Origin of the sequence: Phaeodactylibacter luteus (genome assembly GCF_007993045.1) — a bacterium.
GTDB lineage: Bacteria > Bacteroidota > Bacteroidia > Chitinophagales > Saprospiraceae > Phaeodactylibacter > Phaeodactylibacter luteus.
On the sequence record NZ_VOOR01000002.1, the window covers coordinates 57031 to 114263 of the forward strand.

Consider the following 57233-nt stretch of genomic DNA (forward strand, 5'->3'; position numbering starts at 1 on the left):
CGAGCTCAGGTTGATATGATTGCGCAGGGTAATCCTGTAAACGGTATCTACTCCCCTGCCGTAATCCTTTCCAGTTTCCTCCCGGACTGTATTCTTCCTTGCCTTGATTATTTCCTTGCGCTGTTCAGCCAAGTGCTTCTCTTTTCTTGCACCGTAAGCTTCCCGAGCCTCATCCGTCAAAAAAAAGGTATTGGCAAGCTGCTTGTGCAAGGTCTGCTCCCATTCCAGATCAGAGAAAGAGCGCCCAGCCAGGCGCTCTTCATCTAGCCGCCACAGCTCCCGGTAACGGCTGAGGCGCTTGCGCCCAAGGAATGCCCAGTGTGCATCGTGCAGATAACGGGCAAGCAGCGGGGCCCTGTCATTCTTTGAGTAAGGCCACCCTACTAGCAGGCTGCCTGCTGCGGCGAGCAAGCCTGCTTCTAGCCCGTTGCTGTCTTGTGCAAAAGCATTCAGGGCGGCTATTGAGGCTTGCTGTCCCTCTCGTGTGCTGACAACCAAGCCGGCATGCAGAAAGCAGGCTGCCAGAAGTGCGGCCTGCCGTTCTTCTTCCGGCAAAGCATCCGGCATCCATTTCTGGAGAAGGCTGGCCCGCTCTTGTATCCGGTATTTATTGTAAAATGCCCATTGCGAGTGCCCACTGTGCTGCGCAGCATACCTTGCAGCGTATCCGATAGCGTAGTCCAAGTCAAACATCTGGCCTAAGATACGGATTCGGCGACAGAACAGCTTCATCCGAAGGCCCTTCAGCTGATATGGTGAACTTGTTCGTTGTAGGCAGGCCGACGCCCCCTACCCTTCCGGAATGATTATTGCTCATCATTGTGTGATACAAGGTGAGCGCAACACCCAAAAATAGCTTTGGATAAAGGTTTAAAGCACTTAACTTGGGAAACTTAGTGCTAAAACCGTAAGCAAATGAAAAAGCTGAACCGAAAGACATTCTTCAAAGGGCTTGCCCTGGGCACCATTTCGCTCCCTTTTGCTATACGTGGGCTGGGCGGCTATGGCCGCGCGCAGGAAGCTGCGGCAGAGAGCGCCAACATCATAACCGCCAGAAAGTACCAATGGACAATGGTCACTACCTGGCCGCCTAAATTTCCTGTATTGGGCGAAGCCTGCGACTTGTTCGCCGCCCTCGCCCGGCAGCTGTCGGGAGGGCGAATGGAGATCCGCGTCTTTGGAGGCAATGAGCTGGTGCCGCCTTTGGAAGCTTTCGATACCGTGAGGCAGGGAGGGGCAGAGCTGGGCTGCGGAGCTGCTTACTATTGGGCAGGGAAATCAGAGGCTGCTCAGTTTTTCGCTTCCGTGCCCTTTGGGATGAACGCACAGCAGCTAAATGCCTGGCTTTCAGGTGGCGGGGGGCTTGAGCTTTGGGAAGCGCTTTACGCTGATTTTAACCTCGTCCCCTTCCCTGGAGGAAATACTGGCGTGCAAATGGGCGGTTGGTTCAATCGGGAAATCAGGGCAATGGAGGACCTGAAGGGGCTGAAAATGCGCATACCTGGCCTCGGGGGCAAAGTCTTGGAAAAAGCCGGAGGCGCTCCGGTACTGTTGGCCGGGGGCGAAATCTATACCGGGCTGGAGCGGTCGGTTATTGATGCCACAGAATGGCTCGGCCCCTACCATGATACACTGATGGGCTTCCATGAAATTGCAAAATATTACTACAGCCCAGGTTGGCACGAGCCCGGCACTATGCTTGAGTTTTTTGTCAACAAAGAACAATACGAACGGTTGCCCAATGACTTGCAGGGCATTATAAAAACCGTCAGCGGATATGTGGCAGGATGGGTGCACAGCCAGATGGAAGCAAGGAATGCGCAGGCATTGGGGCGCTTCCTCGAAATGGGCATCGACATCCGGCAATTCCCCACTGAAGTGCTCCGCAGCATGCGGGCTTATACCGCTGAAGTGCTCACTGAAATTACTGAGCGGGACCCTGTCAGCAAGAAAGTATATGACTCCTATCGCAGTTTCCAGAAACAAGCCGCAGATTATGCGAGCATCACCGAGCGGGTCTATTACAACAAAATCCAAGCTCAGTCGAACTTGAACCTAGGCTGAGGGGCCGCCTATCGCCATAGCCAATAAATGACTTCTGGGAAAAATATGACTACAGCTAGAAACAAGAGCTGGACACCGACAAATGGGGCAATGCCCCGGTACAAATGCTGAGTAGTCACCCCCGCAGGGGCTACCCCTTTCAAATAAAAGAGGGCAAACCCAAATGGGGGGGACAGGAAGGAAGTCTGCAGGTTGAGCCCAAGCAGTACGCCAATCCAAACCAAGTCAATGCCAAGGGAGGCAAATATTGGCGCAACAACGGGCACGATGATAAATACGATTTCGATGAAATCAATAAAAAAACCTGCAACGAACACGGCCAGCATGACAAGTGCCAAGAATGCCATTGGGCTCAGTTCTGCTTGTTCGATCAGGCCTACAAGGTAGGCGTCGCCCCCCAGCTCCCGGAACACGAAGGAAAAGACTGTAGCCCCCAGCAAAATGATAAAGACCATGCTGGTCAGGTGAGTGGTCTCTTGCATGACAGCCCTGAGGGTCTCTAGGCTCAGCCGCTTCTGCAGGGCAGTAAGCAGGGTTGCGCCCAATGCCCCAACTGCTGCAGCCTCTGTAGGAGAAGCGACCCCTGCAAATATGGACCCGAGCACTGCTACGATCAGCAGCATGGGCATCAAGAATGCCTGTATTATCTGACGGCCAAAGCCCTTGCTTCGAAAAGCCCGGAGCTCTTCTTCCGGCATTCCAGGGGCTACCTCGGGCTTTATCCGGGCCAATACGAGAATGTAGCCGATGTACACGAGCACGAGCAACAGCCCCGGCAGCAAAGCTGCTGCGAACAGGTCACCTACTGGCACGTTCAGTACACTGCCCAAGAGCACAAGCACGACCGAAGGCGGTATGATTTGCCCCAGGGTGCCAGATGCCGCTATGGTCCCGGTAGCCAGCTCAGGGCTGTACCCCCGCTTCAGCATGGTAGGCAGGCTGATGAGCCCCATAGTGATGACCGTGGCCCCTACAATCCCTGTGGAGGCTGCTAAAAGGGCACCTACAAGGACCACACTGATGGCTAGCCCCCCCTTGAGCCGCCCAAATAAAAGCGCCATCGTTTCCAAGAGCCTTTCTGCCAGCCCTGATTTCTCCAGCATAATGCCCATATAAATGAACAGTGGGACAGCCAACAGCACATAATTGCTCACTACGCCCATCACCCGAGGCGCGAGGGATATGTATGCCCCTGAATCGATAAAGCAGAATGCATACAGTATGGAGATGCCGCCGAGCGTAAAAGCGACCGGGTAGCCATATAAAATCAGTAGGAAAATACTGATGAACAGCAAGATTGCAAGGACCGCCATGCTCAATCTCTTTTAAGGGCTTCTTCAGGCTGAGCCCCAGGGTACCCCCTGAGCACCAGCCAGCTATCGATAATGCTCGCCAGCCCTTGCAAAAACAACAGGCACATGCCAGCCGCCATCGCAAACTTGATCAGATAGCGTGCGGGCAGCCCGCCTGGGTCTGGAGAGCCTTCCCCTGCCTTCAAAGACAGCACAGCAAACTCGTAGCAAGTATAGCCCATTACCGCAGCCCATGGCAACAGGAACAACAGCCCACCGGTGAAATTGACCCAAGCTTTATCTTTGGGGCTGAACTTTGCATAAAACAAATCTACTCTGACGTGCTTATCGTGCTTGAACGCATACCCGGCGCCGAATAGGAAGATCAGCCCGAACAGATGCCACTCAAGCTCCATGATCCAAGCTTGGGTTTCGCTGAAGAAATACCTCGCCACCACATCATAAACAACGAGCAGCATCAACGCTGTCGTCAGCCATGACACTGCCCTTCCTACCCTCTCGTTGAGGTAGTGTATGGCCTTGGATATCCTTGCGAGCGCCTCTTTCATGCCATATCGAGATTGGTTACTGCCTGCCATAAGTGCAACAGGGCGCATGAAAGATAGTGAAGCTGCGGCACTTCTCAATACCTTGTGAAAAGGATTATGCCCCGAGCTGATCGTAGACACTAAGGCCCAACGCCTCGATAATCCGGATCAGCTTGTCTGCATACGCAGGGTCTGTGGCATACCCTGCCGCTTTGATCCCTTCCGCCCAAGAACGGTAGTCGGTAATATTTAGGTTTTGGAGGTGCAGGTATCTTTCCCCTTGCAATAAAATAGAGTGTTCGCGGAACCCCTCTTCGGGCGACTCAAAGACCCTGAACATATCGTATTGGTCGTCGTCTGCATAATTCCTACAAGTACAGCCCAGGCATTTGGCCTTGCACTTGATGCCAAAATGGTTGTTGGACGCTAACGCGAGCTCGCTGCTGCCTGCATCAGATTCGAGGAGGGCCTGGGCGAGCGTAATGCTTGCAGGCACCCCATATTGTTCCATCTCAGCGATAGCAATGCCTTTATACGTTTGGATGTAGCGCTGGCAGATGCCCATTTTGGCCTCCGGTATTTCTGGCCGGATGCGGAGCTGCGCGGCATAGCCCGGCCGGAGCACAAAAGTCAGGTTGGGGAAATCATCAGCGCTGCGCTCGTCCCACCTTGGGGCAGGATTGGGCAGGATTGAAGCATGGTCTGTGCTTGTAGGGCCCCTTAGGGCAGCAGGTTTCGCATAACTGGCTGCCTCGTATACGGCAGGGGCCGTACTGCCTGATGATGCCCCGCTAAGGTTGAACGTTATGCTGATGTTCTTGAAAAAAACAATGTAAAGGGCGAGCCCCAAAAGGATGCCATTCAGCCAATTGCGGCGCAGGGAGTTGGCAAGGGCCTGCAGGGTGATTGCCGCATGCCCTTCTTTAGCGTTTGTGGTGTGATGCATGGCCTTCTGTTTTGCCTTTGGGCTTATAGCTCAAAGGGGTTGTTTCAATTGTTTTGTTTATTGCAAAAGTAAAACAATTAATTGGACAAAGCAACACCTTGAAACATTTTGCTTAAAACAAATACAGCCTGCTCCTTTTTGAAGCAGGCTGTACCCTGAAAAGCAAGTTCGGGCTAGCCGGAGGGCTGTTATAGGAATTTTGGGGAAACCCTAAGCTCTTTAGTGCCGTGGCTGTAGCTGTAAAAACCTTCCCCTGATTTCACCCCCTTCATGCCTGCAGTCACCATATTGACCAGCAGTGGGCAGGGCGCGTATTTGGGGTTGCCAAAGCCGTTGTGCAAGACCTCAAGGATGGAAAGGCAAACATCCAGCCCGATAAAGTCGGCCAATTGGAGGGGCCCCATCGGGTGTGCCATGCCCAGCTTCATGACAGTGTCAATTTCTTCTACCCCAGCTACCCCTTCATAAAGGCTATAAATCGCCTCGTTGATCATCGGCATCAGGATTCGGTTGGCCACAAAGCCCGGATAGTCGTTCACTTCCACCGGAGCTTTGCCCAGCTTTTTGGACAAGGCCATTACCGCTTCGGTTGTAGCATCGCTTGTAGCATAGCCACGGATGACTTCCACCAGCTTCATCACCGGCACAGGGTTCATGAAGTGCATGCCGATGACCTGCTCAGGGCGTTTGGTCGCTGCGGCAATCTTTGTGATAGAAATAGAAGAGGTGTTGGTAGCGAGCACGGCTTGAGCAGGGGCCATGGCATCCAGGTCGGCAAAAATCTTCAGCTTGAGGTCTGTCCGTTCTGTTGCAGCCTCTACGACAAGGTCGGCAGCTTCAACCCCTTTGCTCATATCGGTGATGAGCGAGAGGTTGCTCAATGTAGCTGCCTTGCCCTCTTCAGATATGCGCTCCTTTTTGACCATCCGGTCCAGGTTGCGTGTGATAGTGGACAGCGCGCGGTCGAGCGCTTCCTGTGAAATGTCGATCAGGTTGACAGCGTAGCCGTTCATGGCAAAAACGTGGGCAATGCCGTTGCCCATCGTGCCTGCGCCGATTACTGCGATATTTTTCATGAATCTGGTTTTATTTTCAGGCGGCAAAGATAAGAAAAAGCCCGCACGTAACCTGACGTGCGGGCGGGTTCTACAGCCGGGTGGCCGTTATAACGGGCGGGCGCAAACCCAAATGTCGCAGTCGTTTATGCTTTTGGGGCTCTAGCCTGGGATTGGCCTAGCGCTGCGAAGGGGCGGCAGGCCCGATAGGGCCGAGCGGATAGCGAGCCCCGTAGCATAGCGGCACCTGCCCGCTGGCAGGGGCAGGCCCCTATCCTTACGGAGGGGGCAAGCCCATCACGCGAAGCAAGCTGGGCAGGCCCAAAAACGGCAATCTGGCCTGCGCCTTAACGGACGGTGCGCCTACTGCTTGACAATACGCAGTGCTTGTGCACCATTTTTATTCTGCAGCTGCAGCAGGTAGAGGCCGGCAGGCCAGGGCTGCATATCTATGGCAAATGGCACATGCCCAGGCAACGCCTCTCCGGAGGCCAGTATGCGCCCTCTCATATCGGTGAGCTGATAGCTGAACGGGCCTGCGTCTGCCCTATCCCATACCACTTGTATTGCTGAACGGGTTGGGTTGGGGTACGCCCGGGCGTTGGCTCCGGCTGGCTCCGGGCCCGTTGTGGCTGTCGCAATCCGGTAACTGGGCTGCCCGGTAAAGCCGTTTCCGGTTGTGCTGAGCACCATAGTGAAAACAGAGGTGCAGCCGTCAGGGGTAGACAGCGTCAGTGTGGCTTCATAATTCCCTGGCGCAGCATAGGTGTGCAGAGGCAGGGGCTCTGTGCTGGTCTGGCCGTCGCCAAAATCCCATTCGAAGGTGGCAGCGAAATCACTGGATAGGTTCAGGAATGCATAAGTGAGGCTATCGATCTGAAGGGGGACGAAAAGCGCTTGGCATTCTGTATCGTACAAAATGCCTGCATCGGTCAGTATGAGCATGCTCAGGCTGCTGCTGCAATTGCCGTTGTTTACCGTAAGGGTGACCAGGTAAAGCCCGGGGCTGCTGTAGGTATGTACCGGGCTTGGCAAGGTGCTGCTGTTGCCGTCCCCAAAGCTCCAGAACCAGCTTTGGGCATCTCCCATTGACAGGTCTTCGAACACAAAAGACAGCGGGTTGTCCGCATTTTGGGAAAAGGTGAACATCGCCTGGCAATCTGGGGTATTGCCTGCGCCGCCGTTCCCAATGAACACCGTTTGTGCCTGGCTGCTTGTGCACCCATCTTCAGTGGTGATGGTAAGCACGACCTCAGCCATCCCTGTCCCTTCAAAGATAAAGACGGGGTTCTGTTCTACGCTGCTGCCCTGCCCTGCAAAATCCCACTCCCAAGAGACGATTGGGGAGGTAGAAAAAGAGTAATCCAAAAACTGCACGCTTCCCGGTGCATCTGCTGGAAAGGACTCAAACAAGGCTTCACAGAAAGGCTCCCCGCCATCGCAGGGCTCATACCAATCGGGGCCAAAGCCAGCGCACTCCGCATAGCAATCGTTCTGGAAGGTCAGGACGTCTCCTGTTGGGAGGGTAACACAAACTGGGGCATAAACCTGATAGCACTCACACCCTGCTGTCCCTCCACATTCATAATATACCGATTCGTCGTACCCTTCGCATGCTGCGAAGCAGGCATTCGGGAACTCAAGGATCTGGCCTGAAGGTGTGGCGACGCAGACGGGGTCGTACGTGAAATCGCAATCGCACGGAGGGGCGATGTCGCACTGAATGAACTGATCTGGCGTAAACCCTGTGCACAAAGCGAAGCAGCTGTTTTCAAAAGTAAGGGTATCCCCTTCCTGCACCACACATACGGGGGCAAAAACAGCTGGGCAGTCATCACAGCCAACCGCTTCGCATTCGACTATATCTTCCGGGCTGAAGCCTTCGCATACGGCCAAACAAGCATTCGGGAATTCAATCGTCTGGCCTGAAGGCGTGGCGATACATACAGGGTCGTACGTGAAATCGCAATCGCAAGGGTCCGTACAGTCAGGCAGAAAATCTGATGGAGAATAGCCCAGACAAACTGCAATGCAGGCATTGGGCAGGACTATGATCTGTCCAGCCTCATTGGCTACACAAACGGGGTCGAATGCGTCGTCGCAGGCACAGCCCGTAAAACCGCCTCCTACATGCACTACGGTTTCGTAGATGCTGCTGCAACCGCCTGCCGTGGTGATCTCAAGGATGACGACGTATTCCCCCTCAGCGGGGAAAGCATAAGTGGGCGATGGGCCTTCAAGCACTTCTCCTGTGGGCATAATCCAGTTGTAAATGGTAATGCTGTCAGCCAAAGACCAGGAGGCGTCCCAAAATTGAACCGAAAGGGAATCACTGCCCTGCTCGTAAAAGAAATAGGCTTCGCAAAAGTCAAAACCGAGTTCGCCACAATCGGCCAAGTCTGCTGCTGAAAAGCCAGCGCATTGCGCGTAGCAGAAGTTTTCGAACAGCTCTACCTGCCCGGGTACCACCTCAATGCAGACTGGCTCGTAAGGCAGGTTCCAGCAATCGCAGGCCGGTTGTTCGAATATTTCTACATGCATCAGAAAGGTGGAAGAGCAGGTGTCTGCTGAAATGGTTAGACTGACAGGGAATGCCCCCGGGCCAGGGAATTCGTGCAAGGGCTCCTGCTCGGTTGACGTTTGCCCATCGCCAAAATCCCATAGCCAGCTCTCGATGTCAGCGGAAGCGCTTGAGATGTCGTAGAACTGTACGAGATAGGGCGCGCTCTCCACCTGCTCATAAAAGAAAAAAGCTTCGCAGTGCTCGGGCGGCGGCGGCGGGTTCAAATCGCTGCACACCACCAGGTCGATGCCAGCCACAACCGGCAAGTCTTGCAGCAGGGCAATTTCTACTTCCACAATTTGGCCTGTACAGAAGTCCATAACGGACAGCTGCCCAATAAGTGCTGGCACTGCCGGGCTGAAGTCAAAGTCAAAAGCGAAGTGGAAGGCGCCTCCCTCATCGGTGATGGCGGGTAGGAAAAGGTTCTGCTCCAAGAATGCGAGCTCTACGGGGAAGCCGGGAACGGGCGTTTGCTCTTCTCCAAACAGGACACGGCCGCTCACCTCCATGTTTTCTGCTTGCGCAGGGTGTAGCAGCATCAGGAAGAGCCAGCTGAATAGGAATGTCATTTTTTTCATAAAGCCAGGTAATTTGTTGTAAATGATTAATATAGCGTGTATTGGTTAAAGTGCAGGATCAGTGGGGATCGGTTATGACCACAATTTTCCGGGTGGCAGAAAGGTTGCCAGCTGCCCGTGCGTGCAGGAAGTACACCCCAGCTGCGGGGGCGCCCTTGCCGATTGTGATCCTTGCCGTGCGTTTACCGTTTAACACAAAGTGCTCCACGGCTTCCCCATAAGCATTCGTGACCGTCACGGCCTCCAAAGGCTCAGGTGCTGAAAGGAAGACGGTGCCATCGCTGTTTGGGTTAGGGAAACAGCGCAGGCCCAATGAGCCTGGGGCTTCCTGCTGCCGGGTAATGAGGAAATTGGGGTTGTATACGGTAAGCACTACGCTGTCTGTGTTCACGGGCAGCAAGGATAGGCTGTCGTCTGCCAGCATCACTTCGGCAATCTCGATCAGCACCTCTGTGCTGTCGGCTTCCATAAAAGTGATGAGGTCATCTTCTATGATAATGGAAAGCTGCCCGACCCTCCCCTGCGCCGGGAAAGGGGCGTTGCCATATCGGGTCGTCGCAATGTCGAGCTCATCGGTCTGCTGCGGGTCTATAGCCTGGAAACGGAAGGATGACTGTGTGCCGCCCAGCCACTGCGGGCTAAACTGAAGCCCTATGCTTTGGATATAGTTTTTGTTGAAGCGGATGGTGTAGGCCAGCCCGTTCACTTCCTGAACGCCCCCTTCAGGATACTCAAGGTCCACATCAATACTGATAGCAGAGCCGGCGGTCAATGGCACAGGGATGGCATTTGGCGAAAGCCTGATCTGTGGGTCTGCTCCAGGGATGGGCTCCGGATAGTCCACTTCAAGGGGCGTAGCATGGCTACTGCCAAAATTGGCAATGACCGCAAAGAGGTCGGGCAGGCCGATCTGCCCATCCCCGTTTGCGTCTGCAAAGGCAAAGCCGGTGCCATCGGGGAATTCCTGAGCCCAAGGCAATGGGATTGGCATTTCCATAAAGGCTGTGCCGGTGACCAGCCGCGAAGGCCCAATACTGCCATAGGCATATCCGGTGTAGAGGATATCCCGCTGATCTACCCGCCCGCTGTTGTCCGTGTCGCCAGGATATACTTGGGCTTCAGCCGCCGTAAAGCAGCAACAGAGCCCTATCAAAATCCAAAGTAATCTTGCCATTTTCCTGGATGGTTTTAATTCACGTTACAAATGTAACCGCCATATTTAGGCCTGGCAACAACAATAATTTAAATAAATAGTAGCCTTTATTACTATTTTTACTAAAATAGACCTTGGTAGTCAGTGATTTACAAATTATTGGCTATAGATAAAATATTTAAAAGTCATTTTAGCCTATGGAAAAAAGCAAATTGGCGAAAAGCTTGTCCCGCCTCTCCCCCGCTCAGTGGGACAGCCTGATGCAGTATGCAGGCTCTACTGCCTCAGGGCTTCCGAAAGATGCTTTGCAGCTGTTGCAGTTGCTGCGCGAACGTGCAGGCACGGCCGGCGCGCTGAGCAAAGAGGAGGCTTTTCGCGCCGTATATCCAAGGGCCCCTTTCAACCTTCAGCAGATCAATCAGGCGATGAGCTTTGCCCTGAAGGCAGTGGAATCTTGGATGGCGTTGCAGTGGCAGGCTCAGCGCCCGGCCCTGCAGCACTGGCAGCGTGCGGAGGCGCTATTGGGGGCCGGGCTCCCCAAGCATTTCCGTCAGGCCCTCCGGCAAGGGGAACGGGCTAATGCGCGGCAAAAGGACGGAGCGTGGAAACGGCACCTGGATTTTTTGCTGGCCGACCTTAGGGAACGGGCATTTCAGCAGGAGAACACGAGACGGCCAGACCCCGCCCTGCAGCAGGCGTCTGATGCCCTCGATGAGCATTATGCGCTTCAAAAGCTGAAGTATGTCTGCGCTATGCTCAACCGGGAAAAGCTGATGCAAGAACAGTTCGAATACCACCTCCCCTCTTTTGTTTTGCATGGGGCTGGCTTTCATTCCCCGCTCATCGGATTGTACCGCAACCTTTACCACATCTTGAGCGGAGAGGAAGGCCATGAAGCAAGATTCAGGGAGTACCTACAGCTGTACAGAGCAGCGGAGAGCCAAATCGGCCGCTCAGAGAGCCGCGCCTTGCTGTATTATGCCATCAATTATTGCATAGGGCAGATCAGGGACGGGCAGCGGGCATGGGCTTTGCCCCTTTTTGAATTGTACGAGAACGGGCTGAAGCGCGGGCTTTTAGTCGAGGGCGGGCTGCTCTCGCCCTGGACTTACAAGAACATGGTCAAGATAGGGCTTAACCTGAAGCGTTTTGGCTGGGTAGAAAGCTTTGTGCGCGCCTATTCGAAAATGTTGCCAGAGGCGGAGAAGGAAGATGCGCTGCACTACAACCTCGCAGAGCTGTATTTTTTCCAGGCCCGCTACGATGAGGCCTTACAGCAGTTGCACCGGGTGGAGTTCACCGATATCCACTACAACTTGGGGAGCCGGGCTCTGCTGGCCAAAATCTACTACGAACAACAGCAGTCAGACCCGCTCGAAGCTGCTCTCCGGGCTTTCCTGGTCTTCTTGCGGCGGCAGTCTAAAATCCCTGTGGCAGTCCGTGAGCCTTACAAGAACTTTGCCCGCATATTGCTGCGCGCCCTAAAGAGCCTGCCAGAGCACCTTCCTCTTTTGGAGAAGGAAGTACAATCTCTGCCTTCCCTCAACAACCGGGATTGGATCCTTCAAAAGCTAAGGGGGAAGCAGGTTTAGCCACGGGCATTTTCCCGCCGCAGGCTCCGCTGCTGTTCAAAATCGTAAAGCGTAAGGCGCCGGAGGTCATAATATGCGAGCCAGAAATTGCGCAGGGCATTGGCGTATGCCACCCGTGCGCTGGCTTCCTGGCCGATCGAGATGTTCAGGTCTGCGATAGCGATTTTGCCTACCCGGTACCGCTGCCGGGTGATGTCGAGCTGTTTCTGGGCGACTTCGTACGCCCGGAGCGCTAGGCTCACTTGCTGCCGCTGCAGATCGAACTGTTGGACCTTCACGAGGATCTCCCTTTCGAAGGCAATACGGCTTTGCTGTACCTGAAGGGCAGTCAGCTCTTGGTTGGAGCGGGCGATCTCAATGCGGGAGCGGGCTTTGCCCCAGTCTGCAATAGGCACATTGAGGCTGATGTTCAGCCGCTCTTGGTCGAGCGGGTCTGAATACGCATTATTAAAGGCATTGGCAGTTTGGGAAAGGGCAAAGTAGCCCGATACATTGGCCGAAGGGCCCGTAGTCCCCTTAGCCCGTGCTACCTCTTGCTCGGCTTGCTTTATCCTTCGCTGGAAGGCTACCGTTTCGCTGCGGTTGGCTTGTGCGAGTTGCAGGGCCTGCTCTGCGTCAACCGTAAAGACGGGGATGTTTTCCGGGGTCTGAGGGATGAAATAGACCGCCTCTTCTATGCCGAGGAAGTTCCTCAAGGCTTCTGAGCTGGTCTGCAGGGAAAGCGCGTTATTGGCCAGGGAAGCATCCGCGTTCATGGCACTGAGCTCAATTTGCAGGAGCTCTGTCTCTGCGATACGCCCCACTTCAAAGCGCCCTCTTGAAATGGCGAGCAGGGTGTCGGCATCCCTCTTGTCCCGGCGGGCCGCTTCTAAGTTGAGCTGGGCGATCAGCACATCAAAAAAGAGGAGGGCGGCATCATAGGCTACATTTTCCATGTCCTCTGAATAAGCCCGCTGAGCTTCTTCGTAAAGCAGGGGCTGTACTTCCCGCTCCCACTTGAGCGCGTTGTATTGGAACAAGGGCTGTTGGAAGCCAATGGCTACAGGGGTACTGAGGTAAGAAATGGAACCATCATTGGAGGCCGTCCTGAAGATATCTATCCGCTCCAGCCCGGTCTGCGCAAAAATAGAGCCGCCGGTCAATGCCACATCTTGTTCTAAGCTGAGGTTGACGCTGTTGCTCATTAAAGCCCGGTTGATGAAAGCCTCCGAGCCATCGGGCAGGGTGATGGGCTGAATCGAGCGGTTGAGGTTGGGCAGTGTAGCGCCAAAGCTGATCTGAGGCTTGTAATCGGCCAGAAAGGACTGGTAGCGCCAGAAATTGTTCCTCACTGCTGTCTGTGCGATCTGCACGTCAGGGGCACCGCCGATGGCCATCTCCACAATCTCTGAAAGCCCCGCACGCAAGGTATCGGGCTGTGCAAAGGCTGGCTGGAATAAGAAGGTGCAAAACAGTAGGATAAAGCTCAGTTTTCGCATAATCAGGGTTTTGGGGCCTAGTCTGCCCGGAGTGCTTTAATGGGGTCTTGTTCTGCTGCTTTCCGCGCGGGGAAGATGCCGAATACCAGCCCGATGCTGGCGGCTACGCCGAAGGACAGGATGATGGACCAAGCAGACACAATAGTGGGGATTTCAGCGTAAGCGGCTATGGTCCTTGCGGAAAAAACGCCCAGGAAAACCCCTATAGCCCCGCCTATGAGAGAAATGAAGACCGCCTCGAACAGAAACTGCAGGACGATGTCATTCCGGGTGGCTCCCAGGGAACGGCGGACGCCAATCTCCTTGATCCGCTCCAGGACGGAAGCGAGCATGATGTTCATGATGCCAATACCGCCTACGAGGAGGGAAATCCCGGCAATGACCGCCAAGACCAGGTTGAAGGTGTCTTGGGTCTGCTGCTCCTGCTCCAAGAGCAGCTCTGGCACTTCTATCTCGATGTCCGCAACGCCAAGGTGCCTGCGGTTGAGCGCGCGGGCGATGACATCCGCGCTTGCGCGAAGGTTTTTGGATTCGTCTATGCGGATGACAAGGCGGTCTAGCTGATGGTAGTTGGAAGGGGCGTTGCCGTCCTCATTGTCTTCCCCTATATCGTCCCGTGTGATTTTGGAGCGGTTCTTAAAGCGGAGCAATGCGGTCGTCACAGGTACATAGACATCAGCGTTGTAGTCCCGTATGCCAAGCTGAGAAAGGCTTTCTTGGTCTGCGTTGCGCTTTTCCAGCACGCCTATGACTTCCAGCCAGGTTTTTCCGCATTTGATCTTCTTGCCGATGGGGTTCTCTTCGTTGAAGAACCGCTTCTGTATCTCTTTGCCAATGATGCAGACCGCTGCGCCCTGCTCGGCGTGCAAGGGCTGAAAGCCCATACCTTGGCCGACAGCAAGCCCGTTGAGCTCGAAGAAGGCATTGTCGATGCCCACACAGCGGCCGTTTTCCTGTCGCCCATCCCGGACAATGCTAACAGGCAAGACCACTTCCGGGCTCACCCGCTCAGCTGTTGGCAAGATCGCTTTAACGGCGGCGGCATCGGCAAGGGTCAGCCCAGGGGAATACGGCTTTTTGGGGCTCTCCCCCTCTTCTGAGGAGCCCTCTCTTTCCTCAGCAGCCTGCGGCACTACCGAGCGGATGACAATATTATTGGTGCCGATGAGCTTCATCTGGTCCAAGATAGACTGTTTGGCGCCTGTGCCGATCGCTAGCATGGCAATGACCGCGCCAACGCCGAAAATAATGCCGAGCGCGGTCAGGAAAGAGCGCAGCTTATTGGCATTGACCCCTTCCAATGCAAGGATGAAATTGAATATGGTACGCTGCATGGGTTGCCGGGTTTAGTCTATGATAATGAAGCCGCCACCGCCACCACCGTTGTTGCTGCTGGGCGGGGCAATGTTTTTGACTTCGGCTTTCCGCCGCATAGCCTCTTTTTCCCGCTCTGCTTTTTCCTTCTCCAGCTGTGCCCTGACCCGCTGCTTGACGGCTGCGGGCAAGGGCTCGAACGGCAGGTCTTCTGCGTTGGCAGGAGGGTTGAGTAGCACGACATCCCCGGCTGCGATGCCGTGAGCCACAACAATCTGATCTGCGTTGGCCAGCCCGGTGATGATCTCTTGGCGCACGACTCCCGCCCCTGTTGCTTTGTAAACAAAGGGGAGCGAATCAGACTGTAGGGCCTCAAGGGGCACCGACAGCAGCCCTTCGTAAACACCGGTGATGATCTCGTTGCTCGTCGTCATGGCAGGGCGCAAGATGGAGTCGGACTCGTTGACCTGCACGATAACTTCGAAGACCTTGGCATCGTACCCGCTGAGCTGCTCGCCGATATTGGCCACTTTGATGACCTTGCCAGTGTAAGACCGGTCAGGGAAAGCATCGACCTGCACTTTGACGTCCTGCCCTTCTTGTACCCTGCTGATGTCCACTTCGTTGACGTAAGTCTGTGATATCATATCGCTGAGGTCTGGCAGCTCCGCAACGATCGGGTCCCAGGCCGATATCCTGGCGCCGGGCTCTTTCTTGCCTCGCCAAGTGCGGGCATAGATGACCATGCCGGGCTCCGGTGCGTAGATGGTCATTTCATCAGACAAGTCAGCATAGACTTTGAGCTGCCGTTGCTGCTGCCGCAGCAAGGCATCGATTTCCTGGATCTTAGCGATGGCCTGCTGCTGCTTCAGCTCATATTTTTTGAGCACCTGCCCATAGTCGCGCTCCGTGCGCTCAAGGTCCAGCTCTGCCTGCTGTATGACAGACCGGGGCTCGTACTTGCTCTGTTCCACTGCGAGCAGTTTCCCCTGTTTGGCAAAGACCAAGTTCGCCAGCTCGTCCCGGATCCCCCTAAGCTCAATGGCGGTATCGATGCGGGCTTGTTCCAGTTGGGTTTGTATCTTTTCAATCTCGCTGCGGGCATCTGTCATTTTGCTGGCCAGCTCGGTCCGGTCGAGCGAGGCCACATAATCGCCAGCGCTGACTACGGTGCCCTCTGCCACCAAGTCGGAAAGGGTGGTTTCGTAAATCCCTGCAGGCCTCATGCCCGCTGGAGCCTGGATTTTGACAGACCGCTTGGCTGCCAGCTCGCCGGTCGCCGTTACTTTTATCACAAAAGGAGCGGGCTGCACTTCGTAGCGGATGGATTCTTGCTGGGGGGCAGCCTCGGGGCTGCTCAAGAAATACCAGGCAGCTATGGCTGCAAGGGCGAGCAGTATAACGGGGATTGTAGCTTTAGAGCGCAGCATGGGCATCGGTTAAATTGTGTATTGGGCAAAATAGGAAAAGATTGTCCTGCCGGGCAGGAGAAATACATTTCTTAACAATTAGATAACGAGTGGTTAAAGCATAAATAGCTGTAAAACAACCAATTGCTACATTACCAACATTTTAAGAGCACTTTTCCACAGTGAGTGTTGGTGAAAAAGCACTAGGGGCGGGTTTTTCCACAGCGGGCTGAATCCTTTAACAGTAGTGCCTGTACGAATATGCCCTAACTCGGTTATGTTTTTACGGGGGGAAACTTTTCAACACGAGTTTTATATCAGGATAATTTTTGCCAACTTTGTACTCCTCCTATAATTGAAGGGCACAGATAAAACACCGAAAAAATGCGACGACCGGACCGGCTAACCCCGGTTATCCAACCTGCATTTTTCAACAACTAACTTGCTGATACTCCAAACTTTGGGTGTATGCCTTTGCCAAACAGGGCGTGATTGCGCAACAGCCAGAGGCTAAACCTTATTTTTTAAGTTTTAAAACTGCAGAATGACTAAAGATCATGCAACAGTCTGGGGTAACTGTCTGCAGACCATTCGCAAGAATGTGAACCAGCAGAGTTTCAAGACTTGGTTTGAGCCCATCAAACCAGTGCGTCTTGATCAGAATGCACTGACGATACAGGTTCCGAATAAATTCTTCTACGAATGGCTTGAAGAGCACTATGTCAACCTCTTGAAGACTACGATACGCCGCGAGCTCGGCGACCGGGGCAGGCTGGAGTACCAGATCCTGATGAGCTCTGGCAGCAGTGCTGCTGGCACTGGGCCAAGCCCAAAAAATGGGGGGTTCCAAGTAAGCAACAGTGGTGGGAAAGCACCTGCGGCCAAAGGGGGGAGCGGCTATGCACCTGGCATGGTGGACACGCAGTCCATCCAAAACCCTTTCGTCATTCCTGGCATCCGGAAAGTAAAGGTCGAGTCCCAGCTCAACCCTAACTACCTTTTCGACAACTACATCGAAGGGGACTGCAACCGCTTGGCGCGTTCTGCTGGCTTGGCCATTGCCAAAAAACCGGGCACCACTTCTTTCAACCCTTTGGTCATCTTTGGGGATGTTGGGCTGGGCAAAACACACCTCGCCCATGCGATCGGCAACGATGTACTGACGCGCTTCCCTTCCAAGACCGTGCTCTACGTCTCAAGCGAAAAGTTCACCAACCAGATCATTCAGTCCATAAAGAATAATGCGGTCAACGATTTTGTCAACTTCTATCAGTTGATAGATGTGCTCATCGTCGATGACATTCAGTTCCTGGCCAACAAACAGAAAACCCAGGAGATCTTCTTCCATATCTTCAACCAGCTCCATCAGAACGGCAAACAGATCATCCTGACTTCAGACCGGCCGCCTAAAGACTTGGACGGTATGGAAGAACGCCTGATCTCCCGATTCAAATGGGGGCTCTCCGCTGACCTGCAAGCACCAGAGCTCGAGACGAGGATCGCCATCCTCGAATCTAAAATGAACCGGGAAGGGCTTGAGCTGCCTGCCGATGTGACAGAATTCATCTGCTACAACATACAGAACAACATCCGCGAGCTGGAAGGGGTCCTCGTCAGCCTTATGGCGCAGTCTTCCCTCAACCGCAGGGAAATCGATATGGACCTGACCAAGCAGGTGATCCGCAATTTTGTCAAACAGATCAATAAAGAGATCACCGTAGAATACATCCAAAAGCTGGTTGCGGAGCACTTCAGCCTCCCTGTAGATAAATTGCAGGGGAAAACCCGCAAACGGCAGGTCGTCATCGCACGGCAGCTTTCTATGTACCTGGCTAAAAACCTGACCGACAAGTCGTTGAAGGCTATTGGCGAAAATTTCGGTGGGCGCGATCATAGCACCGTGATCTACTCCTGCAAAACGGTATCAGACCTTATGGAGACCGATATGATCTTTAAGGATACAGTGGCTGAGCTCGAAAAGAAAATCAAACTGAGCTTGCACGATCAATAGCTGGATTTTTTTTAAAATCCTATGCATTGATTGTCAATTGACTAATGGGATCAGGCTACATCGGGCACTTTTTTTTAGCCCTTATAGTTTGGTTTTTTGATCAGGCCACTTATCTTTGCAATCGCTTACGAAAACAGCAACAAACGAGTTGTACAGTAAGCTGCCAATACAACTTGAAAGGGCAAAAGCAATTGCCCCCAATTTATCGGCATCATTGACATAAACAGGCTTCACCGCCTAACAGCATAGCAGCGGCAAACTACCGCTGTTTTATTTCAACTCTTTTACCATGGTGACGTGGGTGAGTGGCTGAAACCACCAGTTTGCTAAACTGGCATACTCTTAACGGGGTATCGGGGGTTCGAATCCCCCCGTCACCGCACCACAACAAGAAAAAAATTAATATTTTTCTTGTAAATCTCTGGAAAGCATTTATCTTTGCATCGCCTTGAAGGAAAGGCACAATTCCATGAGAATGTGGAAGAGTTTCGGGGCGTAGCGCAGTCCGGTTAGCGCACCTGCTTTGGGAGCAGGGGGCCGCAGGTTCGAATCCTGCCGCCCCGACATTTAAAGGTCACCTTATTATAAGGTGGCCTTTTTTTTTGCCCCTGCCCATCTTCCTTCCGCTCCCCACCCTACTGCTTTCCCCTTTATATCATCCGGCCTTTGCCACATTCTAAAGGTAGCGCTCGCAGTCCAATAGGCCACTATCCAATACGCTCCGAGCGGGCAGGCAGACAGGTATTGTTGGTGGGGCCTACCCCTGCCTCGCAGCAGGGGTCGCTATGCTACGGGGCTCGCTGTCCGCTCGGCCCTTCCGGGCTTCCACCCCTCCGCAGCGCTAGTCCGTTGCCACTATGGAGCTCAAGGCTACGCGCGTTTAAGCCCAGGCTTTTCCCAGCCGGCACCAACGAGAAAAGCCTTGGGAGAACCCCCAAGGCTTTTCATAATTGCGTGTATCATTTAGCGCCTAAAGGCGCTTATCTTAATACCTTCTGCTGAAACCGCCACGGCCACCGCCGCCGCCACCGCCACCGCGGTTTTCGCGTGGTTCCGCTTCTTTCACAACAATTGTACGGCCATCAAGCTCGACGTTGTCCAAGCCTTTGATAGCTGCACGGGCTTCATCATCGTTAGGCATTTCAACAAAGCCGAAACCTTTTGAGCGGCCTGTCATTTTGTCCATGATGATTTTTACAGAATCTACGGCTCCGAACTCCTCAAATGCGTATTGGAGATCATTTTCTTGGGTGTCGTAGTTCAGTCTTGCAACAAAAATATTCATAAGAAAGAATTTTGCCCTCCCCGTATTGCGGGCAGAGCGAGTAAAAAGTAAAACGAAAAAACTAAGGGAAAGGATAAGGAGAAAAACCGGATAGGAATCTGATTAGCCTTGGGCTTAATTTTATCTGGTGCAAGGTTACGGGAAAAAAACGGGACTTGCCATTTTTTTTTCAAAAAGTCGACAAAATCTTTGTTTTGGCATTAGCTTTAAATGCCTTCCCGGCAGTATTAGCTCCCCCGGCGCACGAGGGAGCAGGGCAAGGCTGTTTTTTGCAAGCTTGCACAAAGATGTAACTGTTTTTTTGGGTGTAGCCCAGCTGTTTCGGCAGCGGGCTACACTTTTTTTTAATCGCTCAGAACCTTTTGCCAACCCCAAGGCCGATAGAAAAGGTAGTATACGAATCCTCGCGGGTATCGTAAAAGAAAGTAGGGTACAGGTCCCAGTGGTGGCCTAGCTCTATTTCGTATTCTACCCCAAGCCTGAACAGCAAGAAGGTTTCATGTTTGTCGATCTCCACCCCTGGCCCTATTTGAAAAGCCAGGCCCTTCCAAGGTTTGAACAAGAGGTCGAGGGAAGAGACAAGGGGGAAATCGCGCTCTAGGAATTCTTCTTGTTCTCCTTCGATAATGAATGATTCCAGCTCGATGTCATTGTGAAGCCCCACCCCCCAAGTTTCATCGAACCAATACTCAATATCTAGCCCATAAGAAGGGATGGCAAAACGGCTGCCTTCAGCTACGCCCGGGATGAAAGTGTGGCTGATAAAAGCTGCAGCTCGCAGGTGCGGGAAAATGCTGTGCCGGTTGATGATCTTTTGGTTGTGGCCCTGCGCTTCGGCCTGGCCATCATCGTGCTGGGCAAAGCTGGGCAGGGCGAAAAGCAGCAACAGGGCTGCTATGCCCATTTGGGTGCAGTAGTGACGCATGGTGTGTAACTGTTTTTTGCAAAAATGCCTCAGGCTTGGCATTTTGTTGGTGAATCAGGTCACACTAGGCAATTTTACGCGCTGAGCCCCCAAAGGATTTTGATGCAAATGATAAAAGTGATCCCAATGACAAAGTAGCGGAAGGCGGTTTCTGGTATCAGGCGGACGAGGCGGATGCCCGTAAAGACTCCGAGCAAAATAGCAGGCAGGGCAATGAGGTCTGCCAGGAAGCTGTGCCAGTTGATGGTCTGCCAGACCCAGATGTGGAAAGGGATTTTAAAAAGGTTGATAAGCAGGAAGAACCAGGCCGCAGTACCTATGAAGGCATTTTTGGGGATGCGGGTAGACAGTAGGTAGACTGCCATGATAGGCCCCGCAGCATTGCCGATCATCGTGGCAAAGCCCCCCATAGCCCCAAAGACAGCCCCACCGAGCCAGTGCCCGGAAAGCATTTTGGAAAAGGAGGCATTTTCTTGCAGCAGCAGCAGGGCGAGGCTGCCAATGATAATGACCGCAATCAGCCCGGTGAAGGAACTGTCGGCCACGAGCTGCCCCACTACAATGGCTACGCCCACACCCAATACTGCGGCAGGGAGCAGCCGCTTGATGTATGCCCACTCTGCATGCCGGCTGTAATAGTTCACCGCGAACACATCTGCCATAGAGAGCATAGGCAAGACAAGCCCGACCGATGGCTTGCCGCCGAAGGTAGCAGCCATCAGGGGCACTACAAACATGCCCAAGCCTTTTATACCGGCTTTCCCCATCCCGATAAGGAATGCGCAAGCAAAAAGCACCGACCACTGTTGCCAGGAGTAGCTGTCGAGCAGGGAGGTCAAGAGGTCCACTTGTCAAGATTGGCCAGGGGGAGAAGCCTGTAGTGATGAAATACGAAAGCTGGCCCCACAACCGATTGGAGCCAGCTTCCTATTGTGCAAATGTGCCCAGACGGCTAAGCGTTGAGGTAGAGCGTCTCTTTAGCCGCCTCGACGATCTTTGCCGCATTGGGCAGGTAAGCCTCTACCAAGGTAGGCGCATAAGGCAGGGAGGTGTCCGCTGCATTTACCCGGGTCACAGGTGCATCGAGATAATCAAATGCGTATTTCTGGATTTCGTAAGCAATTTCAGCAGAAACGCCAGCAAAAGGCCAAGACTCATCAATGACTACCATTCGGTTGGTCTTTTTGACAGAATCGACCAGGGCCTTATGGTCTAGCGGGCGGATGGTCCGCAGGTCGATCACTTCAGCAGAAATGCCTTCCTTGGCCAACAGCTCGGCAGCTTCCAAAGTAGGGAAGATCATTTTATTGAAAGTCACCAGTGTGATATCGGTGCCTTCACGGCGTACTGCCGCTTTCCCGATCTCTACCAGGTACTCCCCTTCCGGCACTTCAGCCTCATAGCCGTACATCATTTCAGACTCCATCATGCAGACCGGGTCGTTGTCCCGGATTGCAGCTTTGAGAAGCCCCTTGGCATCCGCAGGGTCAACGCAGGAGATGACCTTGAGGCCAGGCACATTCGCCATCCAGCTTTCGAAAGTCTGAGAGTGCTGCTGTGCGAGCTGGCCCGCACTGCCTGAAGGGCCACGGAAAACGATGGGGCACTGAAACTCTCCAGCAGATTGTGAAAGCGTCTTGGCCGCGTTGTTCACGATTTGGTCAAAGGCGAGTACTGCGAAGTTCCAGGTCATGAACTCAACGATCGGGCGCAAGCCGTTCATTGCGGCCCCTACGCCTATACCGGCAAAACCAAGTTCTGCGATTGGGGTGTCGATCACGCGCTTCGGGCCAAACTCATCGAGCATGCCTTTACTGACTTTGTAAGCGCCGTTGTATTCTGCTACTTCCTCTCCCATGAGGAACACCGTTTCATCTCGGCGCATTTCCTCAGACATTGCCTCGTTCAGTGCATCGCGGAGTGCCAGTTTTCTTGCCATGTTTCTTTTTTGTTTTTAAACGCCTCTTTCCAGCTGTGCCGGTAGAGGCAAGGGTATGTTTTTGTTTCGAAAAGCGCAGGTTGTTCGCCGCTCGGCAGCTTCCAGTTCCTGTAGCGCTTTTCCTATCTGATTGGCTGGGGCCAACCCGAAGCCGCCCCATAGGGTTTGCAAAAATAACCAATATGACCGTAATAACAACCAGACCGTGGTCTAGTTTGTCAAGGGCGTAAACCAAAATGTCGCAGGCGTTTATGCTTTTGGGCTTTATAGCCTGACAACCCAGAATTTATGAATTCTGACTTGCTCTTTTTCCGTCTCTCTTCGCCAAAAAGCCTCGCCGACTTCATCGTGGAGCCCCTTATCCCCACGCTTCGTGTAGGCTATGCCTACGTTTTTTGTCTCGATAGCCGAAAAAATAGCAGCGTCATATTTTCAAAAATCCTAAGTTGTCAGATTATAGCCTGGCATTGGCCTAGCGCTGCGAAGGGGTGGCCGAAGGCCAGACCCGACGCCTGTAGGGCGAGGGGCCGAGCGGACAGCGAGCCCCGGAGCATAGCGGCACCTGCCCTCACGGCAGGTGCAGGCCCCATTCTTACGGCCTACAAGGCACAGCCCAATCTCCGCCCAACCTTGGCGTGCCCGCCGGGCATGAAATGTATTGGTGCTAAAGGAGCGGGCCACCGAAGATTTGGCAGGGCGCAGGGTTACTTATTTTTTGCTATTTTTGCGGCAGAACATAATACGGCTCGCCCGTGTTCCGTTTTCAGCCCGGACAAAACCAAAGAAGGCCCCTAAACTAAGAAACGTGATGAAAAAAATATCCCGCAACACCGCTACGGCTATCGCATTCCTTTCCGCTATCGCGCTGTCATCCTGCAACCGCGGTTATGGCTGCCCTTCCAACTTTTCTGCCGATGAAGCGTTGTCTTCAGTTGTTACAACTGTTGCACACGTCTTCAACCTGATTTTCTAAATGGCAAACATCAATTGGATACCGCTCGACAGCCGAGAGAAGCTGGCAGCGATCAAGCGACATTCAGAGGACACTCCATGTGTCATATTCAAGCACAGCACCCGCTGCAGCATCAGTGCATTGGCCAAGAACCGTTTGGACAAAGGCTGGAAGCTTCCGGAGAGCGATGTGCTGCCTTATTTCCTTGACCTTATTGCCTACCGTGACCTTTCCAATGCCATAGCCCTCGAGTACGGGGTGCGGCATGAGTCCCCACAAGTCCTGGTTATCCGGGAGGGCCGATGTGTGTACGAAGCATCCCATATGGGCATCAGCGCAGAGCAGATTGAGGAAGCCGTCAATGCCTGATGGCATAGCCTTGCGGTTGGCGGGCGCTGCGGCAGTTGGCTTTTCAGACCAAACTTTGGAATCAAAATGCAGGAAAGCGGAATCTTCGAGACAAGCGATGGGTCACACTCCATTTTTTCAACCCAATATGGTGTCAGCTATCATTCTAAGTATGGTGCGGTGCAGGAATCGAGGCACGTTTTCCTTGAGGCAGGCCTCTACCCGCTTTTCCTTTCCGGGGCAGAGGAAGTAGCTGTCCTGGAGACCGGGCTGGGCACCGGGCTGAATGCCCTGCTCACGGGTTTGGAAGCTGCCGCCCAAAAGCGCAAAGTATACTACCTTGGGCTCGAGGCTTACCCTATCGCCCCAGAGCAAGCCAAATCCTTGAATTATCCAGCCGTACTTGGCGAAAGCGCAGCTGAGCTGTTCGCCGCAATACACGAAATGCCTTGGGGCAAGCCTTCAGCGCTCAGCCATTATTTCACTTTCGAAAAGCAGCAGGCCCGCTTCGAAGCCTTTGCCTCCGCGCCGAAGTTCGATGTAATTTATTTTGATGCTTTTGCGCCCAATGCACAACCGGAGCTTTGGGGCGAAGAAGTACTGGGGCGTATGTACCAAGCTTTAAAGCCTGGCGGGCGCCTGGTCACCTATTGTGCGAAAGGTGCTGTGAAGCGCTGCCTGAAAGGGCTGGGCTTTACCATTGAAGCCCTTCCCGGGCCACCCGGCAAAAGGGAGATGACCCGGGCCGTCAAACCCAAACTGTGATGCGGCTTTCCGATGAGCTTTTTATGCGCCGCTGTTTTGAGCTGGCACGCTTGGGCGCCGGCTCCACAGCGCCCAACCCTATGGTAGGGGCCGTTATCTGCCATCAGGGGCGGATTTTGGGGGAGGGTTATCACCAAGCCTACGGGCAAGCCCACGCCGAAGTGAACGCAGTAAGGAGCGTCAGTCCTGCAGACCGCGCACTCCTGCCTGCATCTACCCTTTATGTATCTCTAGAGCCCTGCAATATCTATGGCAATACCCCTCCTTGTACCGACCTCGTCCTCAAGGAAGGGTTCAGCCGGGTAGTGGTCAGTAGTACCGACCTCACCCCCGGGGTACAAGGCTCTGGGCTGGAGCGGCTCCGGGCAGCCGGGGTAGAAGTCGTAACGGGTGTGCTGGCCCAGGAAGGGCAGCGGCTGAGCGCGGCCAGGAATACCTTCGTGGCCCTGCAGCGGCCTTATGTTTTGTTGAAATATGCCCAATCCGCAGATGGCTTTTTAGCGCCACTGCCCAAACGGCAACAATGGCTAAGCGGGCCGTTGGCCAAGCGCCTGGTGCACAAATGGCGGAGCGAGCACCCTGCGATCTGGGTAGGGGCCCAAACAGCGCGCACGGACAACCCGCGCCTTAACAACCGCTTCTACTATGGCCCCTCCCCTGTCCGCGTGGTGTACGACCGGGATTTGTCCCTGCCTCAAGAGCTGAACATTTTTGACGGGAGCAGCCGGACCCTCCTCTTTACCCATGCTGCTGAAAATATAGAATGGCGCGGGCGCTCAACAGGGGTTGAAGTCATCCGGTTGGAAGAAGGTGCAGGCTATGCCCCTCAGGTCTTGCGCCGGCTTGCTGAAGCCAAAATCTCTAGCGTTATGGTGGAGGGGGGCGCTGCTCTCTTGGCCGAGCTGCTGGGCCTTGGGCTTTGGGATGAAGCGCTGGCCCTCAGCAGCCAGGAAAACTACTTGGGGCAAGGGCTGAAAGCGCCCGAAATAGGCACAGCGCCCGCCTTCGAAGCCCAGTTGGGCCCTGACCATATTGCACAGTACTTCCGGCCATAGATGGCCCGGTGGGCCCTATTCGTTAAACTTAGTTTAAAACCCTCCACCGGCTCCACCTGAGCCTTCGTTATTTCGTTGGTTTGTTGTTACTTTAGTCACCGTAAAAACGACTTATGAAGAACTGGTTTCGTGCAATATCCACTGCTGCTGCGATTTTCTCCAGCCTGGCCTTCCTGCCTGGGCCGATTGCCGATTCCACCGTAGAGGACATCGAGTGGATGACCTGGGAGGAAGTCGCCGATCAAGTTGGGGACAGCCAAAAGAAGACCCTCTTTAATATTTACACGGATTGGTGCGGCTGGTGCAAACGCATGGATCAGCAGACCTTCAATGCACCGGGCATAGCTGAATACATCAACGCGAACTTCTACCCGGTCCGTTTCGATGCGGAGCGCAAAGCGCCCATTACTTATAAAGAAAAGACTTACGGATACGTCGCTTCTGGCAAGCGGGGGTACCATGAGTTTGCGGCAGAGCTGCTGCGCGGCCGGATGAGCTTCCCTTCCGTGGTTTTTATAGATGAGGAAGGCAACCTCCTCCAATCCATAGTTGGGTACAAGTCGCCAGAGGAGTTCGAGCGCATCCTTACTTATTTTGCAGAGGACCACTACAAAAATACACCGTGGTCCATTTATCAGAAACAGTTTGAGCCCCGCCTTATCCGTGACAAATAAGCTGCAGCTCTGGCCTCCCAATTGTGCTTCTGAACATAAAGGGGCAGGTGTCCGCACCTGCCCCTTTATCGTGAGCGCCCCCCTTAACGCCGGCGTTTGGTAATGCCCAGTACGCCAAGCAGCCCCCGGGTCAGCTCCCGGGCCACTGTCCGCCCGATTTGGCGGGTTGTTGGGCTGTTCAGGATTTGCTCAAAAGTGCTTGGCTCTGCCTGCTGCCTTCTGCGGGAGCTAACCTTCTCTGCTTTTTCCTGTTGAGCTTTCAGCTCTGCCTGCTGCTCCGCTTCCTGTGCCAGTGCAATCTTTTTGGCGAGCATCTCTTCGGCGCTCTCCCGGTTGACCTGTTCGTTGTAGCGGGCTGCGATGCGGGAACGGCCCACAAAACCGTTCAGCTCATCTGCCGTCAGCACATCCATCCTCGATTGGGGCGCCCGCAGCATGGTATGCACCAATGGAGTGGGAATGCCCTTCTCATTGAGGGCGGTGAACAGCGCTTCCCCTATCCCAAGCTCGGTCACAAGCGCGGCTACGTCATAAAAGGCGGAGTCCGGATAGTTTTGTGCCGCTAGCTTAATGGCTTTCCGGTCTTTGGCCGTAAAAGCGCGCAGGGCATGCTGCACCTTCATGCCCAATTGCCCGAGGACATCCTCCGGGATATCAGCAGGGTTTTGGGTCACAAAGAAAAGCCCCACACCTTTGGAGCGGATGAGCTTGACGATGACCTCTATCTGGTCTAGGAGGGCATCCGAAGCTTCTTCAAAAACCAGATGGGCTTCATCAATAAAAAGCACGAGCTTGGGCCGGTCCAAGTCGCCTTCCTCAGGGAAGTTGGCATAGATTTCGGCCAAGACCTGCAGCATGAAGGTAGAGAAAAGCTTGGGGCGGTCTTGTATATCAGTGAGGCGGAGGACAGAGACGATCCCCCTGCCCTCGGCATCAACCCGGCACAGATCATCTACATCAAAAGAGCGTTCGCCAAAGAAGCGTTCTGCACCCTGCTGTTCCAGCTCGATGATCCGGCGCATAATGGCGCCAACAGAAGCTGACGAGATGCGCCCGTACCGCCCTTCCATCTCTTCTTTGCCCTCATTGATGGCATATTGCAGCACCTTTTTCAGGTCCGCTAAGTCTAGCAAGGGCAGCTGCTCATCATCACAGTACTTGAACAAGACCGCGATGATGCCAGCCTGCGTATCGTTGAGGCCTAGCATTTTGGAAAAAAGGACAGGCCCGAATTCGTGCACAGTGGCCCTAAGCCTGAGGCCCGGCTCATCAGACAAAGTCAAGAACTCGACGGGGCTGCTGCCGGCTTCAAACGGGTAGCCGATTGCCTCGTGGCGCTCATCAATTTTGGGGTGGCCCTTGCTTGCTACCGCAATGCCGCTCAGGTCGCCTTTTACGTCCATCAATAAAGAAGGGACCCCTGCCTGAGAAAGCTGCTCAGCGATGATCTGTAGCGTTTTGGTTTTGCCAGACCCTGTAGCCCCGGCAATCAGGCCGTGGCGGTTTACCGTTTTTAGCGGTATGCGCACAAGGTGCCCAGTCTGGCATTCCTTGCCGAGCATGGCCCCGCCCAGTACAATGCTAGGGCCTTTAAAAGAGTACCCCTGGCTAATCGTCTCCAGGAAAGCGTTTTGGTCAGCCATTTTATATTGGTTTTTCAGAAATATTGGCCCTAAAGTAAGAAAAAAGGGGCTATCACTATGTTGCTAGGAGCTACCGGCAGGCTATTCCCGGAGGTTCCAGTCTTCGAGGCGTTTCTCGAACTTCTTTTTGCTGAACGGCCAAAGATCGACATCGGCATTGGCCTCGAGCTCCGCTTCGAGCTCAGGTGGCATAAACCCTTTGAAGAAGTCGAGCCCGGTCATTTCTTCTACTTCGTCAATAGAAGCTGCGTATTTGTATAAGGGGTCATAGCTAATGGAGTTGGGCAGTACGAAACCGATGCCCCTCAGCCCGGGCTCTTCAATGTCTAGCAAGACCTTAAAGAACCCGCCAGGTATGGTCACTTCGTTGCTGCCGAGCGCACCTTTGGGCGCCATCTTGAGCAGTGGCCCGGTCACCACATAGAGGGTGCCCGAGGCTTTAGCCCATTCTCTGGCCAGTTCCTCCAGCTCCCGCCATATCCCTCCATTAAACTGGCGGGCCTGAGGGGAAATATTGCTCATTAGGAAAGTCTCAGACATAGCAGCTTTGCTGTAGGCGCGGTCGGCTGCCGGAACGAGGTGCCCCCGGTCATAGCCTGTGCCCCGGTAGTCTTCGGGCAAGGCGGAGGAAGTCTGAATGGCCGGGTCGGCGCGGAAATCATCTGTGCGGTCTACCCAAGGCTGTGCGAGCTCTTCCCTTGTCAGTTTGTAAGCGGCCCACTCGGCCTGTTCATGGGCTTCACTGTAAGATAGGGAAAACCCTTTATGATGTACCACCTGGCCGCTCCCCCCAGCCGGCAGGTAATAGCGGTCTTCTGCTTCTGGGGGCACTGGTTCGAAAGCTCCTCCGGAAAAGAGGTTGAACAGAAAGAAAAGCCCTGCAATCAGTGCTCCGAATATGCCTACCCGGACCGCCGTGCCGCTGCTGCCCTTTCCATTGCGCTGATGGTTCATCCTTAGCTTCGCCATAGTTCGTTTTCGGCAAAGTTACAATTTTCGGCAGCGGGTTAAAGGTCTACGCTCCGGGTTAAGAAAGAAATGCCCTGCTGCCCAGAGGCGGAGATCATGACCGCTTCGACAAGGGGCGGGTGCGCATCCGGGGCCAGCCAGCTGAAGAGGAAATTGGCGCCGGTGCCCCCATCCCGGTCTGTGTCGTCAATGACAATCTCTACCGTTTCCAGGGGTGCGAGATAGATGGGGGTGTCGAAATAGGTCCGGATCAGCTCCCCATGAGTGTCATAGTAACGGGCATAGCCCAGGTAGATGCTGTCTGAAGGGTTGATGTTGCGCATGCTCACGGTGACGGTGAGGTCATAGGTCATCCTTTCGGTACGCACATAGATCTGTGAATAAACCGGCAGGTAGGCTTCTGCCCAGGACAGGCTGTCAGCGGCGGGGGGCTGAGCTTTGCGGCGGGACCAGTTGACCGGGTCAACGGAGCTGAGCTCCATCTCAGGTTGGCAGCCTCCTAAGATGAAAGGGGCGAGGGCAATTGAAGCCCAATAAAACAGCGTTTTCATAGGCGGCGGTTATTGCTGGGCAGAGATGAGTTTTTTCACAGCGGCGGCGGGCTGTATCAACCTTCCGGTCTCTTTGGTTTGCCGGGTCTCTTTGCCGGTGCTTTTGAGCAGTTCGTAGGCTTCCTCGTGGCCCAAGTCAGGCTCTAGGCTTTTTAAAAGCCCGAGCAGCCCGGCCACGTAAGGGGTAGCCATAGAGGTCCCGTTGTAGCTGGCATAATTGTTATTCGGCACCGTCGAGTAAATATCTACGCCGGGAGCGGCAATGCCCCGGGACAGCCCGCTAACCTCATTAGAGAAAACAGCCCGGTCAAGGTTTGGGCCTATCGCGCTGACAGTAATGACCCCTGGGAGGTTGGCAGGCACAAATTTGCGGGCATCCCGGTTGCTGTTGCCTGCTGCCACGACGATGATGGCCCCGCTTTCCAGTGCATAGTCTACTGCTTTGCGGTATGCCCGTTCTTTGGCTTGGCTGGAGGGCCCGCCAAGGGACATAGAGATGACGTCTGCGCCAGCATCCGCTGCTTTTATCATGCCAGCGATTATTGACCTTTGGGTGCCCATGCCGGCCGCGTTCAAGACTTTCACGCTGGTCACGGCCACATACTGGCCGCCCAGGCTGAAAGAAGCCACGCCCAGCCCGTTATCGGTCACTGCAGCTGCGATGCCTGCACAGTGGGTGCCGTGCCCACGGGGGTCGTTGTCATCGGCAGGGTCGAGTGAACGGTACTGCCCTTCCAGGTCTTCGTGCGCAGCGTCTACGCCAGTATCCAAAATGGCGATCAGTGCCGTCTGTTTGGCTTTTGGGGCATCCTTCCGCAACAGCTCGTAGAGCTCGTTGACAGCCATGGCATCAAAGCCCCACTGCTGCTCCAGGCCGGGGTCGTCCACTCCATAAACCTGGCGCGGGCTTTTGCGCTGCCCGCCGGGCAGCGGCGCGATCTGCACCACTTCATTGGGCTCCACCCAATCTACTTCGGGTATGCTCTGCAGCCCTTCAATGATGTCTTCGATTTTATGGAGCTGCCCCCTTGGGATATCCACTGCAAGGTAATCGTCCAGTTCGGTAACTGCTGCGTGCTGTGGGGCAAAAGCAGGCGAAAAAGAAAGCCCGTATTTGAAGGCGATTGCATCAAGGGCAGCGGCATCCGCCCCCTCCCCTAATTCGAGCAGGAGCTCTGCTTCTGCATCATAAGCCGGCATCTGCACTGTTGTGGAAAGGGATTGTGGCATTACCATGCCCGCATAGCCCAGCAGCCCAGCAGAAAGGGCGATCGAGCCGGCTATAAACCAAGAGCGCTTATGGGCGGAAGCCATAGCTGCAGCCCCTACAGCAGCGAGTACGGAGAAATCGCGGAAGAGCGCCCATAGCATTTGCCCGGCGCCGGCACCCGAAAGCAGTACCGTCAGAAGGTAGCTGCCCAAAGCGCTAAAAAACAGGTACTGCAGACGTTGCCCGGCAGGCTCCCGGTAGCGGTAAAGGAACCAGGAGACGAGTGCAGCTGCAGTAGCCAGAAAGGTGATCGGGTAGATCATGTCAGTATGGTTTGTTCCAAAAGAATTACCCCTCAAGGTAGGCAAAAGCTGACCTATAGACAAAACAATACGGCCAACGGGAAAGGTCGGCTGGCCAGCCAAAAGCCTGCTGCTTGCAAAGAATCCTTTAGCTATATTCCGAATAAGCCGAACGGAACCCTAACTTTGGCCCAATCAAAAAACAGACCCAATGGCAACCCATCAACGCTCACAAGACCTTGTACTGCTGCTGCTGCGCGTCACCTTTGGTGCAAGCATGATCATCGGGCATGGCTGGCCCAAGTTCTTAAGGCTGACCGGAGGAGAAGAGATCCGGTTTATGGATTTCATGGGCCTGGGGCCCGAAATATCCCTAGGGCTGGCTGTTTTCGCAGAGCTCATCTGTGCAGCCCTGCTCATCTTAGGCCTCTTCACCCGCTTGGCGGCCGCGCCTCTGGTTTTCACTATGCTGGTCGCCATATTCAAAGCACACTGGGGCGACCCTTTCTCCGACATCGAGGGCGCACTGCTCTACCTCGTCCCTTTCATTTGCTTGATGATCGCTGGGGGCGGGCAATATGCCTTAGACAGCCGCATGCAAAAACTGTTTTAGCAGGAATTTAAAAAATACAGCACCTATGTCAATGATACGTACGGGCGCAGCCCTCCTTTTGATGGCCCTGATGGCAGCTTGTGGCGGGCCGGCCCCTGTCCACGAGGGATACCCGGTGTTTCAGGGCGAGACGATGGGGACTTACTACCGAGTGACTGCCGGCCTAAAAGATACCCTTGGGGTACAGGCTAGCCTCGACTCCCTCCTCAGGGCGCTCAACCTGGAAGTCTCCACCTACATCCCCCAATCGACCATCTCCCGCTTCAATCAGGCAGACAGCCTATTGGAGCTATCTGTCGATCCCGTCACTGGGGCAGCGAAAAAGGGGGGCAATCCACATTTTTTGGCCAACTACAAAGCAGCGCTCAGCATCTACGAAAAGACAGCAGGCTACTTTGACCCTACGGTGATGCCGCTCGTCAATTACTGGGGGTTTGGGTATACCGAAAAACGTAAAGTCACTGAGGTGGACAGCTTCCTGGTAGATTCCCTTAAGGCACAAGTAGGCATGGAGAAATTGTCCCTCGAAGTATATGATGACGGGGCGGTCCTTCGCAAGTTGCAAAAGGGAATTCAGCTCGACTTTAGCGCTATAGCGAAAGGCTATGGCGTAGACCTCATTGGGCAGTTTTTGGAAGAAAAAGGCTGCTCCAATTACCTTGTCGACATTGGAGGAGAAGCCTTGGGCAAAGGGGAGCGCCCTGGCGGCGGCCCTTGGAAGCTCGGGATCAACACCCCGGAAGAGCAAGCCGGGCTGGATGATATACAAATTGCGGTGCCCCTAAGGGACCAAGCCCTGGCGACATCCGGCAACTACCGTAATTTTTATGAATCTAACGGCGTGAAGTATAGCCATACCATCAGCCCGAAGACGGGCTATCCGGAGCGGAATACCCTGCTGAGCGCCAGTGTTTTTGCGCCAAGCTGCACAGAAGCCGATGCCCTGGCAACTGCCTTTATGACGATGGGGGCAGACAAAGCCTTTGAACTGGCCAGCAGTATGCCCATGGTAGAAGCTTATTTTATCGTCAGCACCGAAGATGGCAGCATGGATGCCCGCTTTACGGCCGGCCTGGCTAGCATCATTCAACAATAGACCAAAATATTGACATGGACTTATCACTCGACAGAGACCTTATTTTCCTAGACCTTGAGGCCACCGGCCTCAGCGTTGTAAAAGACCGGATTGTGCAGATCGGCATGATCAAGTACCCAAAGGGCGGAGGGCCTCCGCAAGAGCTTGACATGCTCATCAACCCCGGTGTGCCAATAAGCGAAGAGGCTATGCAGGTGCACGGCATCACGCCCAAGGACGTCGCTTCCAAGCCTACATTCCAACAAGTCGCTCAGGAAATTTTTGATTTTATCGGCTCTGCAGACCTTGCTGGCTACAATTCCAACCGCTTCGACATCCCAATGCTTATGGAAGAGTTCGGGCGGGTCGGCATCTCATTTTCAATGGACCGCCGCCGGAGTATCGATGTGCAGCGCATTTTTTACAAAATGGAGCCCCGGACCCTGCGGGCAGCCCTAAAGTTTTATTGCGGCAAGGACATGGAAAACGCACACGATGCACTTGCCGATGTGCGCGCCACGGTGGATGTGTTCATGGGGCAGCTGGAGCGTTACCGGGAAGAGGACCATATCGATGAAGATGGCAACGTCACCCCTACTCCGGTCAGGGAAGACATACAAGCCCTACACGATTTTACCAACGATCTGCGTTATGCGGATGCCACCCAGAAAATGAGGTACGAGGCAGATGGCTCTATCGTCTTCAATTTTGGGAAATATAATGGGCAGCCGGTGGGCGAAGCGCTGAGCAAAGACAAGCAGTACTACAACTGGATTTTGAACAAAGAATTTACCATGCAGGTAAAAGAGATCGTAAAAAAACTGGTCCGGGAATATGAGCGCGAGCAACGCAATAACGACTAGCCGCCTGGCAGCCGCATTGGCCTTATTGGCTTTGGCTTTCGGCACCGGCTGCTACGAGCCCGAAACAGGCTGCCTGGATGTAGAGGCGGTCAATTACAGCTTTTCTGCAGACGAAGCTGACCCCGCAACCTGTACCTATCCGGAGCTGCGGCTACAGTTTCAGCATCTGTATTCAGAAGCGGATACCGTGCTGCCCTTCCGTCTGAACGATGGCATTTATACGGATATGAACGGGCAGCCATTTAGGGTTGGAGCGTTTACGTTTTACGTATCTGAACTGCGCCTGCTGAAGCCCGATGGCAGTGGGCTGATTGTGGAAGACCGTTTGGACATTTATGTCAACGGGCCAAATGGGCAAATCTTGAAGCGCAATATCGAAGACAACTTTGCCTTGGCCTCCCCTGCCACAGCGAGCGCTATCGAGATGGGGACGCTGCGCAGCTCAGGTACGCTGAGCGGTATAAGCTTCAAAATTGGCATCGATGGGCAGACCAATCTGGCCATAGCCGATTCGATACCCCTGGCCCACCCTTTGGGCGTAACAGATACCCTGCTGTATTTTGGGCAAGACTCCGGTTATGTCTATCAGTACATCGAGCTCTTTAGGGATACTACGGCCGCCGATACCCTGCCTGTCGCCTTGCGTATTGGCACTTTCGACAACCTCGTGACGCTGCAGCAGGACATGATGGTAGAAAAGGTCCCTGGCTTCCATTTCCGGGTACTTGTCAATATTGACTACAGCAAATGGCTATCGGGCATTGACGTAGCCAATGACAGCCCCGCTGCTTTGGCCCAAAAAATTGTCGCGAATACAGCAGAAGCCTTTACAATAGCCGAAATAGTACTGGAAGATGACTAAATAGTACCAACCCTAAAGCCGCGCCTGCCGTTTATATGGGTGAATTGTTTTATTTAAATCCTATCTGACATGAAATTGCTATCGCGCTTTTCTTTACTGGCCTTGTCTGCTGCTCTGCTTTTCTCTGCTTGTGGAGGGACTGATGACAACACCGCGCCCGACACCGGGCGGATCACCCTCAATGCTACGGCCACCTATGGCAGCCTGCCTTTGGTGATGTTCGATCAAAACTACGACTACGAAGACGGCATGCAGTTTCAAATGCAGCTGTTCCAGACTTACCTTTCCGACATAGAGCTGGTCTATATGGAAAATGGGGCCGAAATGACGGAGCCCCTGCTAGATGTTGCCTTGGCTGAATTCGGCGACATCTACACCATTGCAGATGCAGAAGCAGGCATAGAGGTGGTTAAGACCGATGTGCCTGCCCGCAACTATACCGCCCTGCGCTTTGGCGTAGGCGTTTCGCCAGCGCTCAACGCTACTGTGCCGCCCGATTATGAGGTGACCCACCCGCTAGGGCAAAACTACTGGGAGGATGCAAACAGCTACATCTTCTTCAAGTTTGAAGGGAATGCAGATTTGGACGGCTCTGGAGGTTTTCAAGATAAGCTGACTTTCCATGTTGGCGGAGACAACAACTACAACAGCATTGAATTCACGGGGGCCATTGATATAGCCCCTGATGGGGAAGCCGTGCTGAACCTCAACTTCGATATGGAGAAGCTGCTCATCCGCAGCAATGGCGATTACGTTGACTTCCGCCAAGTGCGGCAGGCACACTCCAATACTGCACCGGCTGCCGTGTTTATGGGCGAGAACATGCCTAATGCACTAAGCCTGACCCGATAATTGTGGCCCGCTCTGCCCATATCAGCGCTTTGGCTTATGCGCTGCTGCTCAGCCTTGTACTTGGCAGCTGCGGAGGCGAGCTATCCGTGCCTGTCGATGGGCAAGGAAGCGCATTGGAAGCTCCAGCGCATTTTGTGAAACTGCCCCGAGAGGTAACCGAACAGGCTACGGTGGCTAAAGCGGACTTAGGCAAACGCCTCTTTTTCGACCCCATCCTTTCGGCTGATTCCACGGTCTCCTGTGGAAGTTGCCATCTGCCCGAGCTGGCTTTCACCGATGGCAAAGCCATTGCGGTAGGCATAGCGGGCAGGCGAGGGCAGCGCAACGCCCCTACCCTTGCCAATTTGGCTTGGGCGGGCGACGGGCTCTTCTGGGACGGGCGCAGCCCGGGGCTTGAAGCCCAGGTTTCGGACCCCATCCACAACCCTAATGAGCTAGGTTCGGACTGGGCTACGGTAATCAGCCGGCTTAGGGGGCAGGCTGATTACCAAAAAGCATTCCGCTCAGCTTTTGGGGCTTCAGCCCTCATCGACTCTTCCCTTGTCAAAGAAGCCCTTGCGCAGTATCAAAGGGCCCTGATCAGTGCAGAGAGCAAATACGACCGGGCTATGCGGGGGGAAGCTGTGCTCACCGCATCTGAAGCTCGGGGCAAGCACATTTTCTTTGATTCCTCTGCGGAGCTGCCGGACGGCGAGTGCGGGCATTGCCATACCCCGCCCCTTTTCACGGATCAGACGTATATGAACAACGGTGTTCAGGAACAATCCGGTAGCTTTGAGTATGCCGATGCCGGCCGTGGCGGCCATACAGGGATACGGTTCGACAATGGCCGGTTCCGAGTCCCTTCCCTTCGCAATATCGCGCTGACGGCACCTTATATGCACGATGGGCGGTTTGCTACCCTGGAGGAAGTCGTTGCGCACTACAACCGCGGCGGCCACCCCGGGCCCAATGTGGATCCAAAAATCCGCCCCCTTGGCTTGTCGGCATCCGAGCAAGCCGATTTAGTCGCTTTTTTGAAAACCCTTACGGACACTGCTTTTGTTGAGTACCATAGCCGTTCAAAAAATACGCTTCAATGATACCGCTGTACAAAAAAATATTCTTCTTCGGGGCATTCGCCCTCGCCCTTGGTTTCACTGCCTGTGATGACGAGCCCGCTGGGCCAGACGGTTGTGCCAACTGCCCTGCAGAGCAGCCTATAACGGGAGAATACAACCCCACGGCTTACAGCTTTGACTATTTGCCCGACCGGTTCCCAAACCCTATCATCCCTCCCGATAACCCGATGACAGAAGAGGGCATTGCGCTCGGGCGCATGCTCTTCTACGACCCCATATTATCGAGGGACAGTACTATTTCCTGCGCTTCCTGCCACCTGCAATCGTTGAGCTTCACAGATGGTGCGGCAGTGAGCATTGGGATAGATAACCGGGAAGGGGTGCGCAGCGCTATGCCTTTGGTCAACCTGGCTTTCAACCCTCGTGGCTTCTTCTGGGACGGGCGCTCTGCGACGCTTGAGGAACAAGCCCTGATCCCGATCGAAGACCACCGGGAGATGGATGAGTCTTGGGATGTTGCAGAGGAAAAGCTCAGGAGGCATACGGCTTACCCTCAGTATTTCCGGAAAGCATTTGGCGTAGAGTACCCTTCAGAGATCACCCGGGAGCATGTTGTCAAGGCGCTCGCACAGTTTGAACGCACCTTGATCAGCTACAATTCCCGTTTCGACAAGGTGGTCTGGGAACAGCAGGGCTGGCCAACAGACTTAGAGCAGGAGGGGCGCGATTTATTCTTTGTAGAGACCGCCCTGCCTACTCAGGAGCATCCGGGCTGTTCGCACTGCCACGGCAGTAGCCTTTTTACAGAGAACAACTTTTTCAATAACGGCATCTCTGATGTGGAAGGCCTTGAGGCCTTTGCAGACAAAGGGCTTGGCGGGTTTAATGGCAATATTTATGACAATGGGAAATTCCGGGCGCCTACCCTGCGCAATATCGCCTTGACGGCTCCTTATATGCACGACGGCCGGTTTGCTACGCTGGAGGAAGTGCTTGACAGCTATGCCCAAGGAGGGCATGGTGTGCCCAATGAAGACCCCAATATTCAGCCGTTCACGCTTACGGACGAGCAAAAGGAGGCTATGATCGCTTTCCTCAATATGCTGACGGATACGGCTTTCACCAATAACCCAGCTTTCGCTGACCCCTTTAAATAGGAAGGGGCTGAACCAAAATATCGCAGGCGTTTATGCTTTTGGGGCTCTAGTGCCTCAAGCCATAAATCCTTGCCACCCCAAGTTTCGTTCTTTTCCGCCTACTCTTCGTTAAAGAACCGCTCCTTTAGCTCGGGCTAAAGTCGCGAACCTTCGCCTTGATTAGCCGGAAAATAACTTCAACTTAAGTATCAGAGATTTATGGCTTAAGGCACTAGCCTGGCATTGGCCTAGCGCTGCGAAGGGGGGTAAGCCCGATAGGGCCGAGCGGACAGCGAGCCCCGTAGCATAGCGGCACCTGCCATCGGGTCCCCCTCCTTGCGGCAGGGGCAGGCCCCTATCTTTGCGGAGGGGGCAGGCCCTCAGAAAAAACGGCTACCTGGTTTGTGCCCACAGGAAAAGCCAGCCTTAGCATCAAAAAGCCGGATGAGGATACCCCCCATCCGGCTTTTTGTTATTCAGTAGCGCAAGAAGCATTTACAGCTTATAGTCTTCCCGTTCGGGGCAGAATACGTCAATGACATAACAAGCTGATTTGGCGACAGCGGAGTGGGGCGTGCCCCCGGGGATCACGATAGAAGTGCCAGGCTTGCAGAGCTTAGTCACACCTCCCACGGTCATTTCCAGCTCGCCCTCAATGATGTTCGTGACCTGTTCATGAGGGTGTTGATGTTCAGGCAGCACACTCCCCATTTCAATATTGACGTGAGCAATGCTCAACTGTCCCGTATGGACCATTTGGGCGGTAAACCCTGGCAAGAGTGTTTGCAGGGGCAGTTTGTCTTTTTGAATAAAATCAGGCATTTTCAACAGCAGGGTTGGCCGGTGGCTTTTCGAAGAAATAAAGCAGGTCAGAGAGCGTCTCTTTGAGATCTTTACGGTCTACGATAAAATCGAGGAAGCCATGCTCGAGCAGGAACTCTGAAGTCTGGAAGCCATCCGGCAGTTCCTTTTTGATGGTTTCTTTGATGACCCGAGGCCCTGCGAAGCCGATGAGCGCTTCAGGCTCAGCGAAGTTGATATCCCCCAGCATAGCGAAAGAAGCAGTGACCCCGCCGGTGGTCGGGTCTGTCATCAGAGAGAAATAAGGGATTTTCGCGCTTGCCATCTGGCTTAGCTTTGCGGACGTTTTTGCCATTTGCATGAGCGAGAAAGCGGATTCCATCATGCGCGCGCCCCCAGATTTGCTGATCATGAGGAAAGGGACGCGCTGCTCGATGCAGTGGTCTATGGCTTTGGCAATTTTTTCGCCCACTACTGAGCCCATTGACCCGCCGATGAACTTAAAATCCATGGCAGCGATGACAAGTGGGCGGCGGTTGACCTTCCCCTGTGCCACAGCGATGGCATCCTTAAGCCCTGTTTTGTCCTTTGCGCTTTTCAGCCGCTCCGTATAAGGCTTAAGATCTTTGAACTCCAGGAAATCTTTGGAGACCATATTTTCGAAGAGCTCCTCGTACTGGCCGTCGAAAATTAGCCCGAAGTAGTCATAAGAAGTGATCCGGACGTGGAAATTGCACTGCGGGCATTTGAAATAATTGTCCTTCAGCTCCTTTACGGTTGAAGTCTCTTTGCACCGCTTGCATTTGTACCACAGCCCTTCGGGTGTGTCTTTCTTGTTGCGAGTAGCGGTCTGTATTCCGTCTTTTAAGCGTTTGAACCAGCCCATAGGGTGTTATTTTGATGATGCGACTGCCAGCAGCAGAGCCCATAGGGATGCTATACAACTGATCAGCAGCCAGTTTAGCCTCTGCAATGACCAAGATTATCCCAATTAGGGACCGTAGAACCGGGTCAAAAATAAGGCGGCAAGCCGGGAAATGGGAAAAATCCCCAGGTTTATTTGTACCGGTAAGCTTTCACAGCGTTCACAAAAGCCTTTACCCCTTCGAGCGGCGTATCCGGGTACACACCATGCCCAAGGTTGGCAATATGCTGCCGGCCAAAGGATTCCAGCATTTCGTGCGCCCTTAGCGCAATCTCTTCGGGCGAGCCATAAAGCTGGCAAGGGTCGAGATTGCCCTGCAGGATTTTTTCACTGCCGACCCACTTTCGCGCGAGCTGGGGAGAAGTGTTCCAGTCTAGCCCAACGACTTGGCATTCCAGTTCAGAAAAATCTTCTAAGGCGAACCAAGCTCCTTTGGCAAAGACCGTGACCGGCACTTCCGAGACCGCTTCGCAGATCGTCCGGAGGTACGGGAGTGCAAAAGTGCGGTACTGCCCGGGGCTGAGGATGCCCGCCCAGGAATCAAAAATCTGCACCAGCTGTGCACCGCTTTGTACTTTGAGTTTAAGGTAAGCGATGATGGCAGAAGTGATTTTTTCCAACAGCTTGTGCGCAAGGGCAGGATCTTGGTAAAGCATGCGCTTGGCTTTGGAAAAAGTTTTGCTGCCGCTCCCTTCGACCATATACGCGAGGAGGGTCCACGGCGCACCGGAGAAGCCGATCAGAGGGACGCGCCCGTTTAGCTGTTTACGGGTTTCAGCAACTGCATCGTAAACATAACGAAGCTCCTGAGCAGCGGCCTCCCCTTCCCTAAGCTGGTCTACATCGGCATGAGAACGGATAACTTCCGGGAACAGCGGCCCCCGTTTTTCGACCATTTCATAGGTCAGCCCCATCGCTTCGGGGATAACGAGGATGTCCGAAAAAATGATCGCTGCATCTACGCCCAATTCGTCTACAGGCTGTATCGTGACCTCTGCTGCGAGCTCAGGAGTTTCCACCAGCTCTTTGAAGCCTGACAGGCGTTCGCGAATTGCCCGGTACTGAGGAAGGATGCGCCCGGCCTGCCGCATCAGCCACACCGGCGGCCGCTCTACGGCTTCGCCACGTGCCGCCCTAAGGAAGAGATTGTTGTTTTCGCTCATGCGGCAAACTTAGCCAATTTTTTATTCAGCTAAACAATATTTCTCTATTTTGGGGGCTGCACCAAACTGACCTTACACTACGATGATAAAAAATCTACCGCTTCACTGGAAAATCATCATAGGCCTCGTTGCTGGCATTATCTATTCGCTGGTTTCTAGTGCGCTCGGCTGGAATGAATTCACCAAAGACTGGATCGACCCGTTCGGCGTCATTTTTATCCGGCTGCTAAAATTCATTGCGGTGCCTTTAGTGCTCTTTTCTATCATCGGCGGGGTAGCGGGCCTTCCCGACCCTTCGAAGCTCGGCCGGATGGGGGCCAAAACGCTCGTAGCTTACGTAGTGACTACGGTAGCCGCTGTAACGGTGGGGCTGGTTGTGGTCAACCTCTTACAGCCCGGCGGCTACATCGATGAAGGGCAGCGTGTCAAAAACCGGCTGAAATACGAGCTGTGGGCCGAGAGCACGCCTGGCGGCCGTATTTTGGACGGGCAGCGCTACCTCTCAATGCCTGAATATGCCGACCTCGTAGAAGAGGCAGAAAGCGCGATGGCTGCGGAGCTCAACAATCAGTCGGTAGAGGAGCGGATGAAAGCGGCAGAGCAGTTCAAAGAGGCAGGCCCAATGCAGTTTTTAGTAGACTTTGTACCGGACAACATCTTCGCTGCCCTTACCGATAGCGGCAGGATGCTGCAAATCATTTTCTTTGGGATATTTTTTGGGGTGATGTTGTTGCTGATCCCCGCCGCAAAAGCCCAGCCGGTGCGAGAGCTGGTAGATAGCGTCAATGAGGTCTTCCTAAAAATGGTAGAGGTCGTTATGGAAGCGGCGCCCTTCTTTGTGTTCGCCCTCATGGCAGGGGTGATTTCTAAAATGGCAAGCACCCCTGCGGAGGTCATTGAGATATTCAAAGGGCTGTTGAGCTACTCGGTGGTCGTTTTCCTGGGCTTGGCGTTTATGGTTTTTGTGTTCTACCCTGCCCTGATTTCCATCTTGGTCCGCAAAATAAGCTATGGCGGTTTCTTCCGCAGGATCAGCCCGGCGCAATTCCTGGCTTTTTCCACCAGCTCAAGTGCCGCCACCCTGCCTGTCACGATGGAATGTGTAAGGGACAATATCGGCGTCTCTCAGAACGTCACCAACTTCGTCCTCCCCATCGGGGCTACTGTCAACATGGACGGGACCAGCCTATACCAGGCTGTCGCAGTCGTTTTTCTGGCACAGATGCACTTGGTCGATCTGACGCTTGGGCAGCAGGTCACGATTGTGCTTACCGCTACGTTAGCTTCTATCGGCTCAGCAGCGGTGCCCAGCGCAGGGCTGGTCATGATGATTGTCGTATTGCAGTCTGTTGGGCTCAACCCTGCGTGGATCGCCATCGTATTTCCGGTAGACCGCATACTGGACATGTGCAGGACCGTAGTGAACGTGACCGGTGACGCCACCGTATCCACGCTGATCGCAAAGAGCGAAAACGAACTGGATGTAAAAGCGCCCGGGGCGCTGGAGCTGTAAAATAATATTAGGATAAACCAATAAAATCAAGGTCTGCAGATGGAAGATAGCCAATGGCTTGGTGTAGGCTCCCGGGTGAAGCACCCGGCTTTCGGAGACGGTGTGGTCATCAGGCTGCACAAAGAAGCCTACGATGTTTGTTTTATCACCTACGGCATTAAGCAGGTAGGGAAGGCCTATGACAAATGGGAGGTCATGGAGGCCCTCCCGGCTAGCGAGGCCGTGTCCTATTCGGCGGCTGAGGAATCGCTGATCAAGATCCTGAGGAACTTCAATGCGCTCGAGGAGGCTGTGCCCCTTGGCTACAAGTGGGAAGGCGGTACGCTCGTCTTGCGCCCTGGAGAAGAAGGGCTCAAGGAAAAGGAAATGCCCATTGAAAGCTTCTTTCACAAAATCGTCATGGTGAGAGACCGGCTGAGGGTCATGGAGCAGCGTATCAACAGCAGTGCCCTGTCTGACGAAGAAAAGGTCAATCTGCAGCAGTACATTACCAGGATTTATGGCAGCCTCACTTCTTTCAATATCCTCTTCCAACGCAAGGAAGATGCCTTCAAAGGAGCTAAAGGCTAACTGCAGGCTGGAGAAATCTGGCCCTCATCTGCATCTTTTGGGCAAAAAAGAGGTATAACGGATAACCAGAATATGGTGAATAGGGTTAGAAGGTAGACAAGCAGGGGCCTTGGCGCTGCTGTTGAGCTTTTTACTGAACTAACCGGATAGAAAACGAAGATGAAAGTTAAGCTGAGTTCATTTTTGCAGCCTGCTGCGTTTTTTTTGCTGGCTATCCTGCTGTTGCAGGCAGGCTGTATTGAGGTCGACAACAGATTCTCAGGCCTCCCGCCCGGCGTATGGCGCGGTGTGCTGGAGCTGGAGCCCAAAATGGTCACCCCCAACCCGAAAGGGGAGCCGCTCCCCGAAAAACTAGGGCTTTCCTTTGAAGAAGTCACCAACGGAGAGCTGCCTTTCAATTTCGAAGTCGTGTACACAGATGATACCACCTTCCATCTTGAAATCATGAACGGGGAGGAAAGGATAGTAGTAAAAGATATCACGATAGGGCTGGACCGGGCTACCGCAAAGGATACCATCGTCATCAATTTCCCAGTTTATGATTCCTATCTGCGGGCAATTTATGAGGAAAACATCATGGAGGGCGAATGGGTAGTCAACAACCGGGGCGAAGCCTATAGCATCCCCTTCGTTGCGCAGCATGGCAAAGGCCACCGCTTTACGACCTTACGGAAAACCCCTGCAGCCGACCTTAGCGGCAAATGGGCGGCCACCTTTGCGGTGGAGAGCAAGGACGAAGCCCCCTACCCTGCTGTCGCAGAGCTGGCACAAGATGGGAACCACCTTACGGGGACTTTCCTGACAGAAACGGGGGATTACCGCTTTTTGGAGGGCACGGTGCAGGACAATAAAGTCTATTTGAGCTGTTTTGACGGCGCTCATGCTTTCTTGTTCGAGGCGAGGATTCAAGAGGATGGTTCCCTTCTTGGCTCTTTCAGGTCTGGCAAGCATTACCGCACGCTATGGACTGCTAAAAAGGATGAGGGAGCTGCTCTTACCGACCCGGACGAGCTCACGCTCCTCAAGCCTGGATATGAGTCTATTGACTTTTCATTCCCCGGCCCAGACGGCAAAGTGCTCTCGCTGGACAACCCCCGATTTCAAGGGAAGGCAGTCATTGTCCAACTCCTAGGCACTTGGTGCCCCAACTGCCGGGATGAGGCGCTGTTCTTGAAGGCATTCCTGGAGCAGCACCCGGAGTACCCGCTAGAAGTCGTAGGGCTCGCCTTTGAGCGTTACCGGGAAAAAGACAAGGCTTTCAACGCAATCCGCCGCTTTCAAGAAAACCTGCAGCCTGGCTACCCTATCCTCCTAGCCGGGTTCGACGACAAGTCGGAAGCTGCTCAGGCATTGCCCATGCTCGGCCAAGTCCGGGCATTCCCTACTATGATTATCCTAGACCAAGAGCATAAAGTACAACGCATTCATACGGGGTTCAATGGCCCTGCGACTTCAGCCTTCCAGGCATTCAGTGAAGATTTTGAATCCTTCATTGCTAATTTGCTGCAATAACTGTTACAGGGCTCCCGCAAGGGGAGCCCAAAACCCAAAAATCTAAATCATGAGCACCAACAGCATTGCTCTAGCCTATTGTGCAGACAACGAACACTACGCCCAAAAGCTCCAGAAAGACCTGGCCCCCTCGGGCTACCGGTTTCATCTTTTTTCCTGCAACCGGGATACGGACAACAACTTCCTAGCCGACCGGCTTTTGCAGCAATCTGACCCCATCTTGCTCTTGATCAGTGACAATTTCCTGAAATCGGCCAAATGTATGAGCCGAGGGCTAAAGCTGTTGCAGGACAAGCGCCATGACATCCTCCCCGTTATTGTCAATGGCGTGCAGGAAGATGTGAACACAGGCGAGCGCAGTGAAGTCGTTACCGAGTTCGAGCGGGTCAGCGACATTATTCAGTACATCAACTATTGGCAAGACAAATACCTCGATATGCGCCGCCAGAAAAGGAATATGGCGCAGCGGGAGGAGGACAACTTCAACACCCACCTCAAAGTGATGAGGGAAGTCAGCAGCGAGGTAGGGGAATTCCTGCGTACGCTAAGGAGCATGACCTACCTGTCTTGGCCGCAATTTGAGGCCAACGCCTACCAGCAGTTTTTCATTTTCACTGAAGACAACCCCACATGGCAGGCCCTAAAAGGGAGCCTTGCCCCTGTCAATTCTGCCGGAGATTTGCCCCAGCATAAAGAAGAAGAAGCTTTGGCCCCCACTGAGCAGGAGCGTACAGAAAAAGTTGACGACAGCTCTGCGCCCCAGTCTATTCCTGATGAGGAAGAGCCTGACCTTAGCGGCATCCCTTATCTTGACCTCCTGCCAGAACAGGTGGCGCCCGGAGCAGATGAGGAAGAGCTGACCCCTGTAGCAGAGGAAGAAATAGGGGCCGCCGCCCCTTCTGCGGGAGAAGAGCCAGAGATTGAGCCTTTGGCTGGAGAAGACGAAATAGAAGCGGAGGCCAGCCTGCCAGCTGTTGCTGATGAAGCAGGAATAGAGGGCGGTATGTCGGACGAAGAGCTTGGCGACGGTGCAGATTGGTATGCACGTCAACAGGAGCAGGAAGAAGCTGCTGAAGAAAGCCGCACGGGCGAAACCATTTTCCCACCTTCTTCCCCCCTTCCAAGCACAGGCCCCGAGAGCGGGGCACCTGAGCCAGCACCTGAGGCCATTATGGCAGATGCGATTGCTATGCTTAGGGCAAATCAAGCCAAAGGAGCCATGGATTTGCTGTTGAGCGGCGTACAGTCACACCCCAATGAAAGCACGCTTCGGTATCACCTGGCGCTGATGCAGGTACAGCATTCTCATGATTATGAGGCCGCCAAAGCCACTTTGCAGCCTATTTTTGAACAGGAGCCTCACCACATTGATGCGCTTTTCTTATTGGGCGAGCTGCAGGAGCTAGCCTCCGAGTTCGAAGAAGCGCGGAGCACTTACAGCGAGCTGCTGCGCCATGATGAAGCCCATGCTAAGGCACATTACAGGCTGGGGATGGTACTTGCAGCGCACTTTGAGGGCGAGCGCACTACAGCAGCCCACCACTTTAAGGAAGCCGCCAAACTGGACAAAACTAATTATGATGCCTTGTACCAGTATGCCTTATTGCTGAACGACGAACTCGGGAAGCCCAAAAAGGCAGTCAAATATTTTAAGAAAACATTGAAGGCGAACGCATTCCACCCATTTGCCTACTATGACATGGCATTGGTCTATCATCAACTGGGGGAGTATGGGAAAGCTGCTGACGCTTACCAAAAAGCGGTACGGATCAACCCCGAGCTGCAGACTCCGGAAAACGACAGCGCCTTTGCGGTGGAAACAGTAGCGGCTTCAGCTGCACCGGTGGCCAATAGCCCGGCGGAGCCTTTGGAAGCCAGGCACGAGGCAGTTGGAAAAGACGTAGAAAGCATAGAGCAAACGCTCAGGGAAAAAGAGGAAGAACTGGAGCAGCTCCGTTCAGCGCTGAATGCCTTCAAATACCCCACTCCCCCTGCTCGGCCTACAGTTGATCAGACGGTACTGATTACTGGCGCTACATCTGGCATTGGCAAAGCCACAGCCCAGATTTTTGCGGAGCATGGCTACCGGGTCATCCTGACAGGGCGCAGGTCCGAAAGGCTGCAAGCCATACAGCAGGAATTCGAATCGGCCTATGAGGCTCGTGTTCAGGCCCTGGCTTTTGATGTCAGAGACAAGGAAGCTTGCCGGGAAGCAGTGCAGCAGCTACAGGGGGAATGGGCAGACATAGACCTTCTGGTCAACAACGCTGGAAAAGCGAAGGGGCTGGCCCCTATCCACGAAGGGGATATTGCTCATTGGGAAGAAATGATCGATACCAACCTTAGAGGCTTGCTTTATATGAGCCGGCTGGTTACCCCGGGGATGGTAGAACGGCAATCCGGGCAGGTGATCAATGTATGCTCTACCGCAGGCAAGGAAGTATACCCTAACGGGAATGTTTACAACGCGACCAAGTTTGGCGTAGATGCCCTGACTAAGGCCATGCGCCTTGACCTGCACCAGCATGGTGTGCGAGTGGGCATGGTCAGCCCTGCGCATGTAGAGGAGACCGAGTTCGCCTTGGTGCGTTTTGATGGGGATGCCAGCAGGGCCAAGATTTATGATGACTTCAAGCCCCTGAGCAGCCGAGATGTAGCAGAAGCTATCTTCTTTATGGCCACGCAGCCCGCCCATGTCAATGTGCTGGACATGGTCCTTCAAGGCACCCAACAGGCGAGCAGCACCATGATCGACCGATCTGGCCGCGAGCGCTTTGGCAGCGAAGAGGAATAAGCGGCGTCAACGCTTCCCTGCACAGAAAAGCCCCCGGCGCTCCATCGAGCGCCGGGGGCTTTTTTAGCAGCTGAGCGAACAGCCTATTGACCGTTTACCGTTTGATGACAAACTGCTCGGTGAAGGTTTCTTCTTCAGTGGTAATGCTGAGGAAATACATGCCTGCAGGCAGGGCTGCTACATTGATTTCTGCCTGCTCTGCAGCATCGTAACGGCGCTGCAACAATTGCTTGCCGTCTACGGTAAACAGCCGGATCTCTTCAATAGCATCATAAGACTGGACCGTGAGGAAGTCAGAAGCTGGATTTGGCTGTAGGAGGACATCTGCTTCGCCCAAAGAAGAAAGCTCATTGCCAAAGTTGGTAAGGCTAGGCAGTGGCGTGATGGTGCTGCGCGCTCCGCTCCCGGGCAAGCTGTTGCCAGAAGCAGAGAAGCCCGTCAGTGTGATGGCATCGATGTAAACCTGGTCCGAGTTGGTGCTCGCATCGCACTGAAAACGGAAGCGGGCGTTTGAGCCCAGGTTGAAGTTGGCCGCATCTAGGGTGACGGTCGCCACATAGAACTGTCCATTGGAAAAGCTCGACCCGCTAGCGTAAGTCGCTACCGTCTGCCAGCCACTGCCGTCATTGTAACGGACAAAGAAATCTTCCCCATTCTCCATACTGTTCGGATAGAAATAGAACTCCAGCTCTACGCTGTTGTACCCACTGAGGTTGTAGGCGGAAGAGGTCATGGAGGAGGCTGTGCCGCTGTTGTCCCGGAGGCGCATAGAGAACTGCCCTTCATAGCTTGCAGAAGACCGGACGCGGGCGCAATCACTGCCCCCATCCTGCCATCCGTCGAGGCCAGTCTCGAAGAAGGACCCAAATAGCACATCTGAGCCGCCGCCCGTTGGCTCGTCCAAGGTGGTGACAGAAACAGTAGCCGTGCCAGACTCATTGCCTGCGTCATCTACCGCAGATACAGCAAAGGTGTAAGTTGTGCTGGCTGTCAGCCCCGTAATGCCCGTGTTGGTTGCTGTAGTGGAGCCCAGAAGCGTCCCGCCCTGATAGATATTGTAGCCGGTTACCCCGACATTATCAGAGGAAGCCGTCCACGACAGGTCGGTAGTCGTTTGTGTAGTGTTAGAGGCAGTGAGGTTGCCTGGCACCGTAGGCGCCTGCGTATCGGCCCCGCCTCCCCCAATACAGAAAGGAGTCGCTTCGGAACTGCCAAAAGCACCACCGCTGGCCAGGGTATTGCCACCACCGCTGAGGCTATACGAGCCAGATCCATAAGCACAGCAGATGCCATCGCCATAGCTGTCAAATATGGTGAAGGTATAGCAGCCATCTGCCAAGCAGATGTCTTCAGAGACGGTGCTGCCATCAGGGAAATTGCCATAGGCACCGCCGCTCGCTACTGTAGCGCCGGTAGCATCGTTGGTGATGCTCCAGGTGGTCTCCTCCGGGTAGTTGTCCAGTACGATGGTAAGCGTAGCCTCTGTGCCATTGCAATTGCTGGGGCAAGACGGGCAATCTGGGCCGCCGCAGTCCACGCCAGTTTCCTGTCCGTTTTGTATGCCATCGTCGCAGGTTGCTGGGGTGCCGCCAGCTGCCAGCAGTGCGCCATAGGCATTTACGCGGCCATTGGCATACTCATTGTCAACACCGGCAGGGCCCATATCTATGGCCGTGCTGTAAAGGATGTTTTTCACCTGCGCTTGCGTCAGTGCCGGGTTGTACCCAAGCACAAGGGCTGCCACGCCAGCCACTACAGGGCAGGCAGAGGAAGTCCCTCCAAAGCCACCGGTATAGTTGCCAGATCCATATCCAGGGCTCCCCATGCGGTCGGTCGTACGCACGCCCGCCCCCGGCTGTCCGCCTACGGCATTGGAAGGCGCCATAATGTCAAGCGTAGGCCCATAGTTGCTGTAGCTTGAGCGGACCCCCTGATTGGTGAATGCGCCTACGGCAATCACATTGCTGTTATTGGCCGGGTAGCTCACGCAGTTCTGGTAGTCATTGCCAGAGGCAAAAGCGATGACACAGCCCAGCCCTCCACGGCCGTTGTTGGTCGCATCCGCCAATGCGTTGTTGATATTGGAGAAGCCGGAAAAGCAAGAGCCATAGCCCCAGGAGTTGCTCAGCACATCAGCCCCCTGATTCTTGGCCCAGGTAATGCCGTCTGCGATATCCTGTGTGCTCTCACCGCCGTAAAAGATATTGACAGAAATCATCTGCACCAAGGGCGCTACGCCCATTACGCCAATACCATTGTGAGAAGCGCCGATACTGCCTGCGCAGGAAACACCATGAGCGCCGCTGCTTGTGGGAGTGCCGTTGCCGCCATTAATGGCTGGGGTGAAACCGCCAAGCACCCGGCTGTTGCCATTGGCATCTGTAAAGTCCTCATGGAATTCGAGGCCGTCGTCAATGACTGCTACAAGCGTGGAGGAAGACCCCAAGGTCACGCCCCAAGCTTCCAGCGCGTTGCAGTCCATATCAGCCACCCCTTGTACGCCATCGATGGTCTGCCCGGTATTGTGCATTTGGAACTGCTGATTGAACAGCGGGTCGTTGTACTTTTTCTTGGGGGCATAAAAATCAGGGTGCGCAAACTCCGCGAGCCCTGATTCGTACAGCTCATTTGCCGCTGCGAAAGCCTCCCCCAAGTTGGAAAGGCGGATACGGTAAACACCGTACTTTTCCATAAACCCGGTATAGCTGTACTTCGCCAGGCTTAGCTGGAGCGCCCCTACATTGTCTTTAAGGGATGGCCGGAAGACAATCTGCTGCGTAGGGTAAACGGTGAAACCATCGGGGTACATATAGCCCGGGCTGAGCTGTACCTGTGAGGCATCAAGGCCAAGGGCTGCAAGTGCCTCGCTTTCCTGTAAGGGGCCATCAAAGGTAGCGACCCCGTAGCCTTTGTGGATAAACGCTTCAGCAGATTTGACCTGTGCGCTTTCGGCAGCAGCCTCCATCAAAGAGAGCTGCTGTGCTGGGCCTACAACGATATAGGTCGTCAGGTTGGGCGCTAGCGCAATGCGCCCCTCATCGTTGTAGTAATACTCGCTCTGGGCATTTAATGAAAATGCGCAAAGGAAGAGGGCTAATCCTAGTAGAATTTTGTTGTGCATAAAGTTAGTGTTGAAGTTAAAGCATATTTAGATGTTGTTCCTATTGCAAATCAAGGTTTTATAAAACCGGCTTCCTCACTGAATTTCCATTTAGCCTGCTAAACTCAAAAGGCGCAAACCACGTTGCCGTCTTTTTTGAGGGCCTGTCTCTTCCGTAAGGATGGGGGGCCTGCCCCTGCCTGATGGCAGGTGCCGCTATGCTCCGGGGCTCGCTGTCCGCTCGGCCCCTCGCCCTACAGGCGTCGGGTCTGGCCTTCGGCCACCCCTTCGCAGCGCTAGGCCGATGCCAGCCTGAAACCCGGAAAGGACAAACGCCTGCGACATTTTGGTGAAGCTCAACTCAAATGCAGTGGCTCCGCCAGAATCCCTACCGGCCATGCTCTGGCACAGCAGCCAGGCATAAATCCTTGACTTTCAAAACGAAACTGCTTCAAGTCAGCTCAATAAAGATATTTGTGATGAATGTGTGTGCGTAGATTTTAACCGTTTTTCTGGAAATCTGCTTAGACGCTAGAAAAGCACCACAGGTGTAAAATATGAATTTTATAATTTACCCCCAATAAAATTTTTTCCCCATAATGAATGAGCTGTTTTTAGCTGGCACATTAACGTTTGACCAATATTTAGCATAGCAACTATCCTTGTGCAACACTGCTGCACAAGAGCCAGGGGGTGCAATAAAAAAAGCGCTGCAGATAAGCCTGCAGCGCTTTTTTTATTGCATTTTCACTCACATCATTTTCACATCACCTTCGGTGGGGGCCCATAGCTTATTTGGGCGCAATGCCCTCGAACAGGGAGCGGATCTCTATCGACTGCTCCGGCTTCATCCGCCCGCTAAGGATAAGACGGACTTCCCGCCGGCGTGGCGCGCTATCGTAGCGCTGCTGTTCAATTTCATTCAACGGGATGACCGCAGGGACAGGGATAGGGTGCCCGTCTTCATCCAAGCCGACAAAGGTGTAGTAAGCGTGGTTGCAACGGCGCGGGTTGCCGCCTTTGATGTCGTGGGCAAAAACCTCGACAAAGACTTCTACGGAAGTGCGGAAAGCGCGGGTCACACTAGCCTCGAGGGTGATAACATCGCCAAGCCGGATGGGCTTTTGAAAAGAGACATGATCGACGGAAGCCGTGACTACATGTGCTTCGCAATGTTTCCCGGCGCAAATGCCGGAAGCGATATCCATCCACCTCAGCAGATTGCCGCCCATGAGGTTGCCCATAGGGTTGGTGTCGTTGGGCATGACCATTTCAGTCATGGTGGTGGAAGATTCGCTAACTCTTTTTGGCTTGGTGGCGCTCATGAACGGTGGATTGAGGAAGATACAGGAAAGGCAGGCCCTAACGGATCATTACCCCCTGCTGATTGATGAATGGGATGGTCGTAAAGTTGGATTTCTCGATGCTGCCTTTCACGAACACATACTTTTTGTCGTACATATAATCGTCGTGAGTAAAGCTGATCCAATACTCATTGGTCAAACTGAAGAGCTTGACCTGTATAGGCTCGATCTTCACAACCTCCAAAGGGCCGATTTGTTCGAAAAAATGCCGGAGCACAGTAGTAGCCATTTTTTCCCCGCCTACCTCGCCATAGCCTTTAGAATTCACAAGGACGTTCTGTATAGGCTCCTCTTTGAGGTTGATGAGGTAGCAGTCCCAAAGCTCCTCCTGCCCTTCTTGCCCACCGGGCCTTGGGGCCATAGCGATGGCCACATCTTCCACTTTCCGGTCTTGGATATCTTTTATCATAAGCGTTTACGGCCAAAGCCGTTTATTTGTCGTTTGGGAAATCAAGGCCCCCATTGGCCCAGTTGAAGCCAAATAAATTGGCGATCTCTTCTTTGAGTATAGCCTTCACTTCGTCCAAGCTGAGCTCACGGCCCAATTCTGCCTGCATAGAAGTAACGCCCTTGTCTTCATCAGCTATACCGCAGGGTATGATATTGCCGAAATGGGACAAATCCGTATTTACGTTGAACGCGAAGCCGTGCATAGTCACCCAGCGCTTCAAGTGGACACCTATGGCACAGATTTTACGTTTGGGCTTCCCATTGGCAGGGGCAAGCCAAACGCCTGTAAAGCCATCCTCCCTACCGCCTTCCAGCCCATAGCGGGCCAGGGTGCGGATGACGGCTTCCTCTAGGTAGCGCACATATTTATGGATATCGGTAAAGAATTCGTCCAGGTCGAGGATAGGGTACCCCACAATTTGCCCCGGGCCGTGGTAGGTGATATCCCCTCCCCTATTGATTTTGAAGTATTCGAAGCCTTCGGCAGCAAGTGCTTTATCATCCAGCAGCAAGTGCTCAGGCGAGCCGCTCTTGCCTAAAGTATAGACAGGAAAGTGCTCACAGAACAGGAGGAAATGCTGTTGCGGGCTGAGTGGGGCTCCTGCTTTGGCTTTGTCCCGGTTAGCCATTTTTAGGTCAACAGAACGCTTGAGGAGTGCTTCCTGCAGCTCCCAGGCTTCAGCGTACCGGATTTTCCCTAAGTCCTGAAATACAACTTGCTGCATGCTTTGAAAATGTGGCGCAAAGGTAAGCCCATAGGATTAGAAATCAAGTTTTTTGTAAGGTTTATTCCCTAGGAGGCTGCCCGCCTTTGAGAATTCTTAGGACCGAGTATCTTTGCAGGAAAAACAAAGCATGACGATTCGTGTACTAAGCATTTTTGCCCTGTCTGCTCTCCTCGCTGCCTGTGGGCCTGCCAACAGCGGTTCAACAGCAGACAGCAACAATGAGGATGTGGCCGTAGAGGACAGCCCCACCGACTCCCTAATCAACCCAGGGGAAAAGCATTTCGCAAGCCTGAAGCAGCTCACTTTTGGGGGAGACAACGCAGAGGCTTATTTCAGCTACGACAATACCCGCCTGGTATTTCAGGCCGCTAATGAAGCTTGGGATGCCCCCTGCGACCAGATCTTCTATATGCCGCTCAGTGGTTATGAAGGCAGCCGCGCTCCTATGCTGAGCACTGGCAAAGGCCGGACGACTTGCTCCTTCTTTATGCCGGGGGATACCACCATCCTGTATGCCTCTACCCACCTTGGGGGGGAAGAATGTCCTGAATCTCCTCCGGTCGTCAACGGGAAGTATGTTTGGCCAATTTATGACTCCTACGATATTTTTGTGGCCAATATGGATGGGCAAATTGTGCAACAGCTGACGGACCGCTCAGGGTATGACGCAGAAGCGACCCTAAGCCCCGATGGCTCTAAAATTGTATTCACCTCTACCCGTTCTGGCGACCTTGAGCTTTGGGTCATGAACACCGATGGCTCTGATCTGACTCAAGTAACCGACGGGCTGGGCTACGACGGCGGGGCTTTCTTCTCGCCCGACGGGTCACAACTGGTTTTCAGGGCCTCCCGCCCCAAAACCCCTGAAGAGCAAAAGGCGTATAAGGACCTCCTTGCTCAAGGGCTGGTACAGCCCACTGCTATGGAAATCTATGTGTGCAATATTGACGGCTCTGGCCTGCGGCAGGTTACTGACCTCGGCGGTGCCAACTGGGCGCCCTACTTTCACCCTTCTGGCGAGAAAATCCTGTTCTCTTCCAACCACCATGTTGAGGGCGGCCGGCAGTTCAATATCTTCTCTATCAATACAGACGGCACGGGCCTGGAGCAGGTGACCTTCGACAAGACGTTCGATGCTTTCCCGATGTTCTCGTACGATGGCAAATACTTGGTCTTCTCTTCCAACCGGAACAACGGCGGGACACGTGATACCAACGTTTTCCTGGCAGAGTGGAAAGATTAAGCGCCCGTCCCTCTTTTTGGAAAATCAAGGATGAGCGGGGCTGCCCCGTCCCGTCCTTGATTTTTCTCCTATCTTCACCCAAAACCACGCTGATATGCGCCCTTTTCTTTGCACCCTAGTGCTCCTGCTGATCATACCGTTCGTTGGTTTCGGGCAGATTGCTGCACCGCCTGTAGGCGGCGGCAGGGGCATGGCAATGGGGCAGACCGGGCTGACGTTCCGTGACGGGCATGCCCTGTTTACGAATCAGGCCGGGCTTGGCTTTTTGGAAGAGGCTACAGCCGTGGCTTTTGGCGAGCAGCGCTTTCTGTTGGAAGAGCTAGGGAGCTACAGCCTCGGTGCGGCCCTTCCCGTCGGCAAAGGGGCATTGGGCCTCTCCCTTAATCATTTTGGTTTTGAAGGCTACAATGAGCAGCGTATAGGGTTGGCATACGGCCGTCAGCTTGCCGAAGGGCTCAGCATAGGTGCAAAATTCATTGCGCTGCATACTCAGATCCCGGAATACGGCAACACTTGGGGGCTGACGGTAGAGGCCGGGCTGCAATACCAGCTGTTGCCAGAAGTAAGCGTGGGCTTCCACCTTGCCAATCCGGCCAGGGTAGAAACTGCGCCGGGCACTGCCTTGCCTACTTTGTTGAGGTTGGGCTTCCAATATGCCCCCTCCCAACAGCTTAAAATATTGGCTGAGGTGGAAAAGGATATTGATTTCACTGCACGGTTCCGTGCAGGTGCAGAATACCAGGCCGCAGAAGCTGTGCATATCCGCCTGGGCGCAGCTACACAGCCTGCAGAGGCTAGCCTGGGGCTGGGCTTTGCGCTTTGGGAAGGGATGAAGTTTGATGTCGCTGCCCGCTATCATCAGGCCTTGGGCATCACCCCCGGGGCTGGGCTTCACTACAGATTCTGAATACCTTATGAAAATACTGATCGTTTCTGCTACGCCGTTCGAGATTGCCCCGCTTAGGGCCTATCTCGAGAAAAAGTACGTCAAGAGCGCAGAACACCAATTCCAAAAAGGGAATGTGCAGGTATCCCTGCTGATTACTGGCGTGGGCCTGCCACTGACGGCTTACGCGCTCGGGAAAGTCCTCGCGCTTGAAGAATGGAACCTGGTCGTCAATGCGGGGGTAGCTGGCAGCCTGAGCGAGAAATATAGCCCGGGGGATGTGGTGCAGGTCGTTACAGAAGCGTTTGCAGACTTAGGCGTGGAAGAAGCGGACGGCAGCTTCACCTCCGTCTCAGAACTAGGCCTGATCGCCCCTGGCCAGCCTCCTTTTTCGGAAGGCGGCAAATTGGAAAACGAGGTGGGCAAAGCTTTTAATTTTTTGCCTGTTGCACATGGCATAAGCGTCAACAAGGTGCATGGCTATCAGCCCTCTATAGCGGATGTGAAGCGGCGCTTCCCGGAAGCAGAGGTCGAGACGATGGAAGGGGCTGCATTTTTCTACGCCTGCTTACTGGAAAAAAGGCCATTTATCCAGATCCGGAGCATTTCGAACAAAGTGGAGCCCCGTAACCGCGAGGCTTGGGAAATGGAAAAAGCGCTGGATGCGCTGAATACTGCTCTTATAGCGCTCCTGCAGTCCCTTTTCAATGGCTGAGGACAGCCCTCAGCATGCGGTTTTTGCCCGACATGTCCAAGAAGACTTCTACGCTTTCATAGCCTTGCCGCTTGACTTCCTGAGCAATGGCCGCTGAGCTGTGCTCGTTCAGCTCAAAATACAGCCGGCCGCCCTTTTTGAGCTTCTTCCGTCCTTGTGCCGCAATCTGCCGGTAAAATTGAATACTGTCTTCCGTTGCCGTAAATAGGGCAAGGTGAGGCTCGTGGCCCAAGACCCACTCAGGCATGAGCTCCCTTTCAGATGGCGGTATGTAAGGCGGGTTGCTCACTATGATGTCAACCTCAGATGGCATAGCTTCCCAGCTTTTTTCAGATAGCGCATCCAGCTCCTTCCATTCGATGTCCAGCCCTAGCTTTTCGGCATTGGCGCGGGCTAAAGCGAGCGCCTTCAAGCTTATATCTGCCCCCGTGATCGCCCAGGCAGGCTGCCGGTGCTTGAGGGCAATGGGGATGCAGCCGCTGCCGGTGCCAATGTCCCAGAGCTTGGGGATATAGCCCCTCTCCTGCTCAAGGATAAGGGAGACCAGCTCCTCTGTCTCTGGCCTGGGGATGAGCACATCAGGGGTCACCTCAAGCATAAGCCCAAAAAAGTGCGCCTGCCCCAGTACGTACTGTACAGGCTCCCCTTGCAATAGCCGCTCGCCAATGGCTTTCAGCTGGCCTGCGGCATCCTGCTCCAGCTCCCGCTCCTGGCTGAGGTTGAAAATGCCGAGGGCATCTTCAAAAACGATGCGTGTGATGCTGCGTGCTTCCCGTTCTCCGTATTTAGGGGCAAGCGCTTTGATAAGGTCTTGGCTTAATATTTTGATTTGGTTTTTCATTTTGGGAAAAAGTTGGAAAAGTAAAAGTAAACATCAGTAAACTACAAAGTTGCAGGTTTCAAACTGCGGCATCATGATAAAATGGGCTAGCGCTGCGAAGGGGTGGCAAGCCCGGTAGGGCCGAGCGAAGAGCGAGCCCCGGAGCATAGCGGCGCCCTGCCGTGAGGCAGGGGGAAGCCTCCAAACAGGCGGCCTGATCTGCGCCCGGTCAAATGATATCGTAGGTGATATTGACTAAGCCTGAATCAAAGGGTTCGACTGCTTTGCGCCTCAGCACGCATTCCGGGTACACCCCCTTAAAAAGGGGCCGCCCCTCCCCTAGCAGGCGGGGGAACAAGCAGAGGGTGATTTCATCCACGAGCTTCTCCTGCAAAAAGGCTCCGATGAGCTCGCCGCCGCCCACCAGCCAAAGCCCACTTCGGACCTTTTCGGGCAGGCTGCTGAGCCAAGCCCTGGAGACAGAGCCGCCTTGAGAGGTGTCTGGTGTGGAGAAGGGAGCCATTTTGCTGCGCGAAAAAACGTAGGTCGGCTTGCCTGCATAAGGCCAGGGCATGTCAAAGGCAGCTACATCCTCGTAGGTCTGACGCCCCATGATCAGCCCTTGGATACTGTTGTAAAAATGGTTGTAGCCATGGTCGTTCCCGCTGGGGTTTGGCAGCTCCTCTAGCCAATCGATGCTGCCATCTTTGCGGGCAATATACCCGTCTAAGGTCGCTGCGATAAATAACTTCACCATAGGTTGTTGCCTGTTTTTAGATGCCGTGCAAGATACCAACATCATGTTGCCCTTATAGCGCTGATCACGGTTTTTCATTTTTCAACGATATGCCTCTGTGCTTGTTTTCGCCACGGAGACAGGGAGGGCCCGGAGGCACACGGAGCATCTTATCTCTGTGCAGCTCTGTGTACTCAGTGCCTCTGTGCCTGTTTTCGTCACGGAGACAGGGAGGTTTAGCAGGCCTACTTTACCTAGCTCCTTTGCTAAAAGCAAAAGCGCTCAGCCTAGTTATGCCGTTAGGGCAGTTTTATAAATTTCCAGGGATTTTTTTATTCAGAATTTTCTATCTGAGTAAAGGCAATCTTTATTTTAACGTATAAAATATCCGGTTTTCAAAATAAGCGCTACCTTTTCAGGAAAACAAAGCGCATGGAACCAAAGCAGATAAAAGGCCAGCTCATCGACTTGCACAACAGAGCCATCTACCCTGCAACAGTAGTCATTGCCAAAGGCAAGATCGAGCAGATCAAGCCCTCTGCGCACAGCGGGGGCCCCTACATCATGCCAGGCTTCATAGATGCACATGTACACATCGAAAGCGCAATGCTGACCCCATCGGCATTCGCCCGCATTGCTGTAAGGCACGGCACGGTAGCCACCATTTCAGACCCACATGAAATAGCCAATGTACTAGGGGTTGAAGGGGTAGAATACATGATCGAAGATGGCTTGCGGACCCCCTTCCACTTCTTTTTTGGCGCCCCTTCCTGCGTGCCTGCCACAGCATTCGAAACCGCAGGTGCAACGATTGGGCCTGCCGAGATAAA

The 57233-nt window shown here is 53.9% G+C and carries 50 protein-coding genes and 2 tRNA genes (2 of these 52 only partly in view); 25 read left to right on the plus strand and 27 right to left on the minus strand.

The features are described 5' to 3' along the window. A protein-coding gene (locus tag FRY97_RS01190) for a Pycsar system effector family protein (RefSeq protein WP_147165587.1) crosses the window boundary here: on the minus strand, positions 1-693 show its 5' portion. The gene continues 483 nt to the left of window position 1, outside the view; only the first 693 of its 1176 coding nucleotides appear in the window; its start codon is at positions 691-693; its stop codon lies beyond the left edge, outside the window. Between the two features lie 222 nt (positions 694-915). On the opposite strand from FRY97_RS01190, the gene FRY97_RS01195 reads away from it, so the two are divergent. Further along, a complete protein-coding gene (locus FRY97_RS01195) occupies positions 916-2064 on the plus strand; it encodes a TRAP transporter substrate-binding protein (protein ID WP_147165588.1) in 1149 nt (382 codons plus the stop codon). Between the two features lie 8 nt (positions 2065-2072). On the opposite strand, the gene FRY97_RS01200 is transcribed toward FRY97_RS01195, so the two are convergent. The 6 genes from FRY97_RS01200 to FRY97_RS01225 form a co-directional block, all read right to left on the minus strand. Then, positions 2073-3377 (minus strand): TRAP transporter large permease, encoded by a 1305-nt coding sequence (locus FRY97_RS01200; RefSeq protein ID WP_147165589.1) that lies wholly within the window; start codon positions 3375-3377, stop codon positions 2073-2075. 2 nt (positions 3378-3379) lie between these two features. Next, positions 3380-3925, minus strand: coding sequence for a TRAP transporter small permease subunit (locus FRY97_RS01205; protein ID WP_147165590.1), 546 nt, complete (start codon positions 3923-3925; stop codon positions 3380-3382). A 94-nt stretch (positions 3926-4019) separates the two neighbouring features. Next, positions 4020-4850: a glycoside hydrolase family 73 protein gene (locus tag FRY97_RS01210; RefSeq protein WP_147165591.1), complete on the minus strand. Its 831-nt coding sequence runs from the start codon at positions 4848-4850 to the stop codon at positions 4020-4022. 188 nt (positions 4851-5038) lie between these two features. After that, positions 5039-5926 carry a 3-hydroxybutyryl-CoA dehydrogenase gene (locus tag FRY97_RS01215; protein WP_147165592.1) on the minus strand — a complete coding sequence of 296 codons (888 nt, stop codon included), beginning with the start codon at positions 5924-5926 and terminating at the stop codon, positions 5039-5041. Positions 5927-6268: 342 nt separating this feature from the next. After that, positions 6269-9046, minus strand: a complete 2778-nt coding sequence (locus tag FRY97_RS01220) for a PKD domain-containing protein (protein WP_147165593.1) — start codon at positions 9044-9046, stop codon at positions 6269-6271. A gap of 58 nt (positions 9047-9104) precedes the next feature. Then, the gene (locus FRY97_RS01225; protein WP_147165594.1) at positions 9105-10220 is read right to left on the minus strand and encodes a T9SS type A sorting domain-containing protein; all 1116 of its coding nucleotides are present in this window, start codon (positions 10218-10220) and stop codon (positions 9105-9107) included. Between the two features lie 176 nt (positions 10221-10396). Between FRY97_RS01225 and FRY97_RS01230 the strand changes: the two genes are divergently transcribed. Further along, on the plus strand, positions 10397-11791 hold the full coding sequence (locus tag FRY97_RS01230) for a tetratricopeptide repeat protein (protein ID WP_147165595.1): 1395 nt from the start codon (positions 10397-10399) through the stop codon (positions 11789-11791). On the opposite strand, the gene FRY97_RS01235 is transcribed toward FRY97_RS01230, so the two are convergent. From FRY97_RS01235 to FRY97_RS01245, 3 genes are read right to left on the minus strand one after another with little or no spacing between them, the layout of a single operon-like run. Next, the gene (locus FRY97_RS01235; RefSeq protein WP_147165596.1) at positions 11788-13269 is read right to left on the minus strand and encodes a TolC family protein; all 1482 of its coding nucleotides are present in this window, start codon (positions 13267-13269) and stop codon (positions 11788-11790) included. The genes FRY97_RS01230 and FRY97_RS01235 overlap by 4 nt on opposite strands. Before the next feature lie 17 nt (positions 13270-13286). Further along, the gene (locus FRY97_RS01240; protein WP_147165597.1) at positions 13287-14603 is read right to left on the minus strand and encodes an ABC transporter permease; all 1317 of its coding nucleotides are present in this window, start codon (positions 14601-14603) and stop codon (positions 13287-13289) included. A gap of 12 nt (positions 14604-14615) precedes the next feature. After that, a complete protein-coding gene (locus FRY97_RS01245) occupies positions 14616-16013 on the minus strand; it encodes an efflux RND transporter periplasmic adaptor subunit (protein WP_170254443.1) in 1398 nt (465 codons plus the stop codon). 523 nt (positions 16014-16536) lie between these two features. On the opposite strand from FRY97_RS01245, the gene dnaA reads away from it, so the two are divergent. The 3 genes from dnaA to FRY97_RS01260 all read left to right on the plus strand — a co-directional run bounded on the left by dnaA (position 16537) and on the right by FRY97_RS01260 (position 18567). Beyond that, positions 16537-18003, plus strand: coding sequence for a chromosomal replication initiator protein DnaA (gene dnaA, locus FRY97_RS01250; protein WP_147165599.1), 1467 nt, complete (start codon positions 16537-16539; stop codon positions 18001-18003). Positions 18004-18294: 291 nt separating this feature from the next. After that, positions 18295-18383: transfer RNA gene (locus FRY97_RS01255), tRNA-Ser, on the plus strand. Between the two features lie 109 nt (positions 18384-18492). Beyond that, positions 18493-18567 (plus strand) — tRNA-Pro (locus FRY97_RS01260). Positions 18568-18988: 421 nt separating this feature from the next. On the opposite strand, the gene FRY97_RS01265 is transcribed toward FRY97_RS01260, so the two are convergent. From FRY97_RS01265 to FRY97_RS01280, 4 genes are all read right to left on the minus strand, one after another. After that, complete coding sequence (locus tag FRY97_RS01265; protein WP_147165600.1) at positions 18989-19288, minus strand: RNA recognition motif domain-containing protein; 300 nt, start codon at positions 19286-19288, stop codon at positions 18989-18991. Between the two features lie 352 nt (positions 19289-19640). Then, positions 19641-20213, minus strand: coding sequence for a porin family protein (locus tag FRY97_RS01270; RefSeq protein ID WP_147165601.1), 573 nt, complete (start codon positions 20211-20213; stop codon positions 19641-19643). Between the two features lie 74 nt (positions 20214-20287). Beyond that, entirely contained in the window at positions 20288-21061 is a 774-nt protein-coding gene (locus tag FRY97_RS01275; protein ID WP_211356780.1) for a sulfite exporter TauE/SafE family protein, read from the minus strand. Between the two features lie 104 nt (positions 21062-21165). Next, positions 21166-22152 (minus strand): pyruvate dehydrogenase complex E1 component subunit beta, encoded by a 987-nt coding sequence (locus FRY97_RS01280; protein ID WP_147165602.1) that lies wholly within the window; start codon positions 22150-22152, stop codon positions 21166-21168. A gap of 808 nt (positions 22153-22960) precedes the next feature. Here FRY97_RS01280 and FRY97_RS22260 point away from each other — a divergent pair. From FRY97_RS22260 to FRY97_RS01300, 5 genes are all read left to right on the plus strand, one after another. Beyond that, a complete protein-coding gene (locus tag FRY97_RS22260; RefSeq protein WP_170254444.1) occupies positions 22961-23125 on the plus strand; it encodes a hypothetical protein in 165 nt (54 codons plus the stop codon). Further along, complete coding sequence (gene ytxJ, locus FRY97_RS01285) at positions 23126-23473, plus strand: bacillithiol system redox-active protein YtxJ (protein ID WP_211356781.1); 348 nt, start codon at positions 23126-23128, stop codon at positions 23471-23473. A 66-nt stretch (positions 23474-23539) separates the two neighbouring features. Beyond that, entirely contained in the window at positions 23540-24217 is a 678-nt protein-coding gene (gene mnmD, locus FRY97_RS01290; RefSeq protein WP_147165603.1) for a tRNA (5-methylaminomethyl-2-thiouridine)(34)-methyltransferase MnmD, read from the plus strand. Further along, positions 24217-25272: a bifunctional diaminohydroxyphosphoribosylaminopyrimidine deaminase/5-amino-6-(5-phosphoribosylamino)uracil reductase RibD gene (gene ribD, locus FRY97_RS01295; RefSeq protein WP_147165604.1), complete on the plus strand. Its 1056-nt coding sequence runs from the start codon at positions 24217-24219 to the stop codon at positions 25270-25272. Before mnmD ends, ribD begins: the two co-directional genes overlap by 1 nt. 113 nt (positions 25273-25385) lie before the next feature. After that, positions 25386-25946 carry a thioredoxin family protein gene (locus FRY97_RS01300; protein ID WP_147165605.1) on the plus strand — a complete coding sequence of 187 codons (561 nt, stop codon included), beginning with the start codon at positions 25386-25388 and terminating at the stop codon, positions 25944-25946. 83 nt (positions 25947-26029) lie between these two features. Here the strand turns inward: FRY97_RS01300 and FRY97_RS01305 are convergent, their stop codons facing one another. The 4 genes from FRY97_RS01305 to FRY97_RS01320 form a co-directional block, all read right to left on the minus strand. Then, entirely contained in the window at positions 26030-27589 is a 1560-nt protein-coding gene (locus tag FRY97_RS01305) for a helicase HerA-like domain-containing protein (protein WP_147165606.1), read from the minus strand. 81 nt (positions 27590-27670) lie between these two features. Then, a complete protein-coding gene (locus FRY97_RS01310; RefSeq protein WP_147165607.1) occupies positions 27671-28558 on the minus strand; it encodes a DNA/RNA non-specific endonuclease in 888 nt (295 codons plus the stop codon). A gap of 38 nt (positions 28559-28596) precedes the next feature. Beyond that, entirely contained in the window at positions 28597-29109 is a 513-nt protein-coding gene (locus FRY97_RS01315) for a DUF3124 domain-containing protein (RefSeq protein WP_147165608.1), read from the minus strand. A 9-nt stretch (positions 29110-29118) separates the two neighbouring features. After that, complete coding sequence (locus tag FRY97_RS01320) at positions 29119-30642, minus strand: S8 family serine peptidase (protein WP_147165609.1); 1524 nt, start codon at positions 30640-30642, stop codon at positions 29119-29121. Between the two features lie 190 nt (positions 30643-30832). Here FRY97_RS01320 and FRY97_RS01325 point away from each other — a divergent pair, with 190 nt between their 5' ends. The 7 genes from FRY97_RS01325 (at position 30833) to FRY97_RS01355 (ending at position 37104) form a co-directional block, all read left to right on the plus strand. Continuing rightward, positions 30833-31234, plus strand: coding sequence for a DoxX family protein (locus FRY97_RS01325; RefSeq protein ID WP_147165610.1), 402 nt, complete (start codon positions 30833-30835; stop codon positions 31232-31234). A gap of 25 nt (positions 31235-31259) precedes the next feature. Continuing rightward, positions 31260-32330 (plus strand): FAD:protein FMN transferase, encoded by a 1071-nt coding sequence (locus tag FRY97_RS01330; protein ID WP_147165611.1) that lies wholly within the window; start codon positions 31260-31262, stop codon positions 32328-32330. A 14-nt stretch (positions 32331-32344) separates the two neighbouring features. Then, positions 32345-33172, plus strand: a complete 828-nt coding sequence (locus FRY97_RS01335) for a 3'-5' exonuclease (RefSeq protein WP_147165612.1) — start codon at positions 32345-32347, stop codon at positions 33170-33172. Continuing rightward, positions 33144-34034, plus strand: coding sequence for an MbnP family protein (locus FRY97_RS01340; protein WP_147165613.1), 891 nt, complete (start codon positions 33144-33146; stop codon positions 34032-34034). The genes FRY97_RS01335 and FRY97_RS01340 overlap by 29 nt, the downstream gene beginning before the upstream one ends. A 69-nt stretch (positions 34035-34103) precedes the next feature. After that, a complete protein-coding gene (locus tag FRY97_RS01345; RefSeq protein WP_147165614.1) occupies positions 34104-34886 on the plus strand; it encodes an MbnP family protein in 783 nt (260 codons plus the stop codon). A gap of 2 nt (positions 34887-34888) precedes the next feature. Then, positions 34889-35968, plus strand: a complete 1080-nt coding sequence (locus FRY97_RS01350) for a cytochrome-c peroxidase (protein ID WP_147165615.1) — start codon at positions 34889-34891, stop codon at positions 35966-35968. Then, entirely contained in the window at positions 35965-37104 is a 1140-nt protein-coding gene (locus FRY97_RS01355; protein ID WP_147165616.1) for a cytochrome-c peroxidase, read from the plus strand. The genes FRY97_RS01350 and FRY97_RS01355 overlap by 4 nt, the downstream gene beginning before the upstream one ends. Before the next feature lie 474 nt (positions 37105-37578). On the opposite strand, the gene FRY97_RS01360 is transcribed toward FRY97_RS01355, so the two are convergent. From FRY97_RS01360 to hemE, 3 genes are all read right to left on the minus strand, one after another. Then, positions 37579-37905, minus strand: a complete 327-nt coding sequence (locus FRY97_RS01360; protein ID WP_147165617.1) for a cupin domain-containing protein — start codon at positions 37903-37905, stop codon at positions 37579-37581. Beyond that, positions 37898-38770 (minus strand): acetyl-CoA carboxylase, carboxyltransferase subunit beta, encoded by an 873-nt coding sequence (gene accD / locus FRY97_RS01365; protein ID WP_147165618.1) that lies wholly within the window; start codon positions 38768-38770, stop codon positions 37898-37900. The genes FRY97_RS01360 and accD overlap by 8 nt, the downstream gene beginning before the upstream one ends. 170 nt (positions 38771-38940) lie before the next feature. Continuing rightward, positions 38941-39972 carry a uroporphyrinogen decarboxylase gene (gene hemE, locus FRY97_RS01370; RefSeq protein WP_147165619.1) on the minus strand — a complete coding sequence of 344 codons (1032 nt, stop codon included), beginning with the start codon at positions 39970-39972 and terminating at the stop codon, positions 38941-38943. Positions 39973-40057: 85 nt separating this feature from the next. Between hemE and FRY97_RS01375 the strand changes: the two genes are divergently transcribed. The 4 genes from FRY97_RS01375 (at position 40058) to FRY97_RS01390 (ending at position 46361) form a co-directional block, all read left to right on the plus strand. Further along, positions 40058-41485, plus strand: coding sequence for a dicarboxylate/amino acid:cation symporter (locus FRY97_RS01375; protein WP_147165703.1), 1428 nt, complete (start codon positions 40058-40060; stop codon positions 41483-41485). A gap of 39 nt (positions 41486-41524) precedes the next feature. Next, positions 41525-42055: a hypothetical protein gene (locus tag FRY97_RS01380; protein WP_147165620.1), complete on the plus strand. Its 531-nt coding sequence runs from the start codon at positions 41525-41527 to the stop codon at positions 42053-42055. A 159-nt stretch (positions 42056-42214) separates the two neighbouring features. After that, a complete protein-coding gene (locus FRY97_RS01385; RefSeq protein ID WP_147165621.1) occupies positions 42215-43567 on the plus strand; it encodes a TlpA disulfide reductase family protein in 1353 nt (450 codons plus the stop codon). Positions 43568-43616: 49 nt separating this feature from the next. After that, on the plus strand, positions 43617-46361 hold the full coding sequence (locus tag FRY97_RS01390) for an SDR family NAD(P)-dependent oxidoreductase (RefSeq protein ID WP_147165622.1): 2745 nt from the start codon (positions 43617-43619) through the stop codon (positions 46359-46361). A 94-nt stretch (positions 46362-46455) separates the two neighbouring features. On the opposite strand, the gene FRY97_RS01395 is transcribed toward FRY97_RS01390, so the two are convergent. The 4 genes from FRY97_RS01395 to lipB all read right to left on the minus strand — a co-directional run bounded on the left by FRY97_RS01395 (position 46456) and on the right by lipB (position 52000). Then, the gene (locus tag FRY97_RS01395) at positions 46456-49482 is read right to left on the minus strand and encodes a S8 family serine peptidase (protein WP_147165623.1); all 3027 of its coding nucleotides are present in this window, start codon (positions 49480-49482) and stop codon (positions 46456-46458) included. Positions 49483-50252: 770 nt separating this feature from the next. Continuing rightward, on the minus strand, positions 50253-50786 hold the full coding sequence (locus FRY97_RS01400) for an acyl-CoA thioesterase (RefSeq protein WP_147165624.1): 534 nt from the start codon (positions 50784-50786) through the stop codon (positions 50253-50255). A gap of 37 nt (positions 50787-50823) precedes the next feature. Beyond that, positions 50824-51234 carry a hypothetical protein gene (locus FRY97_RS01405; RefSeq protein ID WP_147165625.1) on the minus strand — a complete coding sequence of 137 codons (411 nt, stop codon included), beginning with the start codon at positions 51232-51234 and terminating at the stop codon, positions 50824-50826. 22 nt (positions 51235-51256) lie between these two features. Next, positions 51257-52000, minus strand: a complete 744-nt coding sequence (lipB, locus tag FRY97_RS01410) for a lipoyl(octanoyl) transferase LipB (protein WP_147165626.1) — start codon at positions 51998-52000, stop codon at positions 51257-51259. Between the two features lie 130 nt (positions 52001-52130). Here lipB and FRY97_RS01415 point away from each other — a divergent pair, with 130 nt between their 5' ends. The 3 genes from FRY97_RS01415 (at position 52131) to mqnB (ending at position 54847) form a co-directional block, all read left to right on the plus strand. Continuing rightward, positions 52131-53246, plus strand: coding sequence for a TolB family protein (locus FRY97_RS01415; RefSeq protein WP_147165627.1), 1116 nt, complete (start codon positions 52131-52133; stop codon positions 53244-53246). Between the two features lie 94 nt (positions 53247-53340). Then, on the plus strand, positions 53341-54153 hold the full coding sequence (locus FRY97_RS01420) for a PorV/PorQ family protein (RefSeq protein ID WP_147165628.1): 813 nt from the start codon (positions 53341-53343) through the stop codon (positions 54151-54153). A 7-nt stretch (positions 54154-54160) separates the two neighbouring features. Beyond that, positions 54161-54847 (plus strand): futalosine hydrolase, encoded by a 687-nt coding sequence (gene mqnB, locus FRY97_RS01425; protein ID WP_170254445.1) that lies wholly within the window; start codon positions 54161-54163, stop codon positions 54845-54847. On the opposite strand, the gene prmC is transcribed toward mqnB, so the two are convergent. Beyond that, the gene (gene prmC, locus FRY97_RS01430) at positions 54837-55688 is read right to left on the minus strand and encodes a peptide chain release factor N(5)-glutamine methyltransferase (protein WP_147165630.1); all 852 of its coding nucleotides are present in this window, start codon (positions 55686-55688) and stop codon (positions 54837-54839) included. The genes mqnB and prmC overlap by 11 nt on opposite strands. A 208-nt stretch (positions 55689-55896) precedes the next feature. Then, positions 55897-56424 (minus strand): dihydrofolate reductase family protein, encoded by a 528-nt coding sequence (locus FRY97_RS01435; RefSeq protein WP_170254446.1) that lies wholly within the window; start codon positions 56422-56424, stop codon positions 55897-55899. A 411-nt stretch (positions 56425-56835) separates the two neighbouring features. On the opposite strand from FRY97_RS01435, the gene ade reads away from it, so the two are divergent. Beyond that, positions 56836-57233 carry the start of an adenine deaminase gene (gene ade, locus FRY97_RS01440; protein WP_147165632.1) on the plus strand. The gene runs 1240 nt beyond the window's last position, so 398 of the gene's 1638 nt are visible here — the first part of the coding sequence; it begins with the start codon at positions 56836-56838; its stop codon lies off the right edge, out of view.

Excerpts from the sequence above, each read along its gene's own strand:
- FRY97_RS01195 (WP_147165588.1), top strand. The coding sequence starts at position 916 with ATGAAAAAGCTGAACCGAAAGACATTCTTCAAAGGGCTTGCCCTGGGC.
- FRY97_RS01200 (WP_147165589.1), bottom strand. The coding sequence starts at position 3,377 with ATGGCGGTCCTTGCAATCTTGCTGTTCATCAGTATTTTCCTACTGATT.
- FRY97_RS01205 (WP_147165590.1), bottom strand. The coding sequence starts at position 3,925 with ATGAAAGAGGCGCTCGCAAGGATATCCAAGGCCATACACTACCTCAAC.
- FRY97_RS01210 (WP_147165591.1), bottom strand. The coding sequence starts at position 4,850 with ATGCATCACACCACAAACGCTAAAGAAGGGCATGCGGCAATCACCCTG.
- FRY97_RS01215 (WP_147165592.1), bottom strand. The coding sequence starts at position 5,926 with ATGAAAAATATCGCAGTAATCGGCGCAGGCACGATGGGCAACGGCATT.
- FRY97_RS01220 (WP_147165593.1), bottom strand. The coding sequence starts at position 9,046 with ATGAAAAAAATGACATTCCTATTCAGCTGGCTCTTCCTGATGCTGCTA.
- FRY97_RS01225 (WP_147165594.1), bottom strand. The coding sequence starts at position 10,220 with ATGGCAAGATTACTTTGGATTTTGATAGGGCTCTGTTGCTGCTTTACG.
- FRY97_RS01230 (WP_147165595.1), top strand. The coding sequence starts at position 10,397 with ATGGAAAAAAGCAAATTGGCGAAAAGCTTGTCCCGCCTCTCCCCCGCT.
- FRY97_RS01235 (WP_147165596.1), bottom strand. The coding sequence starts at position 13,269 with ATGCGAAAACTGAGCTTTATCCTACTGTTTTGCACCTTCTTATTCCAG.
- FRY97_RS01240 (WP_147165597.1), bottom strand. The coding sequence starts at position 14,603 with ATGCAGCGTACCATATTCAATTTCATCCTTGCATTGGAAGGGGTCAAT.
- FRY97_RS01245 (WP_170254443.1), bottom strand. The coding sequence starts at position 16,013 with ATGCTGCGCTCTAAAGCTACAATCCCCGTTATACTGCTCGCCCTTGCA.
- dnaA (WP_147165599.1), top strand. The coding sequence starts at position 16,537 with ATGACTAAAGATCATGCAACAGTCTGGGGTAACTGTCTGCAGACCATT.
- FRY97_RS01265 (WP_147165600.1), bottom strand. The coding sequence starts at position 19,288 with ATGAATATTTTTGTTGCAAGACTGAACTACGACACCCAAGAAAATGAT.
- FRY97_RS01270 (WP_147165601.1), bottom strand. The coding sequence starts at position 20,213 with ATGCGTCACTACTGCACCCAAATGGGCATAGCAGCCCTGTTGCTGCTT.
- FRY97_RS01280 (WP_147165602.1), bottom strand. The coding sequence starts at position 22,152 with ATGGCAAGAAAACTGGCACTCCGCGATGCACTGAACGAGGCAATGTCT.
- FRY97_RS22260 (WP_170254444.1), top strand. The coding sequence starts at position 22,961 with ATGAAAAAAATATCCCGCAACACCGCTACGGCTATCGCATTCCTTTCC.
- ytxJ (WP_211356781.1), top strand. The coding sequence starts at position 23,126 with ATGGCAAACATCAATTGGATACCGCTCGACAGCCGAGAGAAGCTGGCA.
- mnmD (WP_147165603.1), top strand. The coding sequence starts at position 23,540 with ATGCAGGAAAGCGGAATCTTCGAGACAAGCGATGGGTCACACTCCATT.
- ribD (WP_147165604.1), top strand. The coding sequence starts at position 24,217 with ATGCGGCTTTCCGATGAGCTTTTTATGCGCCGCTGTTTTGAGCTGGCA.
- FRY97_RS01300 (WP_147165605.1), top strand. The coding sequence starts at position 25,386 with ATGAAGAACTGGTTTCGTGCAATATCCACTGCTGCTGCGATTTTCTCC.
- FRY97_RS01305 (WP_147165606.1), bottom strand. The coding sequence starts at position 27,589 with ATGGCTGACCAAAACGCTTTCCTGGAGACGATTAGCCAGGGGTACTCT.
- FRY97_RS01310 (WP_147165607.1), bottom strand. The coding sequence starts at position 28,558 with ATGGCGAAGCTAAGGATGAACCATCAGCGCAATGGAAAGGGCAGCAGC.
- FRY97_RS01315 (WP_147165608.1), bottom strand. The coding sequence starts at position 29,109 with ATGAAAACGCTGTTTTATTGGGCTTCAATTGCCCTCGCCCCTTTCATC.
- FRY97_RS01320 (WP_147165609.1), bottom strand. The coding sequence starts at position 30,642 with ATGATCTACCCGATCACCTTTCTGGCTACTGCAGCTGCACTCGTCTCC.
- FRY97_RS01325 (WP_147165610.1), top strand. The coding sequence starts at position 30,833 with ATGGCAACCCATCAACGCTCACAAGACCTTGTACTGCTGCTGCTGCGC.
- FRY97_RS01330 (WP_147165611.1), top strand. The coding sequence starts at position 31,260 with ATGTCAATGATACGTACGGGCGCAGCCCTCCTTTTGATGGCCCTGATG.
- FRY97_RS01335 (WP_147165612.1), top strand. The coding sequence starts at position 32,345 with ATGGACTTATCACTCGACAGAGACCTTATTTTCCTAGACCTTGAGGCC.
- FRY97_RS01340 (WP_147165613.1), top strand. The coding sequence starts at position 33,144 with ATGAGCGCGAGCAACGCAATAACGACTAGCCGCCTGGCAGCCGCATTG.
- FRY97_RS01345 (WP_147165614.1), top strand. The coding sequence starts at position 34,104 with ATGAAATTGCTATCGCGCTTTTCTTTACTGGCCTTGTCTGCTGCTCTG.
- FRY97_RS01355 (WP_147165616.1), top strand. The coding sequence starts at position 35,965 with ATGATACCGCTGTACAAAAAAATATTCTTCTTCGGGGCATTCGCCCTC.
- FRY97_RS01360 (WP_147165617.1), bottom strand. The coding sequence starts at position 37,905 with ATGCCTGATTTTATTCAAAAAGACAAACTGCCCCTGCAAACACTCTTG.
- accD (WP_147165618.1), bottom strand. The coding sequence starts at position 38,770 with ATGGGCTGGTTCAAACGCTTAAAAGACGGAATACAGACCGCTACTCGC.
- hemE (WP_147165619.1), bottom strand. The coding sequence starts at position 39,972 with ATGAGCGAAAACAACAATCTCTTCCTTAGGGCGGCACGTGGCGAAGCC.
- FRY97_RS01380 (WP_147165620.1), top strand. The coding sequence starts at position 41,525 with ATGGAAGATAGCCAATGGCTTGGTGTAGGCTCCCGGGTGAAGCACCCG.
- FRY97_RS01385 (WP_147165621.1), top strand. The coding sequence starts at position 42,215 with ATGAAAGTTAAGCTGAGTTCATTTTTGCAGCCTGCTGCGTTTTTTTTG.
- FRY97_RS01390 (WP_147165622.1), top strand. The coding sequence starts at position 43,617 with ATGAGCACCAACAGCATTGCTCTAGCCTATTGTGCAGACAACGAACAC.
- FRY97_RS01395 (WP_147165623.1), bottom strand. The coding sequence starts at position 49,482 with ATGCACAACAAAATTCTACTAGGATTAGCCCTCTTCCTTTGCGCATTT.
- FRY97_RS01400 (WP_147165624.1), bottom strand. The coding sequence starts at position 50,786 with ATGAGCGCCACCAAGCCAAAAAGAGTTAGCGAATCTTCCACCACCATG.
- FRY97_RS01405 (WP_147165625.1), bottom strand. The coding sequence starts at position 51,234 with ATGATAAAAGATATCCAAGACCGGAAAGTGGAAGATGTGGCCATCGCT.
- lipB (WP_147165626.1), bottom strand. The coding sequence starts at position 52,000 with ATGCAGCAAGTTGTATTTCAGGACTTAGGGAAAATCCGGTACGCTGAA.
- FRY97_RS01415 (WP_147165627.1), top strand. The coding sequence starts at position 52,131 with ATGACGATTCGTGTACTAAGCATTTTTGCCCTGTCTGCTCTCCTCGCT.
- FRY97_RS01420 (WP_147165628.1), top strand. The coding sequence starts at position 53,341 with ATGCGCCCTTTTCTTTGCACCCTAGTGCTCCTGCTGATCATACCGTTC.
- mqnB (WP_170254445.1), top strand. The coding sequence starts at position 54,161 with ATGAAAATACTGATCGTTTCTGCTACGCCGTTCGAGATTGCCCCGCTT.
- prmC (WP_147165630.1), bottom strand. The coding sequence starts at position 55,688 with ATGAAAAACCAAATCAAAATATTAAGCCAAGACCTTATCAAAGCGCTT.
- FRY97_RS01435 (WP_170254446.1), bottom strand. The coding sequence starts at position 56,424 with ATGGTGAAGTTATTTATCGCAGCGACCTTAGACGGGTATATTGCCCGC.